General features: G+C 51.8%; 43 protein-coding genes, 2 tRNA genes and 2 pseudogenes (2 of these 47 cut by a window edge). 21 read left to right on the top strand and 26 right to left on the bottom strand.

The window, feature by feature from the left end:
- Positions 1 to 501 carry the final stretch of a Stk1 family PASTA domain-containing Ser/Thr kinase gene (pknB, locus tag GA0061077_RS05860; RefSeq protein ID WP_091848018.1) on the top strand. It extends 1,590 nt beyond the left edge of the window, so 501 of the gene's 2,091 nt are visible here — the last part of the coding sequence; its start codon lies off the left edge, out of view; the stop codon is at positions 499 to 501.
- 390 nt (positions 502 to 891) lie between these two features.
- Here pknB and GA0061077_RS05855 read toward each other — a convergent pair whose 3' ends face one another.
- From GA0061077_RS05855 to crgA, 5 genes are all read right to left on the bottom strand, one after another.
- Entirely contained in the window at positions 892 to 1,980 is a 1,089-nt protein-coding gene (locus GA0061077_RS05855; protein WP_091848017.1) for a class C sortase, read from the bottom strand.
- Between the two features lie 319 nt (positions 1,981 to 2,299).
- Entirely contained in the window at positions 2,300 to 4,078 is a 1,779-nt protein-coding gene (locus GA0061077_RS05850; protein ID WP_091848016.1) for an isopeptide-forming domain-containing fimbrial protein, read from the bottom strand.
- Positions 4,079 to 4,313: 235 nt separating this feature from the next.
- Positions 4,314 to 6,245, bottom strand: a complete 1,932-nt coding sequence (locus GA0061077_RS05845) for an isopeptide-forming domain-containing fimbrial protein (RefSeq protein WP_091848015.1) — start codon at positions 6,243 to 6,245, stop codon at positions 4,314 to 4,316.
- A 633-nt stretch (positions 6,246 to 6,878) separates the two neighbouring features.
- Positions 6,879 to 9,299, bottom strand: a complete 2,421-nt coding sequence (locus tag GA0061077_RS05840; protein ID WP_091848014.1) for a leucine-rich repeat domain-containing protein — start codon at positions 9,297 to 9,299, stop codon at positions 6,879 to 6,881.
- A 293-nt stretch (positions 9,300 to 9,592) separates the two neighbouring features.
- A complete protein-coding gene (crgA, locus tag GA0061077_RS05835) occupies positions 9,593 to 10,114 on the bottom strand; it encodes a cell division protein CrgA (RefSeq protein WP_091848013.1) in 522 nt (173 codons plus the stop codon).
- A gap of 88 nt (positions 10,115 to 10,202) precedes the next feature.
- On the opposite strand from crgA, the gene GA0061077_RS05830 reads away from it, so the two are divergent.
- From GA0061077_RS05830 to trxB, 3 genes are all read left to right on the top strand, one after another.
- The gene (locus tag GA0061077_RS05830; protein WP_091848012.1) at positions 10,203 to 11,009 is read left to right on the top strand and encodes a DUF881 domain-containing protein; all 807 of its coding nucleotides are present in this window, start codon (positions 10,203 to 10,205) and stop codon (positions 11,007 to 11,009) included.
- Positions 11,010 to 11,452: 443 nt separating this feature from the next.
- Entirely contained in the window at positions 11,453 to 12,526 is a 1,074-nt protein-coding gene (locus tag GA0061077_RS05825) for a class E sortase (protein ID WP_091848160.1), read from the top strand.
- 213 nt (positions 12,527 to 12,739) lie between these two features.
- On the top strand, positions 12,740 to 13,711 hold the full coding sequence (gene trxB / locus GA0061077_RS05820) for a thioredoxin-disulfide reductase (protein ID WP_091848011.1): 972 nt from the start codon (positions 12,740 to 12,742) through the stop codon (positions 13,709 to 13,711).
- 350 nt (positions 13,712 to 14,061) lie between these two features.
- Here the strand turns inward: trxB and GA0061077_RS05815 are convergent, their stop codons facing one another.
- The 8 genes from GA0061077_RS05815 to rpmH all read right to left on the bottom strand — a co-directional run bounded on the left by GA0061077_RS05815 (position 14,062) and on the right by rpmH (position 21,259).
- A complete protein-coding gene (locus GA0061077_RS05815) occupies positions 14,062 to 15,303 on the bottom strand; it encodes a ParB/RepB/Spo0J family partition protein (protein ID WP_407640892.1) in 1,242 nt (413 codons plus the stop codon).
- A gap of 286 nt (positions 15,304 to 15,589) precedes the next feature.
- Complete coding sequence (locus tag GA0061077_RS05810; protein ID WP_091848159.1) at positions 15,590 to 16,537, bottom strand: ParA family protein; 948 nt, start codon at positions 16,535 to 16,537, stop codon at positions 15,590 to 15,592.
- Between the two features lie 902 nt (positions 16,538 to 17,439).
- Positions 17,440 to 18,129: a 16S rRNA (guanine(527)-N(7))-methyltransferase RsmG gene (gene rsmG, locus GA0061077_RS05805; RefSeq protein ID WP_091848009.1), complete on the bottom strand. Its 690-nt coding sequence runs from the start codon at positions 18,127 to 18,129 to the stop codon at positions 17,440 to 17,442.
- A 219-nt stretch (positions 18,130 to 18,348) separates the two neighbouring features.
- Positions 18,349 to 18,999, bottom strand: coding sequence for a Jag family protein (locus GA0061077_RS05800; RefSeq protein ID WP_091848008.1), 651 nt, complete (start codon positions 18,997 to 18,999; stop codon positions 18,349 to 18,351).
- Positions 19,000 to 19,089: 90 nt separating this feature from the next.
- Positions 19,090 to 20,109, bottom strand: a complete 1,020-nt coding sequence (gene yidC / locus GA0061077_RS05795; protein WP_183193260.1) for a membrane protein insertase YidC — start codon at positions 20,107 to 20,109, stop codon at positions 19,090 to 19,092.
- Positions 20,110 to 20,111: 2 nt separating this feature from the next.
- The gene (yidD, locus tag GA0061077_RS05790; RefSeq protein ID WP_234696556.1) at positions 20,112 to 20,402 is read right to left on the bottom strand and encodes a membrane protein insertion efficiency factor YidD; all 291 of its coding nucleotides are present in this window, start codon (positions 20,400 to 20,402) and stop codon (positions 20,112 to 20,114) included.
- A 191-nt stretch (positions 20,403 to 20,593) separates the two neighbouring features.
- Positions 20,594 to 21,106, bottom strand: coding sequence for a ribonuclease P protein component (rnpA, locus tag GA0061077_RS05785; RefSeq protein ID WP_091848007.1), 513 nt, complete (start codon positions 21,104 to 21,106; stop codon positions 20,594 to 20,596).
- A gap of 18 nt (positions 21,107 to 21,124) precedes the next feature.
- Positions 21,125 to 21,259 (bottom strand): 50S ribosomal protein L34, encoded by a 135-nt coding sequence (gene rpmH / locus GA0061077_RS05780; protein ID WP_091848006.1) that lies wholly within the window; start codon positions 21,257 to 21,259, stop codon positions 21,125 to 21,127.
- A 488-nt stretch (positions 21,260 to 21,747) separates the two neighbouring features.
- Between rpmH and dnaA the strand changes: the two are divergent.
- From dnaA to GA0061077_RS07275, 9 genes and pseudogenes are all read left to right on the top strand, one after another.
- Positions 21,748 to 23,565: pseudogene (gene dnaA, locus GA0061077_RS05775) on the top strand (chromosomal replication initiator protein DnaA); the annotation flags it as partial.
- Positions 23,566 to 24,163: 598 nt separating this feature from the next.
- Positions 24,164 to 25,288 (top strand): DNA polymerase III subunit beta, encoded by a 1,125-nt coding sequence (gene dnaN / locus GA0061077_RS05770; RefSeq protein ID WP_091848005.1) that lies wholly within the window; start codon positions 24,164 to 24,166, stop codon positions 25,286 to 25,288.
- A 104-nt stretch (positions 25,289 to 25,392) separates the two neighbouring features.
- Positions 25,393 to 26,697: pseudogene (recF, locus tag GA0061077_RS05765) on the top strand (DNA replication/repair protein RecF); the annotation flags it as partial.
- Between the two features lie 95 nt (positions 26,698 to 26,792).
- On the top strand, positions 26,793 to 27,284 hold the full coding sequence (locus GA0061077_RS05760) for a DUF721 domain-containing protein (protein ID WP_091848003.1): 492 nt from the start codon (positions 26,793 to 26,795) through the stop codon (positions 27,282 to 27,284).
- A 399-nt stretch (positions 27,285 to 27,683) separates the two neighbouring features.
- Positions 27,684 to 29,708: a DNA topoisomerase (ATP-hydrolyzing) subunit B gene (gyrB, locus tag GA0061077_RS05755; RefSeq protein WP_091848155.1), complete on the top strand. Its 2,025-nt coding sequence runs from the start codon at positions 27,684 to 27,686 to the stop codon at positions 29,706 to 29,708.
- A gap of 73 nt (positions 29,709 to 29,781) precedes the next feature.
- Entirely contained in the window at positions 29,782 to 32,475 is a 2,694-nt protein-coding gene (gene gyrA / locus GA0061077_RS05750; RefSeq protein WP_091848002.1) for a DNA gyrase subunit A, read from the top strand.
- A 290-nt stretch (positions 32,476 to 32,765) separates the two neighbouring features.
- Complete coding sequence (locus tag GA0061077_RS05745; RefSeq protein WP_375773996.1) at positions 32,766 to 33,320, top strand: DUF3566 domain-containing protein; 555 nt, start codon at positions 32,766 to 32,768, stop codon at positions 33,318 to 33,320.
- A gap of 28 nt (positions 33,321 to 33,348) precedes the next feature.
- On the top strand, positions 33,349 to 34,452 hold the full coding sequence (locus tag GA0061077_RS05740; RefSeq protein WP_091848000.1) for a VanZ family protein: 1,104 nt from the start codon (positions 33,349 to 33,351) through the stop codon (positions 34,450 to 34,452).
- Positions 34,453 to 34,613: 161 nt separating this feature from the next.
- Entirely contained in the window at positions 34,614 to 34,802 is a 189-nt protein-coding gene (locus GA0061077_RS07275) for an AlbA family DNA-binding domain-containing protein (protein WP_091847999.1), read from the top strand.
- A gap of 129 nt (positions 34,803 to 34,931) precedes the next feature.
- Here the strand turns inward: GA0061077_RS07275 and GA0061077_RS05730 are convergent, their stop codons facing one another.
- On the bottom strand, positions 34,932 to 35,168 hold the full coding sequence (locus GA0061077_RS05730) for a hypothetical protein (RefSeq protein WP_091847998.1): 237 nt from the start codon (positions 35,166 to 35,168) through the stop codon (positions 34,932 to 34,934).
- 11 nt (positions 35,169 to 35,179) lie between these two features.
- Here GA0061077_RS05730 and GA0061077_RS06785 point away from each other — a divergent pair, with 11 nt between their 5' ends.
- A complete protein-coding gene (locus GA0061077_RS06785) occupies positions 35,180 to 35,446 on the top strand; it encodes a hypothetical protein (protein WP_143249622.1) in 267 nt (88 codons plus the stop codon).
- 289 nt (positions 35,447 to 35,735) lie between these two features.
- Here the strand turns inward: GA0061077_RS06785 and gdhA are convergent, their stop codons facing one another.
- Positions 35,736 to 37,082: an NADP-specific glutamate dehydrogenase gene (gene gdhA / locus GA0061077_RS05725; RefSeq protein WP_091847997.1), complete on the bottom strand. Its 1,347-nt coding sequence runs from the start codon at positions 37,080 to 37,082 to the stop codon at positions 35,736 to 35,738.
- Between the two features lie 329 nt (positions 37,083 to 37,411).
- Here gdhA and mscL point away from each other — a divergent pair, with 329 nt between their 5' ends.
- Both mscL and GA0061077_RS05710 read left to right on the top strand, forming a co-directional pair.
- Positions 37,412 to 37,870 carry a large conductance mechanosensitive channel protein MscL gene (gene mscL / locus GA0061077_RS05715; protein ID WP_091847995.1) on the top strand — a complete coding sequence of 153 codons (459 nt, stop codon included), beginning with the start codon at positions 37,412 to 37,414 and terminating at the stop codon, positions 37,868 to 37,870.
- Positions 37,871 to 37,990: 120 nt separating this feature from the next.
- Entirely contained in the window at positions 37,991 to 38,875 is an 885-nt protein-coding gene (locus GA0061077_RS05710) for a helix-turn-helix domain-containing protein (RefSeq protein WP_091847994.1), read from the top strand.
- 22 nt (positions 38,876 to 38,897) lie between these two features.
- Here the strand turns inward: GA0061077_RS05710 and GA0061077_RS05705 are convergent, their stop codons facing one another.
- From GA0061077_RS05705 to GA0061077_RS05685, 5 genes are all read right to left on the bottom strand, one after another.
- Complete coding sequence (locus GA0061077_RS05705; protein WP_091847993.1) at positions 38,898 to 39,209, bottom strand: hypothetical protein; 312 nt, start codon at positions 39,207 to 39,209, stop codon at positions 38,898 to 38,900.
- Positions 39,206 to 41,629, bottom strand: coding sequence for a ferrous iron transport protein B (gene feoB, locus GA0061077_RS05700; RefSeq protein WP_183193229.1), 2,424 nt, complete (start codon positions 41,627 to 41,629; stop codon positions 39,206 to 39,208). The genes GA0061077_RS05705 and feoB overlap by 4 nt, the downstream gene beginning before the upstream one ends.
- Positions 41,630 to 41,731: 102 nt before the next feature.
- The gene (locus tag GA0061077_RS05695) at positions 41,732 to 41,908 is read right to left on the bottom strand and encodes a FeoA family protein (RefSeq protein ID WP_234696555.1); all 177 of its coding nucleotides are present in this window, start codon (positions 41,906 to 41,908) and stop codon (positions 41,732 to 41,734) included.
- A 372-nt stretch (positions 41,909 to 42,280) separates the two neighbouring features.
- A tRNA-Ala gene (locus GA0061077_RS05690) sits at positions 42,281 to 42,353 on the bottom strand.
- Positions 42,354 to 42,410: 57 nt separating this feature from the next.
- Positions 42,411 to 42,484, bottom strand: a tRNA-Ile gene (locus tag GA0061077_RS05685).
- Between the two features lie 154 nt (positions 42,485 to 42,638).
- Between GA0061077_RS05685 and GA0061077_RS05680 the strand changes: the two genes are divergently transcribed.
- Together GA0061077_RS05680 and GA0061077_RS05675 are read left to right on the top strand one after the other, a co-directional pair.
- Positions 42,639 to 43,223 (top strand): M48 family metallopeptidase, encoded by a 585-nt coding sequence (locus tag GA0061077_RS05680; RefSeq protein ID WP_183193232.1) that lies wholly within the window; start codon positions 42,639 to 42,641, stop codon positions 43,221 to 43,223.
- A 179-nt stretch (positions 43,224 to 43,402) separates the two neighbouring features.
- Positions 43,403 to 44,230, top strand: coding sequence for an SDR family oxidoreductase (locus GA0061077_RS05675; protein WP_091847991.1), 828 nt, complete (start codon positions 43,403 to 43,405; stop codon positions 44,228 to 44,230).
- Between the two features lie 155 nt (positions 44,231 to 44,385).
- Here the strand turns inward: GA0061077_RS05675 and GA0061077_RS05670 are convergent, their stop codons facing one another.
- The 3 genes from GA0061077_RS05670 to GA0061077_RS05660 form a co-directional block, all read right to left on the bottom strand.
- Positions 44,386 to 44,883 carry a Dps family protein gene (locus GA0061077_RS05670; RefSeq protein WP_091847990.1) on the bottom strand — a complete coding sequence of 166 codons (498 nt, stop codon included), beginning with the start codon at positions 44,881 to 44,883 and terminating at the stop codon, positions 44,386 to 44,388.
- 473 nt (positions 44,884 to 45,356) lie between these two features.
- On the bottom strand, positions 45,357 to 46,721 hold the full coding sequence (locus GA0061077_RS05665) for a hemolysin family protein (RefSeq protein ID WP_091847989.1): 1,365 nt from the start codon (positions 46,719 to 46,721) through the stop codon (positions 45,357 to 45,359).
- Between the two features lie 81 nt (positions 46,722 to 46,802).
- Positions 46,803 to 47,498 (bottom strand): carbonic anhydrase, encoded by a 696-nt coding sequence (locus tag GA0061077_RS05660; RefSeq protein WP_091848152.1) that lies wholly within the window; start codon positions 47,496 to 47,498, stop codon positions 46,803 to 46,805.
- Between the two features lie 544 nt (positions 47,499 to 48,042).
- On the opposite strand from GA0061077_RS05660, the gene GA0061077_RS05655 reads away from it, so the two are divergent.
- On the top strand, positions 48,043 to 48,606 hold the full coding sequence (locus GA0061077_RS05655) for a redoxin domain-containing protein (protein WP_091847988.1): 564 nt from the start codon (positions 48,043 to 48,045) through the stop codon (positions 48,604 to 48,606).
- Positions 48,607 to 48,795: 189 nt separating this feature from the next.
- Positions 48,796 to 50,622, top strand: coding sequence for an FAD-dependent oxidoreductase (locus GA0061077_RS05650; protein ID WP_091847987.1), 1,827 nt, complete (start codon positions 48,796 to 48,798; stop codon positions 50,620 to 50,622).
- Here GA0061077_RS05650 and GA0061077_RS05645 read toward each other — a convergent pair.
- The 3 genes from GA0061077_RS05645 to GA0061077_RS05635 form a co-directional block, all read right to left on the bottom strand.
- Positions 50,619 to 51,869 carry a Fic family protein gene (locus GA0061077_RS05645; protein WP_159426924.1) on the bottom strand — a complete coding sequence of 417 codons (1,251 nt, stop codon included), beginning with the start codon at positions 51,867 to 51,869 and terminating at the stop codon, positions 50,619 to 50,621. The two genes, GA0061077_RS05650 and GA0061077_RS05645, sit on opposite strands and share 4 nt — an antisense overlap.
- 265 nt (positions 51,870 to 52,134) lie before the next feature.
- The gene (locus GA0061077_RS05640) at positions 52,135 to 54,915 is read right to left on the bottom strand and encodes a phosphoenolpyruvate carboxylase (RefSeq protein WP_234696554.1); all 2,781 of its coding nucleotides are present in this window, start codon (positions 54,913 to 54,915) and stop codon (positions 52,135 to 52,137) included.
- A 355-nt stretch (positions 54,916 to 55,270) separates the two neighbouring features.
- Entirely contained in the window at positions 55,271 to 55,606 is a 336-nt protein-coding gene (locus GA0061077_RS05635; protein ID WP_091847984.1) for a hypothetical protein, read from the bottom strand.
- 477 nt (positions 55,607 to 56,083) lie between these two features.
- Between GA0061077_RS05635 and GA0061077_RS05630 the strand changes: the two genes are divergently transcribed.
- Positions 56,084 to 57,671, top strand: partial view of a threonine/serine exporter family protein gene (locus GA0061077_RS05630; RefSeq protein ID WP_375773990.1) — the 5' portion only. Its footprint extends 242 nt past the window's final position; 1,588 of the gene's 1,830 nt are visible here — the first part of the coding sequence; its start codon is at positions 56,084 to 56,086; its stop codon lies off the right edge, out of view.

Here is a 57,671-nt window from a genome sequence, read left to right as displayed (position 1 = left end):
TATATCTCTTCTGGCATGGCCAAAGTACCCGATGTGTCAGGACAGCAACAGGAACAGGCGGTTAACCAGCTCAAGGCATTTACGGTTGTTATCCAACAGGAGACTTCCGACAACGTGGCCGCTGGCCTCGTGACGCGCACTGACCCGGGTGCGGGAACCACGCTGGCGCAGAAGAGCAATATTACGGTTTACGTCTCTCAGGGAAAGCCGAAAGTCACTGTGCCTAATATCGATACCAGTGGCAACACCACCGTCGCTCAGGTAAGGGCCGCTCTCAAGGCCGCAGGCTTGTCAGTTAATCCCGAATCCGGGAACGACAACTTCAAGGTGATCGGTATCTCCCCTGCTTCAGGAGCGCAGGTCAACAAGGGCGACACCATTTCACTGAGTATCGAAGCTCCGGCAGTCCCCTTACAGACCCCTGGAACTGACCAGAATTCCACGATTCCTGGTACGGGTTCAACCGGCGGTACAACTTCTTCGCCCCACCCAGCGCAGTAACCCGCCGCTGGACCGGCATCGTCGATGGACGCAAACATCAAAGCTCCTTCAAGACAAACCTCTTGAAGGAGCTTTGATGTTTGCGTCTTCAATAAGCCATAGCGTGCACACTACACAACACCACGCCGTGCCCTCCACGCCCCATTCTCCCCCTCATTTAACGTTCCACCACCCACAATCCAAACGTACGACACTGCACAACACCACGCCCAACGTACACCCATATTTACGGAACCAAATACCCGGTATTCGCACAACACGTCACGCATGCACCCCACAACGAGATTGCCCGCCTATCGTTCTGATAGGCGGGCAATCCAGCTTCTGCGTGTCCCGTACTGTTTAGCGATACCCAATCATCAAGGCAGCTAGAACAACCGGAAGCATATCTTACGTTCGACGACGTTTGCTTCCCTGATGGCGAGCACGCTTCCTATGAGCCACAATACCCATCGGTGGCAGGCCACGCTCATCAACGAAGCGAGGCAGGAGCAGCGACTTCGGAATCGCTGTGCCGTCGTAATGCCACGGTGGCGGCACAAGCTCACGGTAGTTCTTGCGCATTGCAAGAATGAAGCCGAGAACCATCACGATCGTGGCCGCCAAGATGCCATACAAAATCGCATCATTGGCTTTGTCTTCCAGCGGTGGAATATTATCAGGAATCTTACCTCGATGCGCCGTAATGACAAGTCGCTGGGTATTCACACCGTATGGCGTACAAGTCATGAGCGTCAGCAAGTCTTTGCCGGGCACAACTTTATACAGATGAGTGTCGTCAGGCTCAACGACATTGATATCTTCGACACGATAACCTATGGTATGCCCCAAAGTGGTGATGTAGATAATATCGCCTTTTTTAAGTTCATCAAGTCGAGTGAACAGCAACGCTTCGGTAAGCCCTCGATGCCCCGTAAGTACAGTATTTGTCGATTTTCCACCCACGGGAACGCTGGTGCCATAAAGATGGCCTGAGCCACGATCGAGTACCTCTTCAGAAGTTCCGTGGTAAATCGGGAGGTAAATGGACACTTTCGGAATACGGATTGACCCCATCACTCCAGTCGGACTCGAAAGCACAGATTGATATGTCTCATCTTCTTCGGATTTGGTTTTCTCCTTACCCCCATTTTTCTTGAAGGGATCCTGAACCTCTCCTATCATATTTTGACCCGAAGCTGCAATCATCGCATTATAGTCCTGGGCTGCCTTAAGCCGATCGGCTATGTCTTCTCTCGGCCATTTCATAACGTCACGTTCAGCCTGAATAGCAGCCAACGTTTCTTGTCTGGCGTTCCATACCCAATGAACTGGCACCCACATAACAATTACAGCCGTAAGAAGCACGAATAAGTCATGGATGAGTTCAATGAATATTCGATATATGTATTGACCGTGTTTTGGTTGAGAGCGCAGGCACTCAACAAATGTGAGGGTGTCTGATCTTGTGGAGCTTTCTTTCTGTTTCAGACGTTTCATTCATCTATTCCAAGGACGGTAAGTTTGATAACTTTCACCCTTGTTAAAACCTCCTCAGACAGGATTATGCTTTTTTATTCTCTTTTACTGGCGACTTAATAATAAGCTTACGATAAAGGGCTGAACATTAGGTTGTATCAATAGTCGCAATTGTTACTGAGATTCACACACGATCAATCACATACGAATATCAATTCACTTGAATATTAATATACTGTCCTTTGCCTTATATGAAAAGGATGGCCAATTCGAATTAAATCGAACTGGCCATCCTTCACAAACTAAACCACTAGAAGCGGTGTCATCTAATTAGGATGACTCACTTCTTGGCTGTCATCAGTGCACGACGACGCATGACCGAAGTCACAACGACAACGCCACCAGCGAGCACTGCGAGTGCAACAACGAGGATGATGCCGGCACCACCGGTGATGGGCAGCTGAGAAGCCGTTGCCGCATCAGGTACAGTCAACTCACCGACAGTATTAGCGGGATTCGCCTTGATCGTATGTGCTTTTACCAAATTCCACACATCAGCCGTGTTGTCGAATTTAGCCTCAGTGTTACTCTTATATGCGATAGTAATGCTAAAGTCGTGCTTGAGCGGGAACGGGCTGGTTCCAGCTTCAATCATTTTGAACTCATACTTACCAGCGGAAAGACCCCTGATCTTCAACATACCATCTGTACCTACCTTGATTTCTGTTGAAGTACCAGTAGCATTAGAATTTTCCATGTTTTGGTATTCATCATTAGTAAGTTTAAATGGGATCTTGTTACCGTTGTATGAAACTTCGTACCTTGCGTTGGGAACAGCCGCTCCGGTAGTTTCCACAATGTGCTTCAGATCAACGCCGAACGCGTTGATATCAGGATTGGTAGGAATTACAGGCGAATCCGGATCGTTGGGGTCAACAGGGTTCGGCTTGGACGGCTCACTCGGAGTTTCGATCACATCATCACCCGGGTGGTTCGGATCGACGATATCACTAGGATCTTTCGGCTTCTTAGACGGGTCAGCGGGAGTGAACATAGACGCGCTGTTGTTCTGCTTACCACTATCATTAATCTTCATCTTGTACGTGATAGTAATTTTTTTCTCGTACCAAGTTTGAGAAACTTTATTGCTTAAGTTCCAGTCAAGGTACTTGTTACCGTTTGGGGTAGTACCCGGTATGACTCTGAATTCTGATGTATCAAGAACAACGTCGCCAACGTCTTGCACGTTTACAGTTTGGCTACCAGTCACATACGTAAGGCCATCAGTTGGGTGATCCTGAATATGGAAGTAGTACGGTTTTTCATAACCTACAAGGTTAGGACCCGTCGTCTCCAAAGTATAGGTAATCTCATCGCCGATCTTGAAGTGCTGGTCAGGTTTGACTGATTCACCATTAACCTTTACCATCTTCTTCGTCAGCTGGAGGTCTCCATTCTTCATGACTACTTTGCCGATGGGCGCTCTATTCAAAGTACTGTGGTCACCAACTGTAGTTGACACAAGCATTGGGATTGCAGCACTCGCACCATTACCTTTAAGATCCGTACCTTTGTTAGAGGTATCAAAGATTACATAAATGCCTGGTTTCAAACCGTCAAATACTACATCAGCTCGAGGATTATTACTCGTGTTTGTTTTGGGACCAGGGACTTTATAGGCCAAAAGTTGCGAACGACTTTTAGCCAATTCAGTGACAAAATTACGTAAGTCACCACTCCACGGTTTGGCTGGACTACTAGCCAAATTTGTAGCAACCCAGTTCATAGGATCGCCTACAACTGTACCTTTACCTGCCTTATTACCTGCCTGATTAGCAGCATCGGTTACATACTGCTTAACATTTGCATCGGTAGTAAATGCAACGTTCGTCAAATCCGAAAATGGGTTATTATCTGTAGCTTGAACAGACTGATAGTCTGCCAACAGTACAGCTTCCAGGTTGTGGCCACGCGAGGCACCCTCGACTGTAATCTTACCGGTGACACCATTCAATGGGACATTATCAGCGTTTGCAACGCCTGAAATGCACAGTGACAGGAGCGTAGCGGCAGACAGCCCTACGGCTGCTACACCACGTAATCCTTTTCTTAACTGCATTATTTCTCCTTTTTGTGTATTTCTTGAAATACATTATTTTTTCAAGTTCACACAATGAAATTCATCATTGTTACCTCGCCTATCTTTACATCAAACACTGAATTTCTTGCAGGGTCTTTTGTTGAATTGGCATGGTCTGCAAACTCGAAGTCTTCTTCGGTTGTAATATACACCCTATTTGAGCAAACTACAAACCGATAGTCTTAAACACGCACATGTTGCAACTATCAGTACCTTATCTACTGATCTGATGCCGGCGCCTCATTATCGTTGTAGCGATTGCCATCAGGCAGCACAACAGTATAAGCAGAATGAAGAGTGAGACACCAGTACGAGCTAATGTGCCGGGTCCAAGAATTCCATTGCTTATCGAACCAAGTGCCCCTAGTAAACCGCTAGGTTCCTTTGAAACGTTCAGAGAGAAGGTTGCTCCCAAGTGATCCTTATTCTGGACCGGCTGCTGCACCAATCCTTGGGTGTAATCCTTCAGCAAGCTGACATAGACGCCGTGATTGCTCACGTCTTCGGTGAACTTGACGTCAAACTTCAACAGTTCAGCATTAGGCTTCGAGGTTGGAGGGGCGATTTGGCTGACGGTGTAGATGCCGAGAGGAAGACCATCGATCTTCAGATTTCCCATGCTTTCGTTAGAATCTGCGGCCAGCCGTACTCGCGGCTGGAAGAAGGAGATAGCACGTGCTCCTTGCACCCCGGTCTTACGTTCCGAAACAGTCATTTCTTTGGTCAGGCTCGACTTGGCTTTACCAGGATGATATACATACGATCCATCACCCAGCTTTTTGAACTCCAACGGCTTACCATCCTTGAGCAACTGGAACTTGGCCCCGCCGAGCAACACGTTTTGAAGTTCTCCATCATAATTCTTCAAAACCATGTTGTAGGTCGCAAACGAGAAGGTCGAGGTATCAACGTGCTTCACCACCCCACAATCAGACGCTGACGGATCTGCAACGCAGTTGCCATTCGGCTGATTACGTACATCTGTGGACCAATCTACGCCAGCGGTGTTGTTTTGCCTACCCGTTTGTGTGACCTTAGCGTCATATTCAATCTCGATCTTGTCATGCAGTTGATATTGCATTATGTACGGGAACGTAAAGTTCAAACGACGCATACCATCTGGGTTGCTCGTCGTTTCCTCCAAATACACTTCATCGGCCTGCGCAGTGGGTGACGCGGGGACATCAACCAGATTCTTTTCAGAATTACCAACCCTAACCTTTGCACTGCCGGAAACATATTCGATGCCCGACGAAGCAGTATCGGTAACTCGGAAGAAGTACTTATTGAAACCTGTAGTCACTGGCACTTTAGCGGTGAGATTGAAATGCATCACATCGCCGTACAACGGTCCACTTTGGGTACGATCAACTTCTGTGCCCTCTTCATCCGTGGTCGAGACCCATTTCTTGTCAACAGAGGGAGCATCTTTCTTGGCTTCAACCTCACCAGCATTGGGGGTCGTAGCTTTCATGAACGTCTTGCACTTATTGGGGCCGACTGATGTACCCACCAAAACCGGAATGGAATTGGAACTACCATCAACCGAGGCTTCAGACACGTCTTGGATAACGTACAGACCCTCCGGAAGGTTGGTAAAAGTCGCACTGGTGTCACCATTTGCCTCGACAGCAGTCTTGGAAATACCGGAAGCATCGGCGGCGTCTTTAAACCCTGGCTCCTCTTGCAGTTTAGTCACAAAGTCACGCAGATGACCTTTATAGCCCTCATCTTTGGAAGCCGATGAAGGATCATCCAGATCGTAACCTAGCCAATGACTGGAAATCCAACACACCGGATCTGATGCACACTGACCGCTCGTCGGGACAGTAGCACCTGCACTTTTTGCCGCATTTGCAATTGCCTGCTTCAATGTTGCGGGAGAACCTACCGTTGAAGTCTGAATGCTTGCAATTTTTGGTGTTCCGGATACTTCTTCCACGTTTGCAAACGTATAGTCACCGATTTTTAGGGCCTTATAAACATGTCCCGCCCCAGCTGAGTGGATTGTGATTTCGCCATCGTTAGAACTGACGTCAACAGGAGATGCGCTTGCTGAACCTATGCCGATGATGCCACAAGCCAATATCGTGGCCGCACCTAGAGCTGCTGCAGCAACACCGCGTAACCCTTTACTTATATTCATTCTCTCTCCCCGTGAGGCAAAACCCCGCTGAAATCTAATGACCTGAAATCATCAAGTTTCCAGCACACTCCAATTATTATACATCATGTTATGATACATCATGCTAGCACGTTGGTCGCCTATTTACCAATGGTTTCTGTCGTTAACAGAAATTATACAAATTGAATAAGACTTTGCTATATAAATTACAACTCCCTTATTTGGTCTAGAAGCAGCGGCTGCATTGTTGCGATCAGCCAATCAGCATACTTGCATATTTACTTGCTTATCTTTAGGTTCGGTTAATTACACACATGTAGTTTTCCACATTTGTGGAAAACGTTGTGGATAACCTGGGCATAGCCAGTGGAAACTCTGAGGAAAACTTCTTGATTTATCCACAGCATTTTTGAAATGTCTTATTTTCCAACGCTTTTCATCTGTGGATGTTGTGGATAAGTTGTTGCGCACATCCTACGTTGCTTACCGCCGCACTTCTCACTACAAGTGCGTGTGACATATTCCACAGTCCGGCCGCTCAGCTGACATCGATATGTGCTGCGGTATATCGATAGAAACAATGAATGGGGTGGGACGATTATCGCCCCACCCCACGATTGCACAACGATTCATTACCGTCTCAGACCGTCAGCATTAATCCTGCTTATGATGCCGAACCGGCTCGGAATCAAACTGGCGGTTAAGCTGAATCACGATGGCCAACGCCAGTAGAGCCACTGCCATGACTGCAGGCACAATGATGGCGGCGCCAGTCTCCGAAAGCACCTTCCTGACAGGATCAGCTTGCTTTGAACCCTTCTCAGGCTTAGCTCTCGTATCTGACTTCGAAGACGGAGCAGTCGGTGTTACAAGCCCATTCGGACCATCGTTTTTCGGCTCGTCCTTCCCGTTTTCCTTAGGACCGTCGGGACCGTTCGAACCACCACCGGGACCATCTGGAGAATCTTTACCGGAGTCTTGGTCAGTTACCCAGCTCGGACGAATCCAAATATCATGACCCGGCATAGTAAGACCCGGCGTTGGAACAGCGGTGAACGTGGTCCATGGGCCTGACGCCGAAGCTGCAACTTCCCAGTGATCGAAATGCTGGTGTGCTGGCACCGACAGCCCCGAGACTGCGGGAGCAGACAAAAAATCTGCATACTTGGCAGAGGTCGGCAATTTCTGACCGTTCCAAGAACCACCGTTCCAGTCATAGTTGACCGCATACGACATAGGCTCCCAGAGAGGACGTACCCATATTTCATTGTTTACCGTGGTGCCCGGAGTCGCAGGATCACCATCAAACACGAATCCACCCTCCGCAGGACCATTGGAGCTCCGAGAATACTCCCAGCCAACCTGGTTGTAGTGCGTCCTTTGGGGCTGTGACGGAGATGACAATGCACCGACCTTCTGACCGGGATCGACCAAAACGTCGTTGGGAACCTGATTCCACGTACTTCCGTCGGGTCCAGCCTCAAAATGGACACGATACGACCAATGCGGACGAACCCAGATATTAGAAGTGACCGGTGTGCCTGTAGCGCCAAATTCGAAGCTCCCCACCTTAGGGCCATTGGACGAGGTGGCATATTCCCAGCCATTTGTCTCCATTCCCGGCGCAGGAGGTGTCAAGCCAGTGGGTGCCGATGGCACCGTAGTCACACGGGCCCCGTCATCCACCCATTCTGAAGGGTAAGGCGACGCCCACGAGGCACCGGGACCTGCCTCATAGGTCACTTGGCGGCCCAAGGTGACACCTCGCTTTGATATACCACTGTAAACAACGCCGCGGAGTGGGCCAACGCTCACCTTTGAGGTGAACCTGAACTTAAGTTCTGCGGGTGCAGTCACCGACGCCCACGTCATGGAACCCGTCGGGGCATCGAACGAAAATCCGGACTCGGGGAGCGGACGGTATGTGGTATCTTGCCCCGCATACGTCATCGCAGGGGTTCTGGTGATTATTGCCGAATGAACCGTCACGTTGGTGGACACATTGGTGCTGGGTTCCATCAGACTCTGATTAATCAGATTCATACGCGTCAAATTCGGGAACGGTGCCGATGTCAACGAGGAGATATCTGGAATTTTGTTTGCGCTCAGGTCGACGTTGGTGATATTCCTCAAACTTGTAAGAGGGGATGGATCCGAGATTCTATTGCTATTTGCCATAAACTCTTGCAGCTGGCCGAATTTGACAATCGCGCTCATGTTGTCCACTTCATTGAATGTCACGTCGAGGGATGTCAGATTAGGAGCAAAGCTTGTGGCTGCAAGCCTGTTGAAACCGTCCGTGCCTATTTTATTGAAGTGAAGATTGAGCTTCTTCAACTTATTTAGTCCCAACAGAGGCGTGACATCCTGAAGACGTGGCTGCATGGTTATTCGCCCCAGATTAAGTTCTTCCAACTGCTTGAATCCCGCTATCACCGCCATGCTCCCATTGCCGGAAATGCTATCATCTTTAATCGGGCATTCCGACAAATTCAGTTTTTTCAACTGTGTAAGACCTGCCAGCGGGGATATGTCAGAAATTTTGTTTCCCCCCAGATCAAGCTCTTCCAAACTTGTCTGGCTTGCCAAACCAGATACATCACTGATGCTATGACTGTTCAAGTTGAGCTTTTTTAAATGATGAAACACCTCCATACCACTAAAATCATTGAGCACCGGCAACTCTGAAGTGGTAGCTGAGATAACATTCAGCGTGTGCACATTATCGGCCATGTCTTGCGTGAGTATGCTGAAAACGTTAACGCCAAGTTCTTTAGCCACAGCCCACCCGATGAACATATCCCCAAAACAGTCCCGAATACTACTGGTACCAAGAATGCAGGAAGACCCGGGACGAACAAACCTACCGCCGCGTGGGGTAACCCCCGGTGCAGACGGCTGAGATTGCGTCTGGCCGGAAGTTCCGTTTTCCGTGGCCGGATCAGCGACGGCGACACTGGCAGGAAGCGCCATCGCCATGCCAACAATCAGCGCCAGCACAGCAGAAACCAACTCGCTGCCGCGCTTTGATCTACTTCTATGGGCGGGCGACCCACCATCGCTTATTTTTCTCATATTTCCCGTTCTTCCGCTCTCAACATGCTTGTGCGCTCACGCATAAAGCCACATTACGTTGCGTGCAAGCACACATACATTCTCTTAAAAACTATTCAATTATGGTATCATCTATTAATACATAACTGATACGACAACCGAAGGTCCTATCATTGCTCACCATTGAGCCTGAAATCCCCTATTCGACGTCTCAGAGAGGAGCTGCAGGACATTGATGTACGTCCCCTTAGACAGTTGGCTCCCTACAGCCTAAGCCTTGGGAGCCAACGTTATAAGCATCTGAAAGGAACGGATCAACGCCACCACATCGTCATGATGAAACCAACCATCACAATGCAGAAAGCAATAAGCAGGTTCCATGCTCCGATTCCGGGAATAGGGTACTTGGTCGTGAGATAATACACAACTGCCCACGCGAGTCCAAGAATCATGAGGAAGCAGAACAACGGCACGAACCAGACTGGGTTTGCCTTGGTGTCCTTGATGGTCTCCTCAACGCGTTTGCTGTTCTCGGCCTGACGCTGTGCAACACGACGCAACTGCGGAGACACCGCGTTCTTGTCGACATTCGTGGCACTCAGCAGCTCCTCGATCTTCTCCAAAGGCAGGTCAAGGTCCTCTTCGTCGGACTTCTCTTGATCGGCCCCTCCTTGAGCGGAATCGTCAGAGGTGCTTTGGTCATCCTGATTCTCCAGCACTACTTCCTCACTTTCGACAGACTTAACTGCCTCAGTGTCGATTACATCCTGAGCCTTTTGCGCCTCATCCTCCGTCGAGGCGGCATCAGTGCCTTTGTTCAGCTCTTCGTCAGCCATAAGCGTAGTCTCCATTCAATAGGCTAAATGACATATTAGTGTACACTCGAAACAAGAGAATGGGTAACTTATAAGGACTGTTGAAATCATGAAGGAAACCTCGGGTCGACACAAGGTGAAACGGTCGTGCATCGGCGGGATTTCCGTATTCCTTGTAGTCGCACTTTCCGGGTTTCTTTTGATGACCAACCTACGCGTTAACAAAACCAGTGTTGTTTCGTCCGACACGGCACAATTGGTGCAGCAGCGCGTCGGACAAGTCGATAAACTGCAGAAACAGGTCAAATCGCTCGGCTCAGAAATCAACACGCTCAACAAGTATGCTGGTAAGAATAGCTCTGAACCCCCAAATTCCAGCCAAGATGCCGGGGCAGGCACCATGCTTCCTGCCGTAACAGGGCCGGGAATTTCAGTGACGCTTGACGATTCACCACTTTGGCAGCACATGGTATCGGACTCAGGAACCGGCACTACTGCAAATATCAACGATTACGTCATCCACCAGCAGGACATTGAATCGGTTGTGAACGCCCTTTGGAAAGGCGGAGCAGAAGCGATGATGATTCAAGATCAGCGGATACTATACAATTCCGCGATTATTTGCAAAGGCAATATTCTGATGTTGCAAGGCAAGCAATATTCGCCTCCGTACACCATTTCGGCGATAGGACCGGGCGACGCCATGCGCGATGCACTTAACGAATCGAAAGCGATTCAGACTTATCAGCAATATGTCACTGCGTTCGGACTGGGTTGGAAGATTGAAGATAAAGCCAATATGCGGTTCCCTGAGGCTCCTGTGTTGCAGACTTTGCGCTATGCGACGGTGTCGAAGAACGGAAACAGGGAAGCAGATGACGGCGATAGCACTAGTGGAAATTGGAGTGAGGGATGATTAGGGAAGAAATGGACGGGATGAACGATATGGACGGTGCGAACGGCATGGACGGTGCGTCAAAACGCAGCGAGCGGGACGAATCGGACGAGCTTGGCGAACGAAATGGGAATATAGGACACCTTGGCGAAAACGGACAGCATGGCAACAAGCGAGATGGTCGCAACGACAATCGCGACATCGAGCTAACCGGCTTGGACGACGCGTTCAATGATTTTGGTGATCCTGTTCCCGATGAGCCCGCGAGCGCCCCTTGGGAACAGACACAAGCTTTTTCGTCTCCGACAGCGGCCGGACGTCGAGGTGTGGAAGCAGGCAAACAGCAAAGCAATCGGGGAACACAAAATAATTTTGATGGGTTGATTGGGACGTCGGTCGATAAAGAGAACACCGACTACGGCAACCGCTCCAGCAGAAGGAAGGGAGCCTCCGGTTCACGGCGAATGTGGACAGTCTTGGGCATCGTTGCTGAGGTGCTGTTCACCTTGGCTGCGTTCTGTGCGTTGTATATCGTTTGGCAGGTCTGGTGGACCGGTACGCAATCCGAACACGAGCAAGTCAAGCAACGCGAATCGGTCTCTTGGAGTGACCCGACCAAGTCCGCGGACTCGCAGAAGAATGTCAATATCGCAAATCCGCAGAATGGCGAAGCTCCTGTGCAGCCAAGCAAAGCGAATCCCGACGATTTAATCGCTCAGGTTTATATTCCACGCTTTGGCGATCAGTGGGAACGGACCGTTGTTGAGGGAACGGATACCTCTGCGCTTAACCAGCATGGTTTGGGGCATTACACCCATACCCAGATGCCCGGGGAAGTCGGCAATTTTGCGGTTGCGGGGCATCGCGCGGGCTATGGGCAACCTTTGAGTGATGTTGACAAGCTCCAAGCAGGTGACGTGATTGTGGTGCGCACAAAGGACTACTGGTACGTTTACTCCTATGCGCGCTATGTACGTGTAACACCAGATCGAGTGGATGTGGTGGCACCTAATCCGGATAATCCGAATGCCAAACCTACCGAGCGCATGATCACACTGACCACCTGTGATCCGAAGTACAGCGCCCCTGCCCCATATCGTTGGATTAGTTACGGCAAGCTCAAGTATTGGGCCAAGGTTTCCGATGGTGTACCTGCTGAGCTCACCCGCCAGGGGCAGAATGGGCAGATAAAGTTTATCAACAATGGGCAGCAGTCTTGGGCTTCGAAGCTGCCTTCGCTGATTCCCGTGGTAATTGCGGCATTATTGATTTATGCTGTGCTGTTTATTCTCGCGGCGATTTTCTGGCGCTGGCCGCTGTGCCGCAGTATTCGGCGCGGAGAGGTCAAGCGGCCTTCTGCAAGTATTTATGGGGGGCTCATGCGGTTGCAACCCGGTACCACACCTGTGCGTGTGCTGCTGTTGCTGATCCTGCTGTTCGCCGCTGCTGTGGCAGTTGTGCAATGGTGCTGCCCCTGGGCTGCCGCAAACATACCAATATTGCACGAAATGTCTAATTATTCACCAATGGCCGGCTAATCTGCTTGCTAGGCAGTCGACTGTCGAAATTATTTTGGGGCGTGCCCTGTCCTTTGTGATGGGCACGCTCTTTGATTAGTACGACTGCTGTGGTTGGAGTTTCTCCGGTGCGTTTGCATGAAGTGACGTGTTCATTGCGGCTTATAACACGATTTTCTGCCCTTAAATCAATAGGTTACTGCGCTAAGCCGTGCCCAATGTTAAAGTTATTTCATGACTCAAGAGAACCAACAACAAAAGAACCTGCGCGACGTCATCATCGTCGGATCAGGACCGGCCGGTTATACCGCGGCTATTTATTTAGGCCGTGCGGGTTACAAGCCCCTTGTGATTGCAGGTGCGCTCACCCCTGGAGGCCAACTCGTCAACACGACCGAGGTCGAGAACTACCCGGGCTTCCCCGAAGGAGTGATGGGGCCCGATCTCATGGAAGCCATGCAGAAGCAGGCTGAGAAATTCGGCGCAGAGATAGTTTTTGATGATGTTGTTTCCGTTGACTTTGGTGACGGTTCCGACAAGACCGCACTGAAAACCGTTACTTGCGATCAAGGTGATGTCTATCAGGCTCGAGCCGTCGTCGTGACCACCGGTTCCGATGTGCGCAAACTTGACGTACCCGGTGAAAAGGAATATTCCGGCAACGGTGTCTCCTACTGCGCCACTTGCGATGGATTCTTCTTCCGAGGCAAGCCGATTGTGGTAATCGGTGGCGGAGACAGCGCCTTTACCGACGCCGAGTTCCTGACGCGCTTCGGTTCTTCCGTCACACTGATTCATCGACGCGACGAGTTCCGCGCTGCCAAGATTATGGTCGATCGCGCGAAAGCAAACGACAAGATGTCGTTTATGCTAGATTCAGTCGTTGACGCAATCAACGGCGAAAACGGCAGCGCACAATCTGTGACCGTACGCAACGTCAAGACCGGAGAGACCACGGAAGTGCCCGCAGCGGGTGTCTTTGTGGCCATCGGCAACACACCTACCACCGAATTTCTTAACGGTGCTCTGGAGCTTGATGAGATGGGCTACATCAAGGTGGACGGTGCGTCGACACAAACCTCACTCCCCGGTGTCTTCGCCGCAGGAGATGTGGTAGACAGCGTCTATCGTCAGGCCGTTTCCGCAGCAGGCATGGGTTGCCGTGCCGCACTCGACGCTCAGGATTACCTGGACAGCCTGCAGTAACTCAGTCGCTATTCGCGGACAACTAATTAATAACGCCTCCTGGATGACGATTCAGGAGGCGTTATTAATTAGTGCGCACCTATTTTTACACAAACAAACACCTATCAGACAAGATCTTCAAATCAGACCATTTCAACTCATCTTTCGGAATCGTTTGTTTGACCGAGTTGTTCAGTGCGGTTGCCCAGCATGAACATTTCGTTCTTAGGGTTTCAGTCACAACCATTTCGATCTGTTGTCTCGGACTGATTACTTAGATGCAACTGTCTTACGGTCACTGTCTTACGGTCACTGTCTTACAGCCACCGCCTCACCGTCACGCTTTACAGTCACCGCCCAGTCGCAACTGTTCAAACCCAACCGTTTTCACTCTGCTCGACTTGACTTGGACTTTGTTGGCCGGGCATCAAGAGGCCAAGGATGCGATCCATGTCCTCTGGCGAGGAGAAGACGATTTCAATTCGACCGTGCTTCTGGTTACCTTTGATCGAAACCTTCGTATCAAATCGATCTTCAAGGTTTTTCTGAATCGGAGACAACGCCCAAGGATTGTTCTTCTTGCTTTTTGGCTTCTTATCCTCACCGTTAGATCCGGACTTCATCGCAACAATTTCTTCTGTGCTACGTACCGATAGCCCTTCAGCGATAATACGGTTCGCTAACTTCTCCATCTCTTCCTCATCGGAGAGACCGAGCAACGCTCTTGCATGGCCGGCAGAAAGTACACCAGCTGCGACTTTTTTCTGAACCGATGCAGGCAAATTCAGCAGCCTTAACATGTTGGCGATTTGCGAACGAGATTTCGAAACCGACTTGGAAAGCTGCTCTTGCGTCAAGCCGAAATCTTCCATCATCTGCTGGTAAGCAGCCGACTCTTCCAACGGATTCAGCGCCACACGATGCAGGTTTTCAAGCAAGGCATCACGAAGCATTTCATCATCTGTGGTGGTCTTCACGATCGCAGGAATAGTCTTCAGACCAGCTAAATGAGAGGCACGCCAACGCCGTTCTCCCATAATTAGCTCATATTCGCTGTCCATGCTTTGCTGAATACGTTTACTTGCCCCGTCCACAACAGGAACCGTGTTCTGACTTGCTTTCTGGTTCTCGGGACGCTTGCGTACAACGATAGGTTGTAGTATACCAACTTCTTTCAGTGATTCCGCGAGTTCTTTAAGCTCATCTTCATCAAAGATTGTGCGAGGTTGGTTGACGTTGGGACCTATCTGATCAAGCTTCAACTCAACCAGATATCCACCCTGAACCGGCCTCAGCTCCTTCGATTCATCGGTCTCATTTGAAGCTTTTTTCGTAGTAGCCGCCGAACGGCCATCATTGTTCTCTTGCGTCTTATCACTCGCTACATCAAGTGTTTTACCATTTTTTGCAGCAGTTGTTTTCGTTTGTTCATCGACTGCATCGCCGAAGAACAAATCACTTGGATGTGCTACTCCTTCTTTCAAGGATGGCATCATCCTCCGTTTGCTTGTTCTCGTCGACAATGTTTCACGTGGAATGTTTGTTCGTTTTGAAGTGCTTTTTTTTGCTGAACCACCGTCAGTTTTTGTCTTAGAGGTCGCTTTACCGCTTATAACCTGAGTCTTTTGCTTCGATGTTTCACGTGAAACATTACTCTTACTATCTGTTTTCTTTGTCTTCGCAGTAGCTGATTTGGTGGTTTTTCCTTGATTCTTTGTCGATGTTTCACGTGAAACATTCGATCCGGAAACCTTTGTCGTTGCTTTTTTTCCGGCCTTCGTTTCCGCCTGTTTCTCTACGGCAACACCTTTTTTATCAGTTTCCTCAGCAACAGATTCTCCTGGCAATGCAGGGAACAACGCACCAAGGCCTTTTCCCAAACGAGACTTTGCTGCCATTTCAGTTACTCCTCTGCTCTTTGTTTTTTATCATCTTCAGGACCGAAGGTGACCTTCGCGCTATCTCCAATGCAGCCTCTCGATATGACACAGCTCCCATACCGTGGGGATCATATTCAATGACGCTTTGTGCAAAGCTTGGCGCCTCGGATATTTTCACAGAACGTGGGATGGTTGTCTCGAGCACTATATGAGGATAGTGCTCATGCACTTTGTCATAAATCTCTTTGCTCAACAGTGTGCGACGGTCGAACATCGTCACCAACATGGTGGAAACCAAAAGCCCCGGATTATAGTGCTTTTGAATCAAACCGATGGTATTGATTAGCTGACCGAGACCTTCCAGAGCGTAGTACTCAGCCTGAATAGGGATAAGAACTTCATTCACCGCACACATGGCGTTGATAACCAAAAGCCCTAGACTAGGTGGGCAATCAATGATGACATAATCGTAATGTGTCTTGGACGATTTCATGAACTCAGAAAGCGCATCTTTAAGCAAATTGTTTCGGTTTTCCATACTGGCGACTTCTAGCTCAGCACCACTCAAATCAATGGAAGCGGGGACGACTTCAAGATTTTTAAACGCCGGGCTTTGCTGTTTGACCTCAGCAATGGTCTTTCTACCTTCCAGAACATCGTATGTAGACAAGTCACCAGGGTTATGTTTCACACCCAATGCCGTTGAAGCATTTCCTTGAGGATCGGTATCAATAACCAGAACCTTTGAATGAGCAAGGGCCAATGCAGCCGCGATATTTATAGCTGACGTTGTTTTACCCACTCCGCCTTTTTGATTCGCGACAGCAATGTATCGCGTCTTGGAAGGTTTCGGGAAACGAGTGTGATTTAGCTTTTCATACCTCGACGAAAGCTCGGCCATCTCAGCACCAACAGAGCTGTTTTTCCCACCAAAAATGCGCCCGATGGTTTCTGAGGCAGATTCCATATCCATTACCCCCTACGACTATCTGCCGTGAATCACAGACTCTAAAACAACACAGCATCTTTTTGGACCAGTTATTCTAGTTTCGTCATTCGTATGGACAGATTGAACGACGAACACACTTATCCACATATTGGTGGATAAGTGTGCATAGCTTTTGTGGACAACTACACCGATTCGAAAATTTGTTCGTGTGAATGTTGAAAATCCAACCATCCGCCGAGCCCACTCCTTGCACCTCTAAAGTGTGGATAACTTTTTGGCACTTCTAAAAATGTGGATAAGTGGCTTCGTATTTTATTACCTCTTCGAAATCCCCATCCATCGACACCAGCAAAAATGTCTCTGAATGTTTCTACACCATCCGCTCATCACATAAGATGTTTCACGTGAAACATTCTTTTTTACCTATCCATGTCGATGTTTAGATTAGTTTCGATTGATCGGAATAAGAAAATTTGTTGAACTACCAGTCAGATAGACAAAAGGTACATAACTCAAGTGACGGCATTGCATCGATAGCGAGCAGACTGCATTCAACAAATCAGTCAGTTAAGTAAACACGGCCTATCTTCATTTTGCCGGAATTTGTTTCACGTGAAACATAATTGGACGAGTAGACATACCTTTAACCCTGTAACAACAGTGCGACCATGAAAAAATCGATATGAAAAGTGCCTAGATAAAACAAGGGGTTTCCTTGTAACAACAGTGCGACCATGGCGGAAATCGATATATCGGTTTTTTAAACAAATGTTTCACGTGAAACATCAGCCCATCGCCAATAGACATCCTTTTACTTTCTGCAAAATTACGTTTGTAGTAATCAGTACTGAACAATGGTTGACCTCGTAAAAAAGGGAACGTTTCACGTGAAACATTCCCTTTCGACAAATCAACGTTGCTTATTTTTTGTTGATAATAGCAACGTGTGTTGGTTCAAAACCTTCTGCAATAGGTGCGTCGAATACCTCAGGGTTGCAACCACCATACTTTAGTATTTCTTTGCCAGCCTTGCGCAACTCTTCGGGCGCAGAACGTCCCTTGAGTGCAATAAGCTGCCCGCCATGTTTAAGGAGCGGCAGTGTCCATCCGGAGAGCTTAGTTAGGGGTGCTACCGCGCGACATGTAACGACAGAGAAAGGATGGAGACCTTTCTTATGCTTGATGTCGCTAACGCAGTTCTCTGCACGCTCTCGCAGAACAGTAACGTTATCCAACCCAAGTTCACTCACACACTCATTGAGCCATTCAACGCGACGTTCCATTGGTTCAATAAGGGTGATTTTAAAATTAGGCAGACATGCGGCAACAACAATGCCCGGGAATCCCCCGCCACTGCCTACGTCAGCTACGGTTTTAAATCTCTCATTCTCATCCACTGAAGCTTCAATAAAGGGTACAACTGCTGCAGAGTTAAGGATGTGCCGCTCCCAAATAATATCGACGTCACGCGGTCCTATAAGACCTCTCTGCTCACCTTCAGTAGCGAGTTTTTTCTGAAAAACACGCAATTGCAGGAGAGTTTCTCCAAACAAATCTTCCAATAGCGACGAATGTTCCAATTCATCGTCTGTGTGCATCTGGAATTCCATACATTCTTCCCCTATTCAAGTATGTGTTTATCTGCGAATCTAGCAAAATACATAACCATTCACAACAACGCGATGAATCAGAACCCGCCAGTAAAGAAATAATCTCTGTTACACATCACATTTCATGATGAGTAAACTATCAACATCAAAGAAGCCACGGCATGTATATCCGCCATGGCTTCTTTTCCCTATCGTAAGTTCAATCAAGAATAGCTAAAATCAGTCCCGATCCCCATCGGCGACATCGATATCCACAACCTCATCAAGGTCAATGTCTCTGCCTGCTCGTGGTGCACGACGACGCGTTGTGTCCTCGACAATTGGATCGCTAAGATTGGACTCTGTGATATCTTCGTCATCCAGCGCCGAATCAGCGGCATGCGCCTTTAAAAAGACAGAAACATAACGATGAGGCTCTTCACCATGGGACCGAGACCTGAGGCCCTTCTCTCGAACAAGATCGTGCACGACCTTGCGCTCGAAGGAATTCATCGGCTTAAGATCGACTTGTTCTCCGGTCTCACGCACCTCATCGATAACATCCAATGTGCTATCGCGCAAACGTTCTCGACGCTTTCTTAAGTAACCATCTACATCAAGAATCAGACGGGACCGCTCACCGGTCTTCTGTTGAACAGCTAAACGCGTGAGCAATTGCAATGCATCAACGACATCACCATTGTGCCCTATCAGATTCTTGATGTCCTCATTGTCATCAGCGACAATCTGAACCGTCGGACGGCCATTACGCACGCCCATTTCAATATCACCTTCATAGTCCGCTATATCCAGCAAACCTTCAAGATAATCAGCAGCGATATCAGCCTCAACGTTGAGCTGCTCAACGGTCTTTTCCTCGTCGATTGACATAGACGCTCCTTAGTTCAATTACTGCCCTTAAGTCTAACTCACCCCGACCCCGACACTTTTGTATTGCAATTGCGCCGGGGTCGAAAACTCTTAGTTCTTCTTTTTACGCTTACGCTTAGGCTGTGCGCGCTGATACCCTTTCTCCTCACGCCGCTTCGCCTCTTCTTCAGCCTTTCTGAGATTCTCTTCTTCAATGGAAATCTCACCGGCTTTCTCACGCCGCTTGTTCTCATTGACATGATCGCGTTCCTTCTTAGCGGCATCAGCCGGGGAACCAGGGGTTGGGAAAACACGAACCTGCCAGAGTGAACGCAGCATGTTGCAGATGTTGCTTGTCAACCAGTAAATCAACACGGCGAATGGCATCGAGATTGCCGAGAAAATGTACATCAGCGGGAAGAGCCAGGTCATCACCTGCTGCATCTTGTACTGCGATCCCTCCATGGAGGCTGCGGGAAGATTCTTACGCATGTTGTTGAACTGCATGTACCACATCGCTGCGCACATCATGAAGGTGAAGATACCGATAATAATCTTGCCGGAAAGATCAGCCATTCCGAAAGTGTTGGAAATCTTGAGTCCGAACAGTTGCGTATCTGCGAATTCGGCGGCCGTCGCCTTGTCGAAGGCGCCAAGTGCGGTTCTCGAACCGTGTGCTATATAAGGAATCGCAGAAAGCATATAAAACATGCACATGAACACAGGTCCTTGAATCAACATCGGGAGACAGGAACCCATCGGGTTGACCTTGTTGTCCTCATACAGTTTCATAGTCTCGCGACTCATGGCTTCTTTACTGGCCTGATCGGTTTTGCCCTTATATTTTTTCTGGATGCGCATTAGCTTGGGCTGGATAGCCTGCATCTTAGCCATGCCCCTCATCTGCTTTGCATATATTGGCAGAACTAGAGCATGAACAATCAACACGAGGAAGATGATGGAGAAGATCCATGAAGTACCCTTGGACGGCAGTCCAATCATGGTCATAAGCCTATGGAACCAGTACATGATCTCACTCATAAGCCATTCGATGGGGGTCAGGATTTTATAGACCCAACCGAAAAGCCCTTGGTCAAGGAGGAATTTGCTGTAATCAGGATTGTTGAACATCGTCAGGCCGTCTCCTTCATGTCCGAGGCCAATGGAGTCAATCTCGGCTCTTCGTGAGCACGAGACCAAGAAAATCTGTAAAAAACCGAGTAATGCTGAGGTACATCATCAATACCACCATTGCTCCAAGGTCGGCAGCGCAGAAGCCGAAGCGCCGCCAACAACCCACCACGGACGGCCCCGTACCGCGTAACCGCTTGAACCGCGTAGTTTGAGCAAGACGGATAATACTTGCAGCAAGGCGGGTTGCCAGCCGAGATATGACGCTGATACCAGCGTATCGCAGCGAGAATAGCACGGGCTGCAGGCGAGGTGGAAACAACCGCACATGCAGATTTGTCAGGGACCGCGAACGCATTCACCTTGCCGATACCTGTCGATGACTTTGGTTCAACCGTACCATTAGCATCGTCGCAGGTTTCCAAGTGTCTAGAATTGTTGAAATTCCGCTGTTTCGAGCATATTTGCGACACATTCGTGATGGTCATGATCGACCGCTCCGGCGATTGTTTGAAGAAGGTTCGTCCCTACGATTTGACCGCACTTCACTGCTTTGTACCGCCTTACGGTCAATCGCTGCGAAGAGCTCCCCCACCTGCCGATCGAGGGAAGAAAAATCTGCCTGTGCCGCGCTTGGTTTGGCCCGCATCACGATATCACAATGTTTTGGTAGCAGGTCCTCGTAGGACTTAGCCAATACACGAAAGCGGCGCTTCACATGATTTCGTCTCACTGCATTGCCCACGTTCTTGGACACGGCAAGTCCGAGACGACGCTTCACCTCACCACGTCGCGGTTCATTCGCACATGTAGACGCCTGTGCGGCATCCATAGTACTGCCCGATGTCTTGGCAGTTAAAGCACTGCGAGAATCGTTGGCGCGATTGCAACAAGAATCGTCGCACACTAAGAAATGCACGACGATATCCTTTTCAGTGACTTTTCTGCGGCGTTTCAGTACCTGCACAAAATCACGATGGCTTTGCAGCCGATCCATACCTTTGCTGCCGATTAATCAGACAGTCAGGTTCTTGCGGCCCTTGGCACGGCGGCGATTGATGACCGCACGACCGGCACGGGTGCGCATACGTGCGCGGAAGCCGTGCTTCATATGACGGCGGCGGTTGTTCGGCTGAAATGTCCTCTTCATAATATGCTCCCGGTTGTTTTAGCCATGCCAATGCACGGCTCCTCATGAGTCAAGCTCTACCAAATTACTCTCACCCCTAGTCCCAAGTCAAACCAAGTGAAAGTTCAGCGAACATATTGTGGATAATCTCAAGGTTATCTTCACATTTCATATTGTGTTTTCCCTAGCGGTACAAGGCTTACTTTATGCGGCTCATGCACACGACTTATCCACAAATTACACGCGTGTTATTCACAATTCAATGTTTCCAACACGCAAGACTGTGGATAACTTCGAGTCATGGGAGTACATATAATAGAACACCGCATCACAAAGTCTGGAATGCTGTGCCTGAGATGAAGACGGCACGATGGTTAAGGCAACGATGTCGGAAACGTACCGATACCAAGGAAAGGGCCACTATGGCAGATGAGTCGAATGACCCAATGGCCCAGGCCATGCGTATCTGGAACGATGCTCTTGTGGTACTACAACGGGATCCCTCGATTACTTCACGTAGCAAGGGCTGGCTTGAGGGAGTCAGGCCAGAGGGTGTTTTCGGCCCGACCATCGTCTTGTGTGTGGCCAATTTAGAAACTCAACAGGCATTGCAGGGCGAACTGAATCAGTCGCTGCTGAATGCTCTCAAGCTCGCAACAGGTCACGATATGTTCCCGGCTTTCAAAATCGTTGCGACCGATGATGACAGCATTCGCGCTGACGAAAACGGGACGACCGAGGATTCGGACTCCGAAGATAGTGACGTCGAAAACGACAACGTTGCCCAACCGGATGTACAGTCCTCTTCAGAAACTTCACAATCACCCGACTTCCCATCAGCAGCTTCCGGTGATTTCGCTTCAGAACAACGTTTCTCTGACAAACACGACGTCGAACCTCACGCACGACTTGATGAGCGACCCAGGCAATATCCCGGCAGCAACGCCTATCACTACGATTACCGGCCCAGAAATGGCTCGATGGAGGCGTCCCAATTAAGCTTTGAAACAACGGCAGAAGCGGACGATTCCGATGCCTCGGGTTTCGGCGGTTACAGCAGCTGGCGCGGCAACAAACGGCACGAAAATCTCTCTTCACAACCAGGGACGGCAAAAACTGCCTCGCAAAGCGAGAAGACAGCAATGTCCGAACGACAGACTCGACAGACACCGGAACCGCAAACATCCGTGACACTACCTCAGCAACAACCAAGCGTGCCTGCACCGTCTTCCGGCAATGCCCCGGGCTTCGACGTTAACGACCAGAAAACCGCACGAGATCCTGAGACCCACCTGAACACGAATGCAACATTTGACACGTTCGTTCCCGGTGATTCCAACCGTTTCGCACGTACCGTCGCACTTGCCGTGGCAGAAGGCAGCGGCAAGGATTTCAATCCTTTATGTATTTATGGCGGCTCGGGTCTTGGCAAAACCCACTTGCTCAACGCCATCGGCAATTACGCGCTGGTTAAGGACAGCTCACTAAAGGTGCGCTATGTCACCAGCGAGGAATTCACCAACGAATTCATCGAGGCTTTGCAGACGCCGAACCAGAGCCAGGGGCAGATTGCCGCGTTCAACCGTCGTTACCGAGAGGTTGACGTGCTGTTGATTGATGACATCCAGTTCCTGGGCGGCAAAGAGGCAACGCTTGAGCAGTTCTTCCACACGTTCAACGCACTTTATCAGGCCGGCAAACGCATCGTCATCGCATCTGACGTCGCACCGAAGAATCTCAAAGGTTTCGAGGCTCGACTGATTTCGCGCTTCGAATCCGGTCTTACTGTGGACGTAAAGCCGCCGGATCTTGAGACTCGTATCGCCATTCTCCGCATGATGGCAACGATGAACCATTCCAATATTCCCAACGATGTGCTCGATTTGATTGCCGAACGCTTCACTGAGAATATCCGCGAGCTGGAAGGCGCACTTACGCGTGTGACCGCTGTGGCGTCGTTGAGCAACCAGCCGGTTTCGCGCGCTCTTGCGGAGCAGACGTTGCAGGACTTCTTCACGACTGACGTGGAAATCAGACCGACCGACATCATCGGTCAGGTGGCGAAATATTTCCATTTGACGTTCGACGATCTCGTGGGGCGAGCACGTACCAAGAACGTTGCTTTGGCGCGACAAATCGCGATGTATCTTGCCCGGGAAATGACCAGTATGAGTCTTGTCGACATCGGAGAGGTTTTCGGCGGACGCGACCATACGACAGTGATGCATGCTTATACCCGTATCTCTAATGAGATGCAGGAAAAACAGGAAATCTACAACTACGTTATGGAGTTGACGGTACGCCTCAAGCAGCATCCGGAAGAATGAAAGCATTCCGGCTGTAAAGTTCATTACATACAGGCACAGTGTCCTCAGCGCGATAACTGAATCGCTTGGCTCCGGCAAAGGCGCTTAGCGGGCAGTACCTACTCCAGATGAAGGACGTAGTGACCATGTAAATGAAGAAGACATTTCTATAGACAAATTAACGGGTTTTCTATATTATCCACTTCGCGACACACCGGATGTGGAAAAAATTTAAATAAAAGTTATCCACAGCGTTATGCACAAATGGGGGTAAACTCTGCGTATAAGTAGTGGATATCCACAAGATTGCTTGTGGAGTAGTCGTGGAAAGATCTTCAAATAATGTGGATAAAAATATGACGAACAAAACGCAGTGGACAAATCGTCGCTTTATCCACATTTCTCCGCTAGTTTATCCACATGTTTATTGTTGGTGGACAAGGCTGTTTATAACGGCTCAGGACGGTTATCCACATGTGCACCGTGCTTATTATTTTGATTACTTAAACAACTTACGTTTCATCACAATCAGCGCAGTGAGCAAGTTGAATCTAAAATCTTGCGCTTAACAAAAAGCAACTAGAATAGCAATCAGTTATCAATCAAAACAGGAGCCCTAATGAAAGTCGAAACCAACTCCACCTCCTTGGCTGACGCAGTTGCGTGGGCCACACGAGTCATTTCCTCACGACCGGCCAACCCTATTCTCGCCGGCATTAAACTCGAAGCCGCTGATGGCTCACTGCAACTTTCAACGTTTAACTATGAAATTTCGGCACGCCACCATATCGAAGCCGGAGTGGATGAGGCCGGAAGTGTTCTGGTTCAAGGAAAATTGCTGGCGGACATCACTAAATCATTGCCATTGGAAAAAGCGTACCTTTCAACCACTGACACCATGCTGACCATCACTTCGGGCAAATCGACGTTTAACCTGCAGCTCATGCCCGAATCGGAATATCCGGATTTGCCTGAATCACCAAAAATGCTTGGCCAGGTTGATGCTCCGACATTTGTACAAGCTGTATCGCAGGCTTCGGTTGCAGTATCCCGTGAAGAGAACCGACCAGTGCTTACCGGTGTACGTGTGCAATTCAACGGAGATAAGGTGGTAATGACTTCCACGGATCGTTTCCGTCTTTCTCGTTCCAGTTTCAAGTGGACTCCGCAAGACAGCAATCTCGAAGCTGAAACGCTCGTCCGTGGTTCGCTGCTTCGCGATGTAGCCCGTACTGTTGATGAACATCAGAATGTGACCATCGATTTCGATACAGAAAACCCTTCTTTGCTTGGTTTTGAGAATGCGGGACGTATCTCAACCTCGCAGCTGATCGACGGCGAATTCCCAGCTGTTGACAGGCTGTTTGCGGATGAATATCCCATCCAGGCGGTTATTTCCAATGAAGCTCTGCTTGGTGCCATCAAGCGCGTATCTCTTGTTGCGGAGCGCAATGCGCCGATTCGTATGGTTTTCGAGGGACAGACACTGACTCTTTCGGCTGGAACTGCTGACGAATCTCAAGCCAAGGAAGTTCTTGACATCGATATGGATGGTGAGAACATCACCGTCGCATTTAACCCGGCATATCTGATTGAGGGACTGAGTGCGATTACTGAACCATTTGTGCGCATCAAGATGACGACCGCTGTCAAGCCTGTTGAATTCAATGGTCAGCAGGAAGCTGATTCCGACGAGTCGATGGATTACCGTTACCTTCTGGTACCAATGCGTTTTAACAACTGAATGTTACGAGAACGAAATTGTCTTACGGTGTTCACCTTTTATGGGTTACACCGTAAGTCATTTTTACATTCGATACTACGTACTGTGTGAGCAAGGAGATTCGTGTGTATGTCTCGCGACTGGCGCTTGATCATTTCCGTTCATGGCCGCATCTTGTCGTAGATTTCGCGCCCGGTGTCACCATCCTCAAAGGTGCCAATGGTTTAGGGAAAACCAATATTGTGGAAGCCATTGAAGTGCTTTCCACGGGTTCCAGCCATCGTGTTTCCAGCTCGTTGCCACTTATTGAACGCGGTGAATCAAAAGCTACCGTTCGTGCCAATATTCGCGAAGATTATTCGCTTGACGGTGACAAGGAAACCCTTGTTGTTGATGCGATCGAACAGGACGATGCTGTTCTAAAATGTGATGTCGAAGGGCTTGAAAAGCAAGAAACAGAACATGTTTCTTTGGTAGGCGAGGACGGGGATCAGGCAGAAGATCTTGGTCATGGAACTACCTACGAAGTGACTGTAACCACGCATGGAGCAAATCGTGGGCGAATCAACGGCGGCAATTCCCTGTATATGCGCGATATCGTGGGCAAAGTTCCAAGTGTCTCGTTTACTCCCGAGGATCAGCGTTTGGTTGTAGGTGATCCTGCTGGTAGACGCAGTTTCCTTGATCAGGCGGGTTCGCAGCTCAATCCGAGTTATGCGGCAGACTTGGCGAATGCTAATAAAATTGCCAAACAGCGATCTATACTGCTCAAACAACTCGGGCAGCGTACCGAGCCCTTGGATGAGCGGAATGCTGCGTTGAGCGGCTTGGAGGTCTGGACTGGCCAATTCATTTCGGTAGGAGTTTCTTTGACTCGAATGCGTGCAAGGTTGGTAGACCTTCTGGCCGAACCGTTTTCGAGTATTTATGATGAATTGGCAGGCAAGCCGCAGCATGCAGGATTGCAGTATGTACCGTCATTCCAGGAAGTTCTAGATTTTGATCATCCGGAGGCGGAAATTAGCAAGCACTATCAGCGGCTCTATTCTGGTGAAATTGCTCGGGGACGTAATCTTATAGGACCTCATCGAGACGACATTGCCTTGACGCTTGATGGCATGCCTGCCCGCGAATTTGCATCTAACGGTGAGATGTGGACGATGGCGTTGGCGCTGAAAATGGCGTTGTTTGGACAAATTGCACAAGTACACCAGACTAAGCCGATTGTTATTCTCGATGATGTTTTTGCCCAGCTTGATGAAAAAAGGCGTCGCCAGATTCTCGACTTCGCCATGAGACAGGATCAGGTGCTGATTACTGTGGCTGCCGCTGGTGACATTCCTTTGGAACCAAGTCAGGCGCATGAAGCCAACATCATTGATGTGGCAGCGCTTAAGGCTGATACGGAGGATGAGAACGCAAATCTCGTAGCACAATTGATGGCCGAGCATGGACATGAAATGAGTGGAGCTTACGGCTCTTCCGACATTTCTGCAGGTGGCAATATTACAAGAGGGGAGCAACTATGATCCCGCCGATTGCAGATCAACTACATCTCGACCAACGCCGACTGCCTGCGGAAGTATTCAATCGCCTGGCCTCTCGAGCAGGAGCGTACAAGGATTGGAAGGCCCGTGAGGAAAGTGCATGGAACAATTTTGGTAAGCCCGGACGTGATCCAGGCAAGCTGGGTGGCGTGATGTCAGTTATCGCCGCCAATGGTCAATGGACTCCGCATCTTAAGCTTGCACAACTGCGCAATCACTGGGACCAGGTGGTCGGACCCGATATCGCCAACCATTCTGTCGTTGCCGATTTTCGTGATGGAATATTGACGATCAGAACTGAATCCAATAATTGGGCCACCACCTTGACCTACCTCATTCCCGAGCTGACTGCAACGATTCATGAACGTCTCAAAGGACTTGATATTCGTGAAATTCGTGTTACAGGGCCACAATCCCATAACTTCAAAAAAGGGAACCGTCGATATCCCAACCGATATATGAGGAGGTAGCTGCTCACATCGCATGTAATGCAAGTAAAGAGAAGCAATGACGGCTTCACACGAGATTGTTGAGATGAATATAATTACAAGAATATGGTTTTGAAACCAATTTTAGACAGGTTCAACTTGGCTGGTAAGCGACGTTGAATCAAGTAAAAAGTTGATTTTTATTTTTTGGGGGCAAAGCCTTGAAAGTCCCTCTATTCAAGTAATATACCAACTATATGGTTAATGCCCTAGAAGGCCCCATTATTTGCTTTCTAGAGTGTATCGCCCGCACAGGGAACCCCTCGTGCGAGGGAAAATGCAGGAAGGAACCTTGTGGCAAATCCAGAAGTAAATGCTGAAAATACCGATGACAGCGACGTGGAATCCAAAAACGAAGCACAAATTGCCGCAGAAACGGATATGGATGAGGGCGTACAGCTTGATGATTCCCTTTCTCCCGATCACTACGACGCGAGTGATCTGAGGGTGCTGGAAGGCTTGGAGGCAGTACGTATTCGTCCGGGTATGTACATCGGCTCCACGGGTCCCCGAGGTCTGCACCACCTTGTTTACGAGATTGTCGACAACTCCGTTGATGAGGCACTTGCAGGATATGCTACGCATATCGAAGTGACTATTTTGAAAGACAACGGCGTACGTGTGATCGATAACGGCCGTGGCATCCCTGTCGATGAGGTGCCGGGAGAAGGTGTTTCCGGTGTTGAAACGGTTATGACCAAGCTGCATGCGGGTGGCAAGTTCGGAGGCGGCGGCTACGCGGTTTCTGGCGGTCTGCACGGCGTCGGCATCTCCGTGGTGAATGCGCTTTCCACACGAATCGACGTGGAGGTGCGCCGTCAGGGTTACCACTGGACCCAAAGCTTCAAGAACCAGAAGTCGACTGCACCACTCAAGCAGGGTGCGCCTCTGAACGAAGACGAGTCCACCGGTACCTCCGTTACATTCTGGGCTGATCCTGAAATCTTCGAAACAACCATCTATGATTTCGAGACCTTGCGCTCTCGCTTCCAGCAGATGGCGTTCCTCAACAAAGGTCTGCGTATCACGCTGACTGATGAGCGTCCTCAAATGACCGGTGACGAGGTTGCCGGCAGCGAGGAAAAGACGACGGAAAACAAGTCAGAAACAGTCTCCTATTGCTATGAGAACGGCATCAAGGATTACGTTGCTTTCCTGGTGAAATCGCGCAATACCACGCCGATTGAAGAGGAAGTCATCGATCTTGAGTCCGAGGACTTGAAGCTTGGTGTTTCCGCTGAAATCGCGATGCAATGGACGAGCGCCTATTCCGAGACCGTGCATACGTTCGCCAACACAATTTCCACAACCGAAGGCGGTACCCACGAAGAAGGCTTCCGTGCGGCACTTACCAGCTTGGTCAATCGTTATGCGCGTGACAAGAATCTGATCAAAGAAAAGGACGACAACCTTTCCGGTGACGACGTTCGTGAAGGTCTGACCGCCGTTATTTCCGTAAAGCTGACGAATCCGCAGTTCGAAGGCCAGACAAAGACCAAACTCGGCAATTCCGAGGCCAAGGCATTTGTCCAGCGTGTGATGACTGATAGACTGGGTGACTGGTTCGATGCACATCCCGGCGAGGCCAAGAACATCGTCCAGAAGGCGATCGAAGCATCACGTGCGCGAATCGCAGCGAAGAAGGCCCGTGAGAACACGCGACGCAAGTCGGTTTTCGAGACGGCCGGTATGCCTGACAAGCTCAAGGATTGTCAGTCGAACAATCCTGAGGAATGCGAACTGTTCATCGTCGAGGGCGATTCCGCAGGCGGCTCCGCAATTCAGGGCCGAAACCCGCTTACGCAGGCTATTCTGCCGCTTCGAGGAAAGATCCTGAACACCGAGCGTGCCTCCATCGACCGCATCATGAAATCCGACACCATTGAGTCTCTGATTACAGCAGTCGGCGGCGGATATGGCGAAGACTTCGACCTGAACAAGGTGCGCTACCACAAAGTCATTATCATGGCTGATGCAGATGTCGACGGCGCTCACATCGCAACATTGAATCTGACGCTCTTCTTCCGCTACATGCGGCCGATGATCTACGCGGGTTATGTGTATGTCGCCATGCCACCGCTCTACCGAATCAAGTGGACTAAGGGCTCTCACAGCTTCGTTTATACCGACGCCGAGCGCGATCGTGTGCTTAAGGAAGGTCGAGAAGCTGGTCGTCAGTTGCCGAAGGGTGAGGGTATCCAGCGCTATAAGGGTCTTGGCGAGATGAGCTACCAGGAATTGTGGGGCACGACCATGGATCCCGATCACCGCATTCTTAAGCAGGTCGAGATCGAAGATGCGGCCCAGGCCGATCAAACCTTCTCCATGCTGATGGGTGACGAGGTTGGTCCTCGTCGTGAATTCATCCAGCGCAACGCTCCGAGCGCCAAGTTTATTGACGTGTGATGTGAGGTTTGACGCCGTCCGATATGACGAATGGCGATTCGACTGAACGATTTTGAAGATATGAGGATTTAGCGTGGCAAACGAAAACAACAACAATGATGATGAAAACGACGAGTACGTCCCCGGTGGCGCTCTTGAGCCATTGAGTCCACAGGAAGCCGACGACACCGATTACGGCCTGATGGCCGGTGAACGCATTCAGCGTATCGACTTGGGCCAGGAGATGCGCGAGTCCTATCTCGCTTATTCCCTCTCCGTAATCGTCGAGCGTGCGTTGCCTGATGTGCGTGATGGCATGAAGCCGGTGCACCGCCGTGTAATCTACGCGATGTATGACGGTGGATATCGCCCCGACCGAGGATACAACAAGTGCTCCCGTGTCGTCGGTGACGTCATGGGTAAGTATCACCCGCACGGCGATTCCGCCATTTACGACACATTGGTGCGTATGGCTCAGTCGTGGTCCATGCGTTATCTGCTCGTGGACGGTCAAGGTAACTTCGGTTCCCCGGGCGACGATCCTGCGGCAGCAATGCGTTATACAGAATGCCGTATGGCGCCGCTGGCGATGGAAATGGTCCGTGACATTGACAAGGACACCGTCGATTTCGCGCCCAACTACGATGGTAAGACTCAGGAACCGACCGTACTTCCGGCCCGCTTCCCGAACTTGTTGGTCAACGGTTCGTCCGGTATTGCGGTCGGTATGGCGACCAACATCCCTCCGCACAATATGCACGAGGTCGCCGATGGAGTGCATTGGGCGCTTGATCACCCGGATGCCACCAAGGAAGAGCTGCTCGAGGCTCTGCTGCAGCGAATCAAGGGACCGGACTTCCCCACCGGCGCCACCATTCTCGGACACAAAGGCATTGAGAATGCTTACCGCACTGGTCGTGGTCTCATCACGATGCGTGCAGTGGTCAATACCGAGGAAATCAAGGGCCGTATGTGCCTTGTGGTCACCGAGCTGCCGTATCAGGTTAATCCCGATCGCCTTGCGGCTTCGATTCGCGATGCTGTGCGTGATGGCAAGATTCAGGGCATTGCGGATATGCGCGACGAGACCTCCGGTCGTACCGGCCAGCGTCTTGTGCTCGTTCTCAAGCGCGACGCCGTGCCGAAGGTCGTACTCAACAACCTCTACAAGCACACGCAGCTCCAAGAGACATTCGGTGCGAACATGCTCGCTTTGGTCGATAATGTTCCGCGCACGCTTTCTATCGATGCCTTTATCAGTCACTGGGTCAATCATCAGATTGACGTCATTGATCGCCGTACCCGCTATTTGAAGCGTGAAGCCGAGGAACGCGATCATATCCTGCAGGGCTATCTCAAGGCTCTTGACATGATCGATGAGGTTATCGCCTTGATTCGCGCGTCGAAGGACGTCGAGACCGCCCGTACAGGTCTTGAGGATTTGCTTGGCGTTGATGATGTGCAGGCCGATGCGATTCTGGCGATGCAGCTGCGTCGGCTTGCTGCTCTGGAACGTCAGAAGATTGTCGAAGAACATAATGAGCTGATGAAGAAGATCGCTGATTACGATGATATTCTTTCCAGTCCCGAACGCGAACGCAAGATTGTGGGCGATGAGCTTGATGAGATCGTGGCGAAGTATGGCGACGAACGTCGCACGAAGATTCTGCCGTTCTCTGGTGAAATGAATGACGAGGACCTGATTGCCGTTGAAAATGTTGTTGTGACGGTTACGCATTCGGGCTTTGTCAAGCGCACCAAGGCCGACGAATACCGTGCTCAGCACCGCGGCGGCAAGGGTATCAAGGGTGCCAAGCTGCGCCAAGATGATGTGGTTGATCACTTCTTCCTCACTTCAACGCACAACTGGATTCTCTTCTTCACCAACCGTGGCCGTGTCTTCCGTCTCAAGGCATACGAATTGCCGGAAGGCTCGCGCGATTCCAAGGGTCAGCATGTAGCTAATTTGCTGCAGCTCTCCCCCAGTGAAAGCATTCAAGCAGTGCTGTCCATTCCGAACTACGAAGTGGCTAAGTATCTTGTACTTGCAACACGAAGCGGCAAGATCAAGAAAACTCCGCTGTCTCAGTATGATTCAAGTCGTCAGGGCGGCTTGATAGCCGTGCGTCTGATGGAGGATCCGGAGACCGGCGAGCCCGCTGACGAACTGATCGGTGCGACGCTGTGCAATGCGGATGATGACATCATTCTTGTTTCTCGTCATGGAATGAGCCTCAAGTTCAAGGCCGATGATGAGCAGCTACGACCGATGGGTCGTCAGACCGCCGGTGTGCAGGGTATGAAGTTCCGTGAAGATGATGAGCTGCTGGCAATGGATGTGGTTCGCTCCGACATGGAAGACGAACTGAGCCTTCTCGTAGTTACCGACGAAGGTTTCGCCAAGCGCACCAGTATCAGCCAGTACCGTCTGCAAGGGCGTAACGGTTTCGGTGTCAAGGCTCTGCAGATGAATGAAGGCCGAGGGGAATTGGTGGGCGCGGTCATCGTCGCCGATTCCGACCAGATTCTCGCCATCATGAAGTCCGGCAAGGTCATTCGCTCCGCTGTCGAAGAGGTCAAGCGCACCGGCCGTAACACGCAGGGTGTCACGCTTGCCAAGCCCGACAAGGGTGATGCCATTCTCTCCATCGCTCGGAACACTGATACCGATGACGAGAATGAAGGCGATGAAGTGGCGAATGGTGATTCCAGGGATACCGATGCTTCGGAAACCACTGTCGACAGCTCGACTTCGACAGAAAGTGACAACAGCCAGACCGAAGAATAAGGGCTGAGTTACAGGGTCGTTTTAACAGGTGTGGCCGCCGACACTTTTAGGTGTCGGCGGCCACACCTGTTAAAAAAGCTCCTTTCATCGGGAAACGTACTTGCTGGTCTGGTTCGGGTGACTCGGTTCGAGGATTGCTTGTTGCAGCAGCATAACGTACACGGAATCAATCATGTTGATCTATTGGTTTATCCCTGTTTTCTCGTCCCCGAAGACTGGTAGCCTCGTAACAGATATATTGTGCGAAAAGGGCTGTTGCACCGCAATCCATGCGGCGGGTCAAGGAGAAAATGATGAAAAAAAACGCTGAAAACAGCAAACCGCAGCAGACCGTCGGCAAGGACGGCGATGCGAAACAATCCGACCGATCCCCCCGCGTCGCGCGCTCGATTTCCGGAGAGGACAAAGCTTCCGAGAAGAAGAACACACCATGGTCGTTTGGTAATCGTAACGGCGGCAAGCGTCCGCAGCAGCGTGCTCCCCGGGCACGTCGTATGAGCCTTTCGGTTACTCGCGTTGACGCTTGGTCAGTGGCGAAGGTGACCTTCCTGTTGTCCGTTGCCGGCGGCATCATCCAGATTGTGGCCGTGGCCCTTATTTGGGTGCTGCTTAATGTGGTCGGTGTCTTCGACCAGGTCACGCAAATCGTTTCTTCGACGGGCCTTGATGCTGGCGGATTCAATTTGGCCAGCATATTTTCCTTCGGCACCGTGTTGAGTGCTGTTACCATCTTCGCCATTGTCGGAGTCATTATAGCCACGTTGTTTGCTGTGATCCTTGCGGCGCTTTACAACGTTGTCAGCCAGCTTGTGGGCGGAGTGCACGTTACCCTTGGCGACGACTGATACATCTTTTCGCTAAGTTAGGTGCTCGATGATTTCCTATATTAGGAATTTCAGCACATCGTTCATTCTTGCGATGAGCTTTTGGCCGGTTCTTTCGGCTATCTTGACGTTGCCGATTCTGGCCGTGTTGTATCACCGGTACCACCGGTTGCGTTCCAGTGCGGTCCTTTCGGCATATTTATGTGTGCTCTATGCACTCGGTCTGGTCACGTTCACACTGTATCCGATGCCTGATGATCCGCAGAAATACTGCCTGACGCACGCACATCACCCGCAGCTTCATGTAACGCAATTCATGACTGACCTAACGACGGGTGGTAAAACGGCGGTATTGCAGCTGGCCTTCAATGTTGTCTTCTTCATCCCTCTTGGCTTCGCACTTTTCCGCTGGGCGCGCTGGAAGTTCTATGCCGTGATTCCCGCGGGGTTCCTCGTTTCCTTGCTTATCGAAACCTCCCAGCTCACCGGAGTTTGGGGTATTTACCCTTGCGCCTATCGTCAGTTTGATGTCGACGATCTGCTGACCAACACGTTGGGGGTGATCATCGGCTGTTTCATCGCATGGATATACGGCACTCTGGTGCCCGTGAGAGAAATCGAAGACCGTAACGAAGTTATTGGGAAACCGGGGCTTCTTCATCGTTCGGTGGCACTGATGATCGATCTGATATTCATTGCCGTTGTTGATGTTTCCCTCACACTTGGGGCCATCTATCTGTTCCACAAATCCTCTCGGTATCTGTCTAACGGAACCTACATGTTCCTCGGTCATGCTTTCGGTACAGGTGTATCCGACGGCATAGCGCAGTTCTTCACCGTGCTTTCGTTCGTTGTTTTCGAGCTGTTCATTCCCGTGCTTCACCGCGGACAGACCCTTGGCGGCATGTTCACGCACATGAGCTGTGAAACCAAGGAACGGCATGGCGTTGCCCGCGTTGTGTTCTATCTGGTACGGCTTGTGATGCTGATGGTCGGCACGATGCTCTTCGCCGAACCCACCCGTGAACTCGGCGTCATAGTAATCGTCGTGCTGATTGTTTTCTGGATATTTGCCCATCAGATGCCATATGACCTCATCCCCGGTCGCGAATGGGATGATGATTTTAATGACGGGGCTACAATCAGGATATAGGTATTCATGATAGTGGTTTTGTTAGCGCCGAAGGCTTTATCTCCTGTCATTTTAACGTCGCTGTTAATCGGAATGTTGTTGTTCTGACGACGTATGACTGCGAAACTGAGTGGATTGCCGAGTAATTGCCGAGGAAACATGGTGACGGGGAATGACCAATCATGTCTTCTGATATCAGGCAACTAATTTCTTTGGAGGAGGGGCAATACTTTGACAGGAAAAGTTCCCGAATCCGTCCTAAAGATTTAGCGCGGCATATCAGTGCTTTTGCGAATGCTTCGGGAGGTACAATAGCGATAGACATCGAAGATGATGGCAAAGTAACAGGTTTTCGGCGTAGCGGTGCTTAGAATATAGAGGAGCTTCGGCGTTGTCACATTTTTTATTGTGAGCCGGCTCCATCGGTTTCAGTACGCGTTGTTTTCGTGATTAATAATGATGATGAAAATGATGAAGTGCTTCTTTTGGGTGTTGCAGCCTCAAATGACGTCGTAGTTCATCTCAAAGACGATAAAAATGTCTTTTTGAGGGTAGTGGATAAAAGTATTTAGTTGAATCATGATCAGATTATCCGTCTGGAATATGACAAGAATCAACGGATATTTGAAGATGAAATTGTTGAATGGTCGGGGATTGCAGATATCGACCATGAAGTACTTGATGATTATAAGCGAAAGATAAATGGTGACGATTTCTCGGAAGAGCAAGTGCTCCATAGCCGAAAATTTTGATTGGAGATCATCTCACCAATGCAGGTGTGCAGCGTATTTATACAGAAATGCAAAGTGCTTTTCTGAAGGATCCCGTTTATTCTGAACCTGAGCATGTCAAAGTCCAGTTAACACTCGAAAACAGCATTACATCTCGTTTATTGCGAAATAATGATTCTCTTGAACGAAGAATTGACCCAAAAGTGTTTCGTAATCTATCTGCTTATGAAATCGCTGCTGTACAGTTGGCTTATGCAGAGGGGCAAGTAACTGTAAAAAATTAGCTGCAAGAATAGATTGCACTCCAAGAACGGTTCGGACGGTTTTAAAAGGTCTGAAAGATAAAGAGATTTTGAAGTGGCATGGATCGAGTCCCAATGATCTTTCTCAGTATTACTCATTGGAATGAAGCAATGGGTAAATGCATGATGACAATTGTGTTCAGCGAGAATTAGGCTGGGTATGCGCTAAGAAACGACAAATGTATATGTGATTTTTGCGCAGGTATTTTAAAGACCGCCGGTGATGTGGTGTCAGCGGCGGTCTTTAGTGAATTAATGAGCTCGGAAAGGATCAGCAGATGCCCTGGGCGACCATGGCGTTTGCGACTTTGACGAAGCCTGCGGCGTTGGCACCGACCATCAGATCACCCTCGTGGCCGTATTCCTTCGCAGCGGCGAGGCTGTTGGCGACGATGTCTTCCATGATGTCCTTGAGCTTGCCATCAACCTCTTCGAACGTCCAGGAAAGGCGATAGGAATTCTGGCTCATCTCCAGACCGGAAACAGCGACACCGCCGGCGTTTGCGGCCTTCGCAGGGCCGTAGAGCACGCCAGCCTTCTGATAGGCTTCGATGGCTTCGGGTGTGGAGGGCATGTTAGCGCCCTCACACACTACCGTGCATCCGTTCTTGACCAGCATGGCGGCAGATTCGCCGTCAATCTCGTTCTGGGTGGCGCAAGGAAGTGCGATATCGCAGGGAACGGTCCAGATGCCCTTGCCACCTTCGTGGTACTCGGCTCCGGGAACGCGATCGGCGTATTCCTTGATACGGCCGCGGTGGCCCAGCTTGATGTCCTTGACGACGTCGAGCTTGATGCCTTCCGAATCGTAGATGTAGCCGTTGGAATCAGAGCAGGTGACAACCTTCGCGCCCAGTTCCTGTGCCTTCTCGGTGGCGAAGATTGCGACGTTGCCGGAACCGGAAACGACGGTGGTCTTGCCTTCGAAGGAATCGTTGCGCAGCGTACGCATGGCTGCCGCGGTGTAGTAGCACAGGCCGTAACCGGTAGCCTCGGTACGGGCCAGCGAGCCGCCGAACTCTAGGCCCTTGCCGGTGAGCACGCCGGAATACTCGTTGCGGATGCGCTTGTACTGGCCGAACAGATAGCCGATTTCACGTGCGCCAACGTTGATGTCGCCGGCGGGAACGTCCGTGAACTGGCCGATGTGACGCTGCAGCTCGGTCATGAATGCCTGGCAGAAACGCATGACCTCGCCGTCGCTGCGACCGCGCGGATCGAAGTCGGAGCCGCCCTTGCCGCCGCCCATGGGCAGGCCTGTGAGCGAGTTCTTGAGAATCTGCTCGAAACCAAGGAACTTGACGACAGACTCGGTGACTGTCGGATGGAAACGCAGACCACCCTTGTACGGTCCGATGGCCGAGTTGAACTCGATGCGGTAGCCGCGGTTCACCTGGGTTTTGCCTTTATCGTCAACCCATGCGACGCGGAACTTGATTGCACGTTCAGGCTCAACCATGCGCTCCAAAACGCCGTTTGCCTCATATTCCGGGTGCTTCTCTACAACCGGTTCCAAAGTTTCAAAAACTTCGCGAACGGCCTGCAGGAATTCCGGCTGATCGCCGTCGCGCTTCTCGACCTGCGCGTAAACGCGCTTAACATATTCGTTATTCAGCATGTATGCTCCATCATTGAGTTGATATGGCCTGTCTCATTGTAAGAAGCATTCTGCTCTGGCAGAAGAGGATGCCCGCGGAAAAATATGTCATTTTTTGAATCGTTAACGAAACTGAAACATAGACCTGCTTCGTCTTGATGCGGATAGCGTGGGCAATGGTGGTCTGACATAATGTTCTCGTGCCTCGCGTTTTATGCCGTACATTGGCGAAGTCCGTTGCTGTTTGCGCGATGTCCATTGTACTGACACTTTGCTGATAGTAATTATCGAAAAGGCTAGAATTGTTGGTAGGGAGTGTTTATAGGGAGATACAACAACAGGAGGTTGTTATGTTTACCGGTTTCAAGAAATTTATCGTCCGGGGTAATGTGATCGATATGGCAGTCGGCGTGGTTATGGGCGCTGCAGTGACCGCCGTCGTTAATTCAATTGTCGAGAATCTCATCAACCCACTGATAGCCATGCTTTTCGGCAAACCGAATCTGAACAGTGTGCTGACGTTCACATTCAACAACTCCACCGTTTCCATCGGTGCGATCCTAGGAGCGTTGCTCAACTTCCTGTTTGTGGCCATTGCCGTCTATTTCTGTATTCTTGTGCCCATCAATAAGTTCCGTGATTTGTCCGATGCGATGTTCAAAAAGCAGAAGGACAGCGATGATGCCAAGGAAATCAGCACTGACCAGCAAACCGTCGATTTGCTCAAGCAGATTGCTGACGAGCTTAATGAAATAAAAGGTGGCTCCGATGGTGAACATGAAGTTATTGGCCGTCATATCAACTCATGATGTAGATTGAACGGTTTATGAGGACTGGTCTCAGCGAACGCGGATAAGGTCCATATGTGTGGCTGCCTAGTATGCTTGGCTTCGTAGATTTGCCAAGTCGGAAGGACGGTGTGTTCGGGAATGCTGGAACGCAATGACTCATCGGATAATGGCAGGCCTCGCAACTCACGTATTCGAACGTTGCCGGGAAACAAAAAGATGACCGTTCGTTCCGCAATATTTCCTGAAGTCAGCTTGTATCATGCGGCATTGCCCGATGCTGTGATGGATTGGCAGCGCGGCGATGATGTAGCTGAAATGGCCACCATGATTTTTTCGCTTCATGGCCATGTCGAAATCAGCATGGTCAACAGCAAAAGGATTCTCAGACGCAACCCGGGTGTTTTTCTTGTTCCGCCGAATACCGGCGATGTCGTGGTTAAGGCAATCGCTCCGTCCAATGAGTTGATTGCGGTAAGTCTTTCCTCGCGTCTTTTCGCTACCATTCTGCCGGATTACAAGACCTTTTCGATGATGGGAACCAATTCGGAACTCGATGTTGTTTCGTTGCAGCCCCTATTGGCGTTTGTGATGAGCGCCTGCAATCTTCGCAACCAAAGCACACAAATGGTGGAAACATTGCAAACCGTGGCCAACGATGTCGCTCGATCACTGCTCATCGCATGCTTTGGTCAGGGTATGAGTGTCATGCCGCTGATTGAGCGGGTGCGCAAGTATATTGCCGGCAACTACACCGATTCTGCATTGAGCGTGATCAAAACCGCCGAACATGAGAACGTTTCCGTGCGTACGGTGCAACTGGCCTTGCAGGAGGCGGACACCAATTTCACCGCGCTTGTTCGCCGGGCACGGACGGAGGCGGCCCTTGAGCTGCGTAAGAGCCAGCCGTCGCTGACGTTGATGGAGATTGCGGACCGTTGCGGTTTTGGATCGGTTTCCTCACTGCGTCGCGCGCTCAAATTCCAAGGGGAAATGAGGCACGGTGACGAGGATTCAAACTGCTGAGCGGATTTCAGCACAGGTGAAGTTACCTGCGGAATTTGGATTTCACTCGAGCCATCACGGATTGACGGCGTCGAATCTCCATCGGAAGGATGGGGCAACCGGCGCATACCAACGATTCTGGGTCAGGATTGCATCCCTGGCCCGATGACGAGTTGCATGAGCGCAGGTCGTAAACATCAAGACGTCCTGCATTCCGCTCTTGACTGATGATAAGATCAATGAAATCGAGCGGCAGGTTAAGATGATCCGCAATTTGTCTCGGTGTCTGACCGTGCGTCAGCCCGTTGACAACCTTGCTTGTGATGGAAAAATCGTGATGTGTGCGGGACGTCATAGCAATCTTCCGATCTGGAAAACCACTATCGCCAGAATGTAGGCGACAAACAGTCCCATTCCTACTGATTGCAACGCGGTTTTCGTGCCGTACTGTCGCTTCATTTCGGCTACCGTCGCCAAACAAGGCGTATAGGCGAGGATAAAGATCATGAATGCTGCCGCAGCGGCCGAGGGATGTCCGTCGCTGGACTTTTCGAAGCTCTCATGCACGGCCTGCCCAAGACTCCCCTGTCCCTGATCCTGTTCGGGCTGATCGCCGGAATCGTTGAGTGCGTAACTCTGCGAAAGTGATCCGACAACGACTTCCTTGGCAACGAAACCGGTCATAAGCGCTGCCGATGCGTGCCAGTCATCGAAACCGGCGGGCTTGAAAATCGGCGCAATTGCTGACGATGCTGCACCGAAGACGGAATTCTTGACCTCATCGACATGTCCGAACGAGTTGGAACCGTCGGCTCCTGCGGAAATCGGAATTGCCGAAAGCGCCCAGACAACGATCAGCATTGTGATGATGACGGAACTGGCGCCCGTGACAAACGACCAAAGCCGCATCAACACCGACTTCAGCAGTTGCACAAGCCGCGGCATCTGATATGGAGGCAGTTCCATGGCAAATGGTTGTGTCTTGAGCGCCTTGAACTGCGTCTTGCGCAACACGAAACCAACAGCCAGGATGATGGCTATGGAACTGACGTACATGAGGAAAATGGCAAGTCCGGCAAACCTTCCGAAGAAGGCGTAGGCAAGCACCACATAGACGCTCAGTCTTGCGGAACAAGAGGTGAACGGTATCAGCAGACCGGTCAGCAGCCGTTGTCTGGAATCCGGCAAGGTGCGTGTGGAGGCCAGTGCGGGTAGATTGCAGCCGAATCCCACCACCAGCGGCAGGAACGCTCTTCCGTCAAGTCCGATCATGCGCATGGCTCGGTCCATCACGAACGCGGCGCGGGCCAGATAGCCGGAATCCTCGAGCAATGAAAGGATGATGAACATTATGCCCATCGGCGGGATAAACGTGCATACGGTGATCGCACCGTTGAGCACTCCGTCGACCAGAAGTGAATACAGCCATCCGTCGAGAGCCGCTTTGCCGCCTATCGCTGTAAAAATCCATGCCACGGCGTCTGTGCACCAACCGCGCACCGTTACATCGAACCAGTCCTGCAACGGGCCGGCCAGAGTTGTGGTCGCCTCGAAAACAAGGAACATGGTGATAAGAAAGACGGCAAGGCCTACTGCCGGATGCAGCAATACCCGGTCAAGTTTGTCGGAGAATGTCTCAAAATTTGCCGTGTACGTCGCATTCTGCGGCAGATTCTTGTTGAGCGATTGAAGCTGCTCGGCAATCCAATCGAACCGCTCATCCGCACTGTTGTGCACCCATCGCGAAATGTCCTCCTGCGTTGCGGTCGGCGTCGGGATAGGGCCGGATGTGATTTGTGCCGAAGTTAGTTTCACATGAATTTCACGGGAAATTTCGGCTCCGCCGCCGTCGAGTGCGGCTGACTCCGCTTTGCTTATTTCGGACGCCGTATGCGAAACCGTATCACTGCCCTGTTTTTGTTGCGATTCATGGGCTGTTGTCGGTGGTTCGATGATTCCTTCTGCTTCGTGCACTTTGCGCTGCGCTTTTGCCTCGGTGAGCGCCGTGGCGATGGTGCTCAGCAGCTCGTCCCGTCCTTCGCCGGTGCGGCCATCGACCTTGATTGCCGGAATTCCGGGAAGTGTCTGCCTAAGCCTCTGCAACGTCACTGGAGAGTGCTGTTTGTCGGCCAAATCGAGCATGGAGACGGCGATGATGATTGGCAGGCCCAGATCGATGAGCTGACTTAAAAGATAATATGATTTCGACGGAGAAGCCGCATTGAATACGAACACGACAAGATCGGGTCGGGGGTAATGATGAAGGCCGATTGTGGCTTCCGCAGCCACCTGTTCATCGGGGCTGTAGGCATCTAATGACACGGTGCCGGGGGTATCGATGAAATCCCACAGTTGACCATCGTGTTTCAGACTGCCCGATTCCACGAGAACTGTGGTGCCCGGTGCGTTCATCACTGTGACATTCGAGCCGAGTACTGCGTTGAAAAGCGTTGATTTTCCAACGTTCGGATTGCCGACGAAGACGATGCGAGGGATTGTATGTGTGGTTAGATCGGTTTGGTTGTGCATCGACTGCGTGCCGGATGCGTGCCCGGAGGATTCGAGATGGTGATGGCTGGTCGGCAAAAGCACTGCGAGGCCGCGACGGTGGTGGTGGCTGCCATGTTCCGCATATTCGGTGTCGGTTTGGCAGGAGGGGTCTTGTTCGCTTTCGGTGATGCCAATGTCCGCATGTCTGTCTTTGCAATGGCATGCCGTGGAATCGGACTTCAGGCCCGAGTCAATGGAACCATCGATGTTTTCAATCCGAACCATGTTAGCCGTCCCAGGAATACAGCGAATGACGAGAGGATAATTACTTTATGTATAATGCCGCTCGACAGATTTCGTAAATCTATAATATTTGTAGTATAAGAGTTACGTTCGAGGGACTACGAAAATATGCCGGGCCGTGCCTCCATCGACCGCGATGCGTTCGCCGCTATGCACCACTACGCATCCGCCGAACACCGCCTTTTGGATGACGCGAATCGGTTCATGCACGCGAAGGCCAAGCTCGTTGAGCCGAAAACGGCTGCGAGCCTCGAAGTCCATCCTGCATATCTCCACATCCACTCCGAGTGGGCAGGTTCGTAACGATTCGTCCATACTTGGGAGAATAGCCCATCAGCGGGCCTGTTGTAAAGGCTTTTTTTAATTGGGGTAATGCCGGGAAATAACTGAGGTTCAGTTATGGGTCGGTACGTTAGAGATCCTCGCGGGCAAACTCAGGAACTAGTAAAACTCTTGGGTTGCTCGGGTAGGTGTGTAACCTAATTCGTAACCTGCCCATACCTTATCCTGACCATTTACGGTTATGATGAGATGATGTTACCGCTAGAATCGTGGAAATAATCGAAAGTCTTGGAAGCAAACCGAAAACAGTATGAAAAAGGGCTTCCGGAAAAATACCGAAAACCCCGCTTGTGGAGCTAGCCGGGTTCGAACCGGCGACCCTCTGCTTGCAAAGCAGATGCGCTACCAGCTGCGCCATAGCCCCGTTGTGCACTGTTCCAAGTCTGTTTATCAATGTCATAAAAGATTTTTGGAACTTGCGTGGGCCCGGGAGGACTTGAACCTCCGACCTCATCCTTATCAGGGATGCGCTCTAACCAGCTGAGCTACGGGCCCGAACAGCACGTTCTGAGACGTACAAACAGATACTCTACCAGTTGGAGGGTAAAAGTCAATCTGACAAGCTTGCGTGTCGTGAACATTTTTTGAAGACATAAAAAGTTTTGGCCGAAATACTGGCCTAGTCAATCGCGCGCGAGAGAATGCAGACATGCCTTATCGCCGTCGCCAGAAAGCCAAAATCGTTTCGCGCACGACGTTGCACGTTGATGGTTTTGAGGTGCAAGTGACCCGCAAGACCATGCGCAACATGTATTTGCGAGTAAAGCCCCCGACTGGGGCCGTTGAAGTGAGTGCGCCTGCGCGCATGCAGGATGAAGAGATCGCCTCGTTTGTGCGGGGTCGCCGGGTCTGGATTGAACGCCAGAAGGAACGAATCGACGGTGCTGTCTTTGAGTGGACGGACGATAATAAGCGTCTGGCTGCGGCAAATATCAATGCGCAGTTGCCGGTGCTGCTGGAGCATTGGGAACCCATAGTTGGCCGGAAGCCGACGCATATCACGCTGCGGCTGATGAATACCCGTTGGGGCTCGTGCACTCCGAATACCGGGCGAATTCGGCTGAATTTGCAGTTAGGTCTTATGGATCGGCGTTTTTTGGAATATGTTCTGGTTCATGAGATGACGCATTTGTGGGCCAGTGGTCATGGTGTCGAATTTCAGCGACGAATGGATGCATATCTGCCCGAATGGCGTGAGTGGCGTCGTGCGCTGAACAATGAGTTGGTCTGGTGATTAACGGGCGCAGGGAATTGCTTGCGTGCCTTGTACCGGGGGTATTTATACAAAATGTACTATTTGCCTAAATTGGGTGAAGCCGTTTTGCGGTAGCGTTAGTAATCGGGTATCGCCGATTGATGTAGACGATGCGCAATGGCATATCAGATGCTCACGCAGTGACGAGGAGGTTCTCGATGGTGGGGACACAGGCTGGAATTACAGCTGAATACGAAGGAAAATCCGAAATCAGGCTCGGTAACACGATTACATCAAAAAGGGCTGTGGTAACTGGTGCGTCCAGCGGCATTGGTCGTGCGACTGTGTTGCAGTTGGCGTCTGCGGGGTGGAAGGTCGTTGCGCTTGCGCGGCGTCGAGATAAGCTGGTTGAACTTTCAGACCAACTCGGAGATGCGTGTGAATATGTAGTTTGTGACCTGACCGATGAGGCCTCTACGCAGGAAGCCGTAAACCGGATTTTGCGCGGCGGACCGGTGAAAGCACTGGTCAACTGCGCTGGCGGAGCGATTGGTCAGGATCCGATTGAAGAATGCAACATTGATGATTGGCGCAACATGTATGAGGTCAACGTGCTCGGCACCTTGCGCATCACCAAGAAACTGCTGCCGGCATTGAAGCAGGCTCCTGGCGGCGGCACAGTGGTGGTCGTGTCCTCGGTCGCGGGCATCGAACCATACGAGGGAGGCGCTGGCTATTGCGCGGCTAAGTCGGCTGAGCGCGTTCTGGCCCAGGTGCTGCGGTTCGAGCAGGTCGGTCAGCCGTTGCGTGTCATCGATGTCTCCCCCGGCATGGTGCGGACCGAGGAATTCTCGCTCAACCGTTTCCATGGCGACCGGGCCAAGGCCGATGCCGTTTATGAAGGGGTGCCGGATCCGTTGACCGGTGATGACATTGCCGAATGCATCGAGTGGGCGCTAGATTTGCCCGACAGCGTGGATGTTGACTCGCTGGTGGTGCGTCCGCGTGCGCAAGCCTCCGCACACAGGGTTTATCGCGAAGGCTGACGCGAGAATGTCGCAGGGATGAAATTTAAATATGAAAATGCGCCGTCACCCGTGAAAATGCGGATGGCGGCGCATCTTTCGGCTATCGGTTCCCGCGTATTTTACGCAACGCAATCAGCGGTGATGGCTTGGTGTGAACCGAATTGCCTTAAAACTCAGGCGTGAGTCTGCTCTTCAATCAGGTGGCTGTTCATGAACCAGTTGAAGTGCTCAAGTTCCTGCACATGGTCCTGCATGATGTTGGAACTGATGATGTCAATTGGATCAAGCTCTTCGTAGGCCTTGCGCTCGGCGATGATGAAGTCGGCATAGTATTCGATCAATGCCTTGAGGTAATCCTGTGTGTTCCGGCGGCCCATGAGTTTGAATTCAGACCAAGTGCGGTTGTTGATGATGGACTCAGGAGTGCCCTCCGCGCTACCGCCGAGGGTAGCGATGCGTTCTGCGGTCTCGTCGGCCATGTTGCGTACGGCATCGACCTCGGGGTCAAGCATTTCGTGCACACCAATGAAGCTCGGGCCTGCGACGTTCCAGTGCGCGTGCTTGAGGATCAGCGAGGCTTCCTCTTCCTGTGCCAAACGATTCTGCAGAATCGAGACGATCTTGTCGGATGTTGCTTGGTCAAGGCCTGGGCTCAAAAATTCGTTCGTCATGATAATTTCCTTCTTTCTTGAGGAACTAATTACCTTCATTCTAGCGATTCCCGATATCCCCCATTGCGGTTCGCTGTTTGGCTCAATATGTCAAAAATTGCTGAAAATAAAGGGTTTTGAAGGTATAATTGGTTGCTTGGTGTGGGTTCGCAAGACCAAAGTTTGCGTGTATTGAAGGGTTCGGCACGTCATCTGCAAGCCGGGTTGCAAAAATGTGGATTCGGATTCGTCTTGTCTGATTTTGATTATTAATGCAGACTGACGTATTTCGTGGATCGACCCACAGCATGCTTTTCGATTTGCCCGTCATAGAGCAACCGTATTTAAAAGACTGTGAATGTTTGCGCTAAAACTGCCTTTGTGTTTGAGAGCATGCACGTTTTCTGCATCATTTGGTAGCAAAGTGATGCAGAAAAAGGGTGGATGGGGTAGAAAAGAAAACCGTTCGTTGGTTAACCTTGATCGATGAGCGGTTACTCGGATCGGTTGGATTTGCTTTCTTCGGCCTCATCCACATTGGTAAGTCCGCTTTTGCGAACTTCGATGGTTTCGATGCGACGGCCGTCGACCTTGGTGACGACCATGTCGTAGCCATCGTCGGAATGCAGCGTTTCGCCGACCTCGCCCATTCGACCGGTGTGTGCAAGGAAGTAGCCGGCGACCGTCTCGTAAGGGCCGTCGTCCAGTTCGATGCCGGTCAGGTCTGCGAAGTCTTCGATGGTCATGCCACCGTCGACTGTGGCCACGCCGTCCACAAAGGCTGACTTGTTGTTGCGGCCGTTGCCCACGCCGTTCGTAGTGCCGCCGTTGCTGTTTTCCGGCAGATCGTATTCGTCGCGGATATCGCCGACGAGTTCCTCGGTCATGTCCTCAAGGGTGACGATGCCGTCGGTGCCGCCGTATTCGTCGATGACGATGGCCAGGTGGATGCCGCGTTTGCGCAACAGGGAAAGGCTTGGCAAAAGTTTTGAGGTTCCCGGCAGCGAGATGCCTTCGCGGGTCACGTCGGCCACGGTTGTAGCCTTCGGGTCGCGCACGTCGAGCAAATCGCGCACATGCACGAAGCCTATCACATCGTCAAAATCTTTACCGGTGACCGGATAGCGTGAATATGGCATCTCGCGCACGTATTTTGCGGCGCTCTTGATGTCCATTGACCCTTCCAGGAAGATCACGTCGGCGCGGGGGCGCATCACTTCGGCAACGATGGTTTCGGAGGCGTCGAACACGTCGTCGAGAATGGTGCGTTCGTCCTTGCTCAGGTTGGTGTTGGAATTGACAAGTACGCGCAGTTCCTTGTCGCTGACCTCGCTTTCGGTGCGGGTCGGGTCGAAGCCTAGGAGCCGCACGATGCCGTTGGTGCTTTTGCCGATGGTCCAGATGATGGGACGGCAGATCTTGGCAAAGATGTCGATGGCTGGCACGGCGGCGCGCGCGATTTGCTCGGTGCGTTGCATGGCGATGCGTTTTGGTGCCATTTCGGCGATGACGATGTCGCAGAATGAGATGATGAGGGTGAGCGCGATAGTGGTGGTCGGGGCTGCGAGATGATGCGGAATTCCCCAACTTTCAACAACTGGTACAACCCATGGGGCAATGGCGGATTCACCAAACGATGCCGAGAAGAAGCCGGAAAGGGTCACACCGATCTGGACTGTGGAAAGGAACGTGTTGGGGTCGCGGGCGATTCTGGCGACCTTTGCTCCGCGGGCATCCTCCTGCTCCATCTCATCAAGCTGCGAGCTTCGAAGGCTCACCAGCGCGAGTTCGGTGCATGAGAACACGCCGCCGATTATCAGGAAAATGAAGACGAAAAGAATATCTACGAACAAAGGCATGTTTCCAGTCTAGAAGAGCCGGGAGTCAAACGGTTGTTGGCCGCTGTCGCATAGGTAAGGATATCTCGGAGCCTCTCGCTTTCAGAATGAGAGAACTTCGATTTCGCCGGTGGTTAGCAGGTAGCGGGCGCCAACGATTGTGAGGCGTTGTGAGGCCAGGCCTTGTTGGAGGATGTCGGAGCGGTTGACCAAGGCCTCAATGGTGCGGGCAATGTGAACACGTTCGAAATCGTCGGTACCGCACAATCGTGCTTCGCGGGCGGCCAATATGGATGCGCCGGCTGAACGGACGAGAATCGAATCCGAGGCGGCGACGAGGTCGTTCATGATGTCGAATACGTCGTCGGCATCGCTGTCGCCGCTGTTCTCGTTGAGAGTCACGGGGTCGATGATTGCCGAATCGGTCACTTCTGCGGCACAAGCCGCACCCAAGTCAATGCCCGCGTTGTCAGCGATGATGTCAAGTTGGGCAACGACCCCGCCGATCGCCCCGCAATGTTCGTGTCCCAGCACGACCAACAGGCTTACGCCCAAATTCGTGACGGCATATTCGAGCGATCCGATGACTGCATCATCCAGGATCTGTCCGGCTGTGCGTACGGTGAACATGTCACCCAGTCCTTGGTCGAAGAGAATTTCAGGGGGCACGCGCGAATCGGAACATGAAAGCACCGCGGCGTCCGGATGTTGACCGTCGATAAGAGATTCCCTGGTTTGCTTGTCTTGCCGAGGATGTTCGGCCCCTCCGCAGGCGAACCGGGCGTTGCCCTGCAGCATACGGCCCCATGTGGCGTTGGCGGTGTATTCATCGGAGATGGGGTTATCGTTGGGGTTGCTGATTTGCGCGTTCAGAAAGTCCCCGTCGTCGTAACGGATATTGTCTGTCATATTGGTTCCTCCCGAGTGACGGGGCGCTCGCTTTGCGCAAACCCGATGATGTTGTTGCCGTTGACTTTACTCTCTCATTGTCTGTTGGGCGTCAAAAATCCGGGCCTGCTTTCATGTTGTAGCTCAACGAGAACCGCTTGTTTTCGAAATGTGCAATCTGCAATTTATGAAACAGACAAAGGTGGTCATTGTGCGCAACGTAAGAGCGCTTCACGAAAAGATGTGGCTGTGTGCACATGTTTGCTCTTGGGGTTTGGGATTTTCGGTATAGCATTGGACACCGCAACGATAAGGGTTCCACGGTGCGATGTCTGTTGTTGTTTGGCTTGGAGGCCGCAAACGTTCGTAACAGAATGTCGGTCCGGTTGGACACAGGACGTGGCCGGTTCCCGCGTGGCGGTAAACGCAATCGAATATTAAAAGGGGCACAACCATGACCATGCTTCAGCATGAGATCACAGATTTCACGGCAAATATCTATCAGGACAACGCGTTCAGCAAGCTGACCAAAGCGGACATGCTCGGTCACTGGTCGCTCGTTTTCTTCTACCCCAACGATTTCAGCTTCGTCTGCCCTACCGAGCTTGAGGATCTCGCTGATCATTATGAGGACTTCAAGGCGATTGGCTGCGAGGTTTACGGTGTCTCCCATGACACTGAATTTGTGCACAAGGCTTGGCATGAAGCCAACGAGAAGATTGGCAAGATTCAGTTCCCCATGGTTGCCGACCCCACCAACCGACTTTCCCGCGATCTTGACAGCTATGACGAGGTCAATGGCCAGGCTGAGCGCGGCGATTTCATCCTGAGCCCCGAAGGCAAGGTTGTGGCCTACGAGGTCATTTCCTCCAATGTCGGACGTAACGCCGAGGAGATTCTGCGTCGCGTCAAGGCATCGCAGTTCGTTTATGAGCACGGCGATCAGGTATGCCCCGCGAAGTGGGAGCCGGGCGACGAGACCATCGCCCCGAGCCTCGACCTCGTCGGTCAGCTCTGATCGGCGCTCCGCATCCGTTTCACCGCACTGCCGTGCCGCTTTCGCGTTGTATTGAGGTCAGCCGCGGCAGTGTTGTCGATTTCGGTGCGGCGTGAGTGTGTATCGGGTGCTTTTAGCGGCGGATATATGCGGGATGGCGGCAAATGGGGCCGCCGCATGGTTTGAGGACGGCAAAATATAAAGGAAACTATGAAGCAGCAAGACGATTTGTATGATGTTGTGGTGATCGGCGGAGGTCCCGCAGGTCTTACGGCAGGCCTCTATCTGGCCCGTGCGCGATACCGCGTGCTCATCCTTGAAAAGGAAGAGTTCGGTGGGCAAATCAATATCACCAACGAGGTGGTCAACTATCCTGGCATTGCGAAGACGGATGGCCGCACGCTTACCGAAACCATGCGTCGTCAGGCCGAGGATTTCGGTGCGGAGTTCATGGCGGCCGATGCCACCAGTCTCGATGTTGAAGACGATATTAAGACCGTCCACACCGATCGCGGTGACTTGAAGACTTTCGGCATTCTCGTTGCCACTGGCGCTAACCCGCGCAAAATCGGTTTCCCTGGCGAGGCCGAGTACGCCGGTCGTGGCATTTCCTACTGCGCAACCTGCGATGGTGAGTTCTTCAATGGACGCGAAGTCGTGGTCGTCGGGGGCGGCTTCTCGGCTGCTGAGGAATCGGTATTTCTCACCAAATACGCCAGCAAAGTCACAATTTTGGTGCGCGGCGACGATTTCACGTGTGATTCGGCCGTGGCTGACGAGGCGAAGAACGAACCGAATATCGACATTCGCTACAACACCGAGATGAAGTCGGTCTCGGCCGGTGAAGGTGGCTTGGTGAGCGCGGTGTTCCATAACCGGAAAACCGGCGAAGACACCGAGTGGAAGCCGAGCAAGAGCAAGAATTTCGGTGTTTTTGTGTTTGCTGGATACGAGCCGCAGACCAATATCCTCAAAGGTATCGTCGACTTGGACGATTACGGATATGTCGTCACGCACGGCTACCTCGAAACTTCCGCGGCGGGTGTCTATGCAGCTGGCGATCTGCGCAAGAAGAACCTGCGTCAGGTGGTCACCGCCGTATCGGATGGTGCCGTTGCCGGTGTGGAGCTTGAACGCTACGCCAAGGATATGAGTGAGAAGACAGGGTTGGTGCCGCCACGTCCCACCAATTCGAACTATGAGAAGAGCGAGGCTGAGAAAGCTGAGAAGGCAGCGACTTCCGGCACTTCCCCAGCTCCTGCTGCCGCGTCTGTGAGCGCGAGCGATGCTGCCAAGACCTCAGGGTTCTTCGATGATGCCATCCGCAAACAGCTTGACATGGTTTTCGGTCGGATGGCTCAGCCGCTGGTGCTGGAGCTTTCGCTCGACGGCACCAAGCTTTCGCAGGAGCTCAAGGGATTCGTCGATGAGCTGGTCGGTCTGAGCGGCGGCAAACTTTCCGTTGTTGTTGCGCTGGCGCCGGGCGAAGGTGAAGAGGATGAGGGAGGTCGTGCAACGTTCGACGTCCAGGATTCGATGCCGATGGTTCGTCCGTGTGTGCGCCTGTGCAAGACGGGCGCGGACGGCGAGTTGCAGCCGACCGGTCTGGCCTTCCATGGAGTGCCGAGCGGACACGAATTCAACTCGTTTGTGCTTGCGCTCTACAACGCCGCCGGTCCGGGGCAGTCCGTCGATGATGGCACCCAGCAGCGCATCGAAACGCTCGATGCCGATGGCGGCACAACCGAAGTGATGGTGCTCGTCTCGCTGACTTGCACCATGTGCCCGACCACTGTGCTTTCCGCTCAGCGCATTGCCGCCGACAACCCGAAGGTGCGAGCCGAGGCATATGACATCTCACACTTCCCCGAGCTGCAAAGCCAGTACGACGCAATGAGTGTGCCCTGCATCGTCGTCAACAGGACGGCCCCAGACGGCACAACTCGTCAGAAGGTCGAATTCGGCAAGAAAACGGTCCCCCAAATGCTTGACCTGATCGACGAGGCTAAAGCCCACGTCCCCGTCCAACGGTTTTAGAGGTTCCGCGTCTCTATGCCGAATAGCTCGCACGCATGGTTGGAAAGCTGATAACAGATCGGTCGCTTTCCAACCGTGGAAATCAAGTCTTTTCTCGTGAGAAGTTCTAGTTTGCTCCGGATCCGTGCTTGTCCGACGTTTTCATACCCGGCAAGCATCGCTCTAGTCAGCTCCGCTTCTCGGCGAAGGAACAGTCGTTGCTGAATAAGTATTGAGAGAATGTCTGTAGACATTGGGTCCAGCCGCTGTTCTGCCGCGTAATGGATCATGGCGTTCGTGGCGGTGTTCAGCGCAAGTTCCTTCTCGTTGAGGTTGTCATTGAACCGACGTTGTGCGATTTGGATAAACCGCAGCATTTGCAACACAAAGAATGAGATCTCCGAGCAATTCAGGGGATTCTCGGCGTCTTCGAAGGCCTTGTAATATGCATGCTTGTTCTCCGCTATCACCGGTCCCAGCGATAGCGCCGTGGGGGCCGAGAGATATTCGCGCAACTGTAAGGTCAGCAGAAATCTTCCGGTCCTTCCGTTTCCGTCGTAGAAGGGGTGGATATATTCGAAGGTGTAGTGACAGATGATTGCCTTAAGCAGCGGCGAAACATCTTCGGTGCGCATGAATGCAAGCATCTGGGTAAGCGCAGTTTGAATGCGCGCTTCGGTGGGCAAACCGCTGTGTATCTCGCGCCCGTTGGCCTCGTCGTAGATTCCGACGTGGCTTTTGCGGAATAGTTCCCCATCGGGTTTGTTGTTGTCGGACAGTTCTCCGTCGACAACCTGATCGTAGATGCTGCGTACATCGTTGAGCGTCTCGGGGAGTTTGGAATGCTCGCTTCCGGAAATGCTTGAATACAGTTTCGCAAATTCACTGAAGCGTGTGTGCGAAAGTGGGTTGTCGACTGATTGCAGCGCCGCTTCGACCTCTTTGCGTGTTGAGCGAACGCCTTCCATTTGGTTCGTGCTTAACAGTTCTTCGGTAAGAAGTTCGCCGATATAGGCCTTGCGAGCCACGCCGGGTAGTGCCAGCCATGTATGCTCCACGGCGGTTTCGCGGTGCAGTATATCGCTGATCAGCGTGACGGATTCCGGAATCAACACGGTAAAGATCTTATGGGATCCGTCAAGAATGATGTCTGTTGGAATTGTTGAGGGGAATTGCAGGCGGCGCTGATATTCCTGCTCGGCAAAATCGGCTGGCGGTATGATTGAGGAACTTGCGTGGGACTCGGTGCTGATGCTTTTGTATCCCATAAATATCGATTTCTTCCAAAATTGACATTTTGATGACTGAAATCGTATCTCTAAATGTCGACTTTGGCGATTTTCGCACTTTAGCGCTGCAATATTAAGGAGCTTCGTGTCAATTTTTGCCAAAATCAACATTTAGAATTAATGGATTTATGTGTTTTATACTGATTCGAGTGGAAATCGAAACATCAGAAAGCGCCACGGGCGAATGGGAATCGATGACGATTCTCGAACGTCCGTGGCGCTTTGTCTATACTGATGGATGCGATCAGCCGGTGTTCTGCAAGCCGGCGGCCACACCGGAAACCGTGCAGAGAATCAGATAGGTGAAACCGCCGCGCTGTTGGTCGCGCGCCAGTTCCTCATTATCCGACTTCTTGGCGGCGATGGCGCCGTTCGCGGTCTTTGCCTTGGCAGCTTCTTCAGCTTCTCGCTTTTTCTCGAGCGCACGCTGGTCGCGCAGGGCGAGCACCTGGATGACGGAAAGGATGTCGACGTAAGGCGAACGCACACGTACGGCTTGGCCAAGCACGTGTCGGTGCTGTAGCGGCCAGTCGTCGCCGACGATGGCAAGCACCCACTTTCGGGTCAGCTCCATCTCGCCAAGTACCTTGTCGCGCAGGTCGTCGCGGTCGCCCAGTGCCAGATACATCTTGGCGATGCGCTCATCGGTTTTGGCCAGCGACATCTCGATGTTGTCGATGAATGTGGAGAACATCGGCAGTTCCTTGTAGGCGCCTTGCAGCGTCTTCAGGTCGCCGAATTCCTCGCAGGCGGTGCCCAAGCCGTACCACGCGGCCAAGTTGATGCGGGCCTGTGCCCACGAGAAGACCCATGGAATCGTACGCAGATCGTCAAGTGACTTGGCTCCCAGTCCGCGCTTGGCCGGGCGTGATCCGATGGGCAGCAGGCCGATTTCGGTCAGCGGGGTCACTGTGGAGAACCACGGCGCAAAATCGGGCGTGTTAAGCAGGTCAAGGAAGCGTTTGTGCGAGGAGTCGTCGAGTTTCTGCGTCATCGGCGCATACTTCTCGGTCATTTCCGTGTTTGTCTTCTCAACACTCGGGGCCGATTGCAACAGCGTCGCGGCCGCGACCGATTCGACGTGGCGAATGGCTAGCACCTGATTGCCGTAACGTGCGAAAATACTCTCGCCCTGCTCGGTGAGCTTGAAGCGGCAGTTGACGGAACCCTTCGGCTGGGCCAGTACCGCACGGTTTGCCGGGCCACCGCCGCGACCGACAGCGCCGCCACGTCCGTGGAACAGCGTCAGGTCGATATCGTGTTCCTTGGCCCACTCAGCGATGCGACCCTGTGCGGAATGCAACGCAAGCGTTGCCGTGGTCGGGCCGGCGTCCTTGGAGGAGTCCGAATAGCCGAGCATAACCTCAAGTTTGCCGCCCGTGGCCTTCAGTCGTGCCTGCACCTCAGGGATTTTGATCATTTCGTCAAGGACGCTCACACAGTTCTGCAAATCTTCAAGCTGCTCAAACAGCGGGATGACATCGATGGTCGGCACATCCTCAGGGTTCGAGAACGCCATGCGGTTCAGTTCGTAAACATCGCGAACGTTTTGCGCGGACTTGGTGAACGAGATGATGTAACGTCGGGCGGCCTTCTCGCTGTTGCGCTTCTGGATGGCACCGAGCGCGCGGAACGTGTCAAGCACCTCATGCGTCATCGGCTGAAGCTTGCCGCGCTCCCCATGCAGCCCGTGCTCGCGAATGTCCTCTAGAGCCCTGCTGTGAACGAGCGAATGCTGACGGAACTCCATCTCCACTAGGTGGAACCCGAAGGTTTCGGCCTTCCAAATCACATCCTGCACCGGTCCGTAAGCCGCGCGGCGTGCGCCGGCGGCTGCCAGCGAACGCTGAACGATCTTCAGGTCGGTGATGAAATCGTCGCAGCTCCTATACATCAGGTCGGCATCGCGCGTCACCGTGTGATGCAAACGGTCGGCCATAACCAGCATGACGGCACGGTGCGGCTCATGAGCGGAAATTATCTCCGCGTTGTCGGTCAGACGCTCGCTCATCTCCTTCTGACGGCTCCAAAGGCTGACAAGCTCAGTGCTTGGTGGTGTGGTTACCGCTTCCATCGTCAGGTTCGTGCCGGCCTGACGTGTGGCCTTCTCGAGCGCTTCGATGGCGTGGTCGCTGAATTTCCGGGCCACAGTGCGGCTGACCTTGGCGGTGACGTTCGGATTTCCGTCGCGATCGCTGCCAATCCAGGATCCCGGATGGAAAAACGCTGGGCACTGCGGTTCCGAAACGCCGGCCTGGTCGCCCAGAAGCCAATCGTCGAAACGACGGTAAACCTGCGGAATCGTGTCGAACAACGTGTTGTCGAAGATATCGATGATGGTGTCGGCCTCTTCGACCGGTGTCGGCTTCTTGGCTCCGATCGGCGAAGTGCGGAACAGTGCGTCGATTTCGTTGTAAAGACGGCGGTTGTTTTCCTTCTTGTCCGATCCGCTCAGCAGCTTTCCTGCGCTCAGCAGCATGGCAATACGGCGAATCTTGCCTTCAACGGCCTTGCGGCGGGCTTCTGTGGGGTGCGCGGTGAAAACGGGATGGAACTCGAGCTTGTCGAGCAGCTTCTTCGCCTTTGCAGGGCCCATCTCGTTGATGAGCTGATGATATGCGCCGGTCAATTCGTTGGCCGGATCGGTGGCTGCCGTTTCGTCAACGTCTGCTTCGCGCTGGTGCAACACTGAGACGCGGTAGTTTTCCTCGCAAAGATTGGCCAGGTGGAAATATGTGGTCAATGCGCGTGCCAGCAATTGGGCTTGGTGAACATCCAGGCTTTCGATGACCTTTTCGGCCTTCTCAAGATTGTTTTCCTTGGACTTTTTCTTCCCCATGGTTTCCGCATAGTGTTCGGCGCTCGCCTTAAGGGCATATTCGCGAACCGTGTCGAACGTGGAGAGCAGAGTCTCGTCGTATTCCCCAAGCACCGTGCGCAGAATATCAAGACACAGGGCGAGATCGTCTTTGAGCGACTCGGGCAGATCGTGTTCTTCTGGGCTTTTGGTTCGCGCTCCGGACATAGTGAGCTGATTGCTGGTTGGCTTCTTTTTGTTGATAGTGTTAGCCATTGAACCCTCCTTCTGACCAAACTCCGGTTGTCCGGTCTATCGGCGTTCCGCGGCTCCTCCGCGGTTGTGGAGTCGATCGTTGCGGACCCAAAGCCTTCGCTTGGTAGGTACGATTTCGATTGTAAAGCGACCTAACAGACATTTGTGCAATAACAATTCGTAATGGTCATATTTCGGACGTGTCGGTGAATGTCGGCGGTTCATTGTCTTCTGTAGGTTTTCTGACCGCTATTTGGGCGTTAGCCACCAGCGGAAGACTGCGTGCAATTGACCGGTAGTATTTCTGCTTCTTCTTCGGATTTGTTGGTCAGTCACCGAGTGTTTTTAGGTTGAGGTTCAAGCCGTCTGAAGCTTTGAATGTTATGACTTGTTGGTTGGTATGGCAGTTGTAGATGGTGGTCTGCATGTCCCAGTCGCCCTTGGGTGTGGCGTAGACGTCGGTGAAGTAGCCCGGCCTTTCGTCCTTGGACGACTGTGCGACGGCCTCGGGTGTTTTCTCCTCTTCTGAGATGCAGAAGCGTCGTACGAATGTGGCTGGGTAGATGACTTTCTCGTTTTTGGGCTGTGGTTTGGGTTGCGGTTCGAGCTTCACGGGGCGTATGGTGCAGGCGGCGAGCGTCATGATGAGGACGGCCAGGAGCATGGACAGGACGGCCCGGCCCGGCGGGTTGCGGTGCTGGCGGTGTTCATTTCTTATACTCCTTTGCCGGTCGTCATGTCATCAGGACTGGTCGTCGCTGGTATATGCAGTGTTGTCAGTTGTCGTTGCACTGCCGACCGAACGCCTCGTCTCATCGATGCGAAGACTCCCAATTCACAAACTATAGTAGGAATCATCGTGTTTTCTCAATTTTGGAATTACTGCAGGTGTGCGACGATTGGATTCGAGGTCATTGTGTTGCAACGGTGAGGCGTTGGAATCTGAATTTCATTGTGGATATGCGAGGCTGTTCGAAGAGTGGTTAAATATGCACGAGTGCTAAAAATGAAATATCGCGATATGTCGGTATGGATGCGCTGTATCCGTACCGTTGGGTTTCAATGGGGTTTGGTGCAGAGACTTGGCTTATTTGCATGCGAAACGATTGAGAAGGAGCCGGAAGGCGACGAGGGAAGTGTTATGGCAATGAACGATGCGGCCTCGATTGGCGATATCTTCCGCGGGGTGGATGATTTCGATTCCAAGGAATACAAGGATGCCGCGCAAACCGCGGATTCCATAGAGGACTGTGAGAGTGAGGGGGACGCGAATGGCGCGCCTCTCCACAGTGACCGTCGTGCAAAAGTGCGCGATAAGATGACGCATTACATCCCGTTGGATACTGCCGACATCGAACGAGACTGGGACACTCCCGTTCTTGATGCGGGAATTGCGGCGAAAGCTAGCATCATCGTGCGCGTGGGGCTACTTGATCTATGCGCGGGCACGGGAAGTTTCCGTATTCATGAGTTGATGCATCGCATTGGTTATACGCTTGGCGTTCATGTTCGCGCGAACGTCAATCTCAAGGACATGAACGTTTCGTGCACCGATGGGGTAAGCAGGATTACGCAAGTCGTCGATTTGCCGACAATCGGGGTCAATACGGAGCGCATCTGGCTGCTTGAGCATTTTGCGGATTGGTTCAGCATCAATGCAGGTGGTCCGGGGACGACCTACCATGCGCAGCCCGCGGTTTCGGCCGAAGTGGTGCAGCAGCTCGGCAATCCTGAGGCCGAGCACTCGGTGATGATGGCTGTGCAGAAAGCACACCGTGAAATCGAAAAGCGCCGGCGGATTCAGGAAAAGGCCATTGATCGAGCGAAAAAGCTTGGTTTCCGGCCGCCGAAAGGCGAGTACGCTGAGCATTTCGAGCACATCCGCCAAACGCAAGAGAAACAGGTTGGTGTCGAAAACGAACAGCCTCGGCAGGTTCCATTGAACGATTCTGAAAAAACACAGACTCGGACTTCTGCCAGCCGCGGCATTACTGTGCGGCAAGCGCATGAGCGTCTAAGCCTAATTCAACATCGCAAGCCACTTTATGCGCCGTGGCTTTCGGGACTTGCGGCGGCCGTGGCCTGCGCATGCTTCGTGTTTTTGCTTGGCGGTGGCCCCTTCGATATGATCGGTGCTTTCGTGGGTGCGGGAATCGGGCAATGGCTTCGTCGCCGGCTTTTTGCGCACCATCTCAACCAATTTTTCGTCACGTTCATCGCCGTCGCCGCGGCCGCATTTGCCTGTATTGGCACATTGCGTCTAATAGGGTTTGTCAATCCGGTCGCGCTTCGGCATGACACCGCCTATATCGGCGCGATGCTTTTCGTCATCCCCGGCTTCCCGCTCATCACAGGAGGTCTTGATATCGCCAAACTGGACCTGCCATCCGGCATTCAGCGGTTGGTCTACACGATGGCGCTTATCCTGATGGCAACGTTCGCCGGCTGGATGGTAGCGTCCATCGTCCATCTCAATCCGCAGGGCTTCGAGTCCCTTACCCTTAATCCCTGGCTCAATACCGGGTTGCGGGCGCTCGCCGCATTCGGCGGAGTTTGGGGTTTCTCTGTGCTTTTCAACTCACCTCAGCGCATGTGTCTGACCGCGGCGGTCATCGGTATGATCACCGATACGTTGCGTCTAACCGTGATCGATATGGGCATGCCGCCCGAGGCCGCCGCGTTCTTGGGAGCGATGCTTGCCGGCCTGCTTGCTTCGTTCTGGCGCGGAG

It is taken from the genome of Bifidobacterium commune, from assembly GCF_900094885.1.
Lineage (GTDB): Bacteria > Actinomycetota > Actinomycetes > Actinomycetales > Bifidobacteriaceae > Bifidobacterium > Bifidobacterium commune.
Note: the sequence above shows the minus strand (reverse complement) of the source record. Positions and strands in the feature narration are given on the sequence as shown.

Excerpts from the sequence above, each read along its gene's own strand:
- GA0061077_RS05845 (WP_091848015.1), bottom strand. The coding sequence starts at position 6,245 with ATGAATATAAGTAAAGGGTTACGCGGTGTTGCTGCAGCAGCTCTAGGT.
- trxB (WP_091848011.1), top strand. The coding sequence starts at position 12,740 with ATGACTCAAGAGAACCAACAACAAAAGAACCTGCGCGACGTCATCATC.
- GA0061077_RS07275 (WP_091847999.1), top strand. The coding sequence starts at position 34,614 with ATGTCTTCTGATATCAGGCAACTAATTTCTTTGGAGGAGGGGCAATAC.
- yidC (WP_183193260.1), bottom strand. The coding sequence starts at position 20,109 with ATGTTCAACAATCCTGATTACAGCAAATTCCTCCTTGACCAAGGGCTT.
- GA0061077_RS05660 (WP_091848152.1), bottom strand. The coding sequence starts at position 47,498 with ATGCTGCAGGGCAACGCCCGGTTCGCCTGCGGAGGGGCCGAACATCCT.
- GA0061077_RS05850 (WP_091848016.1), bottom strand. The coding sequence starts at position 4,078 with ATGCAGTTAAGAAAAGGATTACGTGGTGTAGCAGCCGTAGGGCTGTCT.
- GA0061077_RS05745 (WP_375773996.1), top strand. The coding sequence starts at position 32,766 with ATGATGAAAAAAAACGCTGAAAACAGCAAACCGCAGCAGACCGTCGGC.
- GA0061077_RS05695 (WP_234696555.1), bottom strand. The coding sequence starts at position 41,908 with ATGGACTTCGAGGCTCGCAGCCGTTTTCGGCTCAACGAGCTTGGCCTT.
- GA0061077_RS05810 (WP_091848159.1), bottom strand. The coding sequence starts at position 16,537 with ATGGAATCTGCCTCAGAAACCATCGGGCGCATTTTTGGTGGGAAAAAC.
- mscL (WP_091847995.1), top strand. The coding sequence starts at position 37,412 with ATGTTTACCGGTTTCAAGAAATTTATCGTCCGGGGTAATGTGATCGAT.
- GA0061077_RS05830 (WP_091848012.1), top strand. The coding sequence starts at position 10,203 with ATGAAGGAAACCTCGGGTCGACACAAGGTGAAACGGTCGTGCATCGGC.
- GA0061077_RS05670 (WP_091847990.1), bottom strand. The coding sequence starts at position 44,883 with ATGACGAACGAATTTTTGAGCCCAGGCCTTGACCAAGCAACATCCGAC.
- gyrB (WP_091848155.1), top strand. The coding sequence starts at position 27,684 with ATGGATGAGGGCGTACAGCTTGATGATTCCCTTTCTCCCGATCACTAC.
- GA0061077_RS05675 (WP_091847991.1), top strand. The coding sequence starts at position 43,403 with ATGGTGGGGACACAGGCTGGAATTACAGCTGAATACGAAGGAAAATCC.
- GA0061077_RS05825 (WP_091848160.1), top strand. The coding sequence starts at position 11,453 with ATGTGGACAGTCTTGGGCATCGTTGCTGAGGTGCTGTTCACCTTGGCT.
- GA0061077_RS05740 (WP_091848000.1), top strand. The coding sequence starts at position 33,349 with ATGATTTCCTATATTAGGAATTTCAGCACATCGTTCATTCTTGCGATG.
- GA0061077_RS05680 (WP_183193232.1), top strand. The coding sequence starts at position 42,639 with ATGCCTTATCGCCGTCGCCAGAAAGCCAAAATCGTTTCGCGCACGACG.
- GA0061077_RS05640 (WP_234696554.1), bottom strand. The coding sequence starts at position 54,915 with ATGTCCGGAGCGCGAACCAAAAGCCCAGAAGAACACGATCTGCCCGAG.
- GA0061077_RS05665 (WP_091847989.1), bottom strand. The coding sequence starts at position 46,721 with ATGCCTTTGTTCGTAGATATTCTTTTCGTCTTCATTTTCCTGATAATC.
- rpmH (WP_091848006.1), bottom strand. The coding sequence starts at position 21,259 with ATGAAGAGGACATTTCAGCCGAACAACCGCCGCCGTCATATGAAGCAC.
- dnaN (WP_091848005.1), top strand. The coding sequence starts at position 24,164 with ATGAAAGTCGAAACCAACTCCACCTCCTTGGCTGACGCAGTTGCGTGG.
- GA0061077_RS05760 (WP_091848003.1), top strand. The coding sequence starts at position 26,793 with ATGATCCCGCCGATTGCAGATCAACTACATCTCGACCAACGCCGACTG.
- GA0061077_RS05730 (WP_091847998.1), bottom strand. The coding sequence starts at position 35,168 with ATGGAGCACTTGCTCTTCCGAGAAATCGTCACCATTTATCTTTCGCTT.
- GA0061077_RS05635 (WP_091847984.1), bottom strand. The coding sequence starts at position 55,606 with ATGCTCCTGGCCGTCCTCATCATGACGCTCGCCGCCTGCACCATACGC.
- GA0061077_RS05650 (WP_091847987.1), top strand. The coding sequence starts at position 48,796 with ATGAAGCAGCAAGACGATTTGTATGATGTTGTGGTGATCGGCGGAGGT.
- GA0061077_RS05645 (WP_159426924.1), bottom strand. The coding sequence starts at position 51,869 with ATGGGATACAAAAGCATCAGCACCGAGTCCCACGCAAGTTCCTCAATC.
- crgA (WP_091848013.1), bottom strand. The coding sequence starts at position 10,114 with ATGGCTGACGAAGAGCTGAACAAAGGCACTGATGCCGCCTCGACGGAG.
- GA0061077_RS05855 (WP_091848017.1), bottom strand. The coding sequence starts at position 1,980 with ATGAAACGTCTGAAACAGAAAGAAAGCTCCACAAGATCAGACACCCTC.
- GA0061077_RS05800 (WP_091848008.1), bottom strand. The coding sequence starts at position 18,999 with ATGTCAATCGACGAGGAAAAGACCGTTGAGCAGCTCAACGTTGAGGCT.
- GA0061077_RS05840 (WP_091848014.1), bottom strand. The coding sequence starts at position 9,299 with ATGAGAAAAATAAGCGATGGTGGGTCGCCCGCCCATAGAAGTAGATCA.
- GA0061077_RS05710 (WP_091847994.1), top strand. The coding sequence starts at position 37,991 with ATGCTGGAACGCAATGACTCATCGGATAATGGCAGGCCTCGCAACTCA.
- GA0061077_RS05655 (WP_091847988.1), top strand. The coding sequence starts at position 48,043 with ATGACCATGCTTCAGCATGAGATCACAGATTTCACGGCAAATATCTAT.
- feoB (WP_183193229.1), bottom strand. The coding sequence starts at position 41,629 with ATGGTTCGGATTGAAAACATCGATGGTTCCATTGACTCGGGCCTGAAG.
- GA0061077_RS05705 (WP_091847993.1), bottom strand. The coding sequence starts at position 39,209 with ATGACGTCCCGCACACATCACGATTTTTCCATCACAAGCAAGGTTGTC.
- rsmG (WP_091848009.1), bottom strand. The coding sequence starts at position 18,129 with ATGGAATTCCAGATGCACACAGACGATGAATTGGAACATTCGTCGCTA.
- gdhA (WP_091847997.1), bottom strand. The coding sequence starts at position 37,082 with ATGCTGAATAACGAATATGTTAAGCGCGTTTACGCGCAGGTCGAGAAG.
- rnpA (WP_091848007.1), bottom strand. The coding sequence starts at position 21,106 with ATGGATCGGCTGCAAAGCCATCGTGATTTTGTGCAGGTACTGAAACGC.